The 47,390-nt window shown below is 66.7% G+C and carries 39 protein-coding genes, 4 tRNA genes and 1 pseudogene; 18 read left to right on the top strand and 26 right to left on the bottom strand.

What is annotated here, in order from left to right; genetic code table 11:
- Nucleotides 1–258: 258 nt before the first annotated feature.
- The 4 genes from R1H25_RS16355 to R1H25_RS16340 form a co-directional block, all read right to left on the bottom strand.
- A tRNA-Lys gene (locus R1H25_RS16355) sits at nucleotides 259–334 on the bottom strand.
- Nucleotides 335–413: 79 nt separating this feature from the next.
- Nucleotides 414–490: transfer RNA gene (locus R1H25_RS16350), tRNA-His, on the bottom strand.
- Nucleotides 491–664: 174 nt separating this feature from the next.
- Nucleotides 665–741: transfer RNA gene (locus tag R1H25_RS16345), tRNA-Arg, on the bottom strand.
- Nucleotides 742–780: 39 nt separating this feature from the next.
- A tRNA-Pro gene (locus R1H25_RS16340) sits at nucleotides 781–857 on the bottom strand.
- Between the two features lie 180 nt (nucleotides 858–1,037).
- On the opposite strand from R1H25_RS16340, the gene R1H25_RS16335 reads away from it, so the two are divergent.
- Entirely contained in the window at nucleotides 1,038–1,796 is a 759-nt protein-coding gene (locus R1H25_RS16335) for a Bax inhibitor-1/YccA family protein (RefSeq protein ID WP_021202979.1), read from the top strand.
- 60 nt (nucleotides 1,797–1,856) lie between these two features.
- Here the strand turns inward: R1H25_RS16335 and R1H25_RS16330 are convergent, their stop codons facing one another.
- From R1H25_RS16330 to grxC, 7 genes are all read right to left on the bottom strand, one after another.
- On the bottom strand, nucleotides 1,857–2,606 hold the full coding sequence (locus tag R1H25_RS16330; RefSeq protein ID WP_057499972.1) for a sulfite exporter TauE/SafE family protein: 750 nt from the start codon (nucleotides 2,604–2,606) through the stop codon (nucleotides 1,857–1,859).
- Between the two features lie 25 nt (nucleotides 2,607–2,631).
- Complete coding sequence (locus R1H25_RS16325; RefSeq protein ID WP_317224108.1) at nucleotides 2,632–3,540, bottom strand: LysR family transcriptional regulator; 909 nt, start codon at nucleotides 3,538–3,540, stop codon at nucleotides 2,632–2,634.
- 53 nt (nucleotides 3,541–3,593) lie between these two features.
- Entirely contained in the window at nucleotides 3,594–4,337 is a 744-nt protein-coding gene (locus tag R1H25_RS16320) for a cysteine hydrolase (RefSeq protein ID WP_317224107.1), read from the bottom strand.
- A 131-nt stretch (nucleotides 4,338–4,468) separates the two neighbouring features.
- The gene (locus R1H25_RS16315) at nucleotides 4,469–4,879 is read right to left on the bottom strand and encodes a hypothetical protein (protein ID WP_129550570.1); all 411 of its coding nucleotides are present in this window, start codon (nucleotides 4,877–4,879) and stop codon (nucleotides 4,469–4,471) included.
- Between the two features lie 132 nt (nucleotides 4,880–5,011).
- Entirely contained in the window at nucleotides 5,012–6,016 is a 1,005-nt protein-coding gene (locus R1H25_RS16310; RefSeq protein WP_032129081.1) for an isocitrate dehydrogenase, read from the bottom strand.
- A gap of 542 nt (nucleotides 6,017–6,558) precedes the next feature.
- Entirely contained in the window at nucleotides 6,559–6,951 is a 393-nt protein-coding gene (locus R1H25_RS16305) for a carboxymuconolactone decarboxylase family protein (RefSeq protein ID WP_005408260.1), read from the bottom strand.
- Nucleotides 6,948–7,238, bottom strand: a complete 291-nt coding sequence (gene grxC, locus R1H25_RS16300) for a glutaredoxin 3 (RefSeq protein ID WP_049447194.1) — start codon at nucleotides 7,236–7,238, stop codon at nucleotides 6,948–6,950. Before grxC ends, R1H25_RS16305 begins: the two co-directional genes overlap by 4 nt.
- An 88-nt stretch (nucleotides 7,239–7,326) precedes the next feature.
- On the opposite strand from grxC, the gene R1H25_RS16295 reads away from it, so the two are divergent.
- From R1H25_RS16295 to lpxH, 9 genes are all read left to right on the top strand, one after another.
- The gene (locus tag R1H25_RS16295; protein ID WP_317224106.1) at nucleotides 7,327–9,027 is read left to right on the top strand and encodes a M48 family metalloprotease; all 1,701 of its coding nucleotides are present in this window, start codon (nucleotides 7,327–7,329) and stop codon (nucleotides 9,025–9,027) included.
- Nucleotides 9,028–9,143: 116 nt separating this feature from the next.
- A complete protein-coding gene (phoB, locus tag R1H25_RS16290) occupies nucleotides 9,144–9,833 on the top strand; it encodes a phosphate regulon transcriptional regulator PhoB (protein WP_005408258.1) in 690 nt (229 codons plus the stop codon).
- A gap of 106 nt (nucleotides 9,834–9,939) precedes the next feature.
- Nucleotides 9,940–11,271: a phosphate regulon sensor histidine kinase PhoR gene (phoR, locus tag R1H25_RS16285; RefSeq protein WP_049447191.1), complete on the top strand. Its 1,332-nt coding sequence runs from the start codon at nucleotides 9,940–9,942 to the stop codon at nucleotides 11,269–11,271.
- A gap of 4 nt (nucleotides 11,272–11,275) precedes the next feature.
- Nucleotides 11,276–13,363: a polyphosphate kinase 1 gene (gene ppk1, locus R1H25_RS16280; protein WP_241881832.1), complete on the top strand. Its 2,088-nt coding sequence runs from the start codon at nucleotides 11,276–11,278 to the stop codon at nucleotides 13,361–13,363.
- Between the two features lie 336 nt (nucleotides 13,364–13,699).
- Nucleotides 13,700–15,226, top strand: a complete 1,527-nt coding sequence (ppx, locus tag R1H25_RS16275) for an exopolyphosphatase (RefSeq protein ID WP_049447219.1) — start codon at nucleotides 13,700–13,702, stop codon at nucleotides 15,224–15,226.
- A gap of 264 nt (nucleotides 15,227–15,490) precedes the next feature.
- On the top strand, nucleotides 15,491–18,457 hold the full coding sequence (locus R1H25_RS16270; protein WP_057499966.1) for a TonB-dependent receptor domain-containing protein: 2,967 nt from the start codon (nucleotides 15,491–15,493) through the stop codon (nucleotides 18,455–18,457).
- 144 nt (nucleotides 18,458–18,601) lie between these two features.
- Complete coding sequence (locus R1H25_RS16265) at nucleotides 18,602–19,747, top strand: glycosyltransferase family 1 protein (protein WP_057499964.1); 1,146 nt, start codon at nucleotides 18,602–18,604, stop codon at nucleotides 19,745–19,747.
- The gene (locus tag R1H25_RS16260; RefSeq protein ID WP_049447227.1) at nucleotides 19,728–20,267 is read left to right on the top strand and encodes a phosphatase PAP2 family protein; all 540 of its coding nucleotides are present in this window, start codon (nucleotides 19,728–19,730) and stop codon (nucleotides 20,265–20,267) included. Before R1H25_RS16265 ends, R1H25_RS16260 begins: the two co-directional genes overlap by 20 nt.
- 67 nt (nucleotides 20,268–20,334) lie before the next feature.
- Nucleotides 20,335–21,081, top strand: coding sequence for a UDP-2,3-diacylglucosamine diphosphatase (lpxH, locus tag R1H25_RS16255; protein WP_049447228.1), 747 nt, complete (start codon nucleotides 20,335–20,337; stop codon nucleotides 21,079–21,081).
- A gap of 87 nt (nucleotides 21,082–21,168) precedes the next feature.
- Here lpxH and R1H25_RS16250 read toward each other — a convergent pair whose 3' ends face one another.
- On the bottom strand, nucleotides 21,169–22,422 hold the full coding sequence (locus R1H25_RS16250) for a M12 family metallo-peptidase (protein ID WP_317224105.1): 1,254 nt from the start codon (nucleotides 22,420–22,422) through the stop codon (nucleotides 21,169–21,171).
- Nucleotides 22,423–22,648: 226 nt separating this feature from the next.
- Between R1H25_RS16250 and R1H25_RS16245 the strand changes: the two genes are divergently transcribed.
- On the top strand, nucleotides 22,649–24,106 hold the full coding sequence (locus R1H25_RS16245) for a DUF2235 domain-containing protein (protein ID WP_317224104.1): 1,458 nt from the start codon (nucleotides 22,649–22,651) through the stop codon (nucleotides 24,104–24,106).
- 68 nt (nucleotides 24,107–24,174) lie between these two features.
- Here R1H25_RS16245 and R1H25_RS16240 read toward each other — a convergent pair whose 3' ends face one another.
- The 7 genes and pseudogenes from R1H25_RS16240 to R1H25_RS16210 all read right to left on the bottom strand — a co-directional run bounded on the left by R1H25_RS16240 (nucleotide 24,175) and on the right by R1H25_RS16210 (nucleotide 32,775).
- Nucleotides 24,175–24,999 carry a ferritin-like domain-containing protein gene (locus tag R1H25_RS16240; RefSeq protein ID WP_057499961.1) on the bottom strand — a complete coding sequence of 275 codons (825 nt, stop codon included), beginning with the start codon at nucleotides 24,997–24,999 and terminating at the stop codon, nucleotides 24,175–24,177.
- 9 nt (nucleotides 25,000–25,008) lie between these two features.
- Nucleotides 25,009–26,475, bottom strand: a complete 1,467-nt coding sequence (gene purF / locus R1H25_RS16235; RefSeq protein WP_012510177.1) for an amidophosphoribosyltransferase — start codon at nucleotides 26,473–26,475, stop codon at nucleotides 25,009–25,011.
- Nucleotides 26,476–26,505: 30 nt separating this feature from the next.
- Nucleotides 26,506–27,286, bottom strand: a pseudogene (locus tag R1H25_RS16230) (CvpA family protein).
- Between the two features lie 46 nt (nucleotides 27,287–27,332).
- A complete protein-coding gene (locus R1H25_RS16225) occupies nucleotides 27,333–28,373 on the bottom strand; it encodes an SPOR domain-containing protein (protein ID WP_049447303.1) in 1,041 nt (346 codons plus the stop codon).
- Between the two features lie 81 nt (nucleotides 28,374–28,454).
- Nucleotides 28,455–29,726, bottom strand: coding sequence for a bifunctional tetrahydrofolate synthase/dihydrofolate synthase (gene folC / locus R1H25_RS16220; protein WP_049447300.1), 1,272 nt, complete (start codon nucleotides 29,724–29,726; stop codon nucleotides 28,455–28,457).
- Between the two features lie 41 nt (nucleotides 29,727–29,767).
- Nucleotides 29,768–30,412 carry a histidine phosphatase family protein gene (locus R1H25_RS16215; protein WP_010483945.1) on the bottom strand — a complete coding sequence of 215 codons (645 nt, stop codon included), beginning with the start codon at nucleotides 30,410–30,412 and terminating at the stop codon, nucleotides 29,768–29,770.
- A gap of 200 nt (nucleotides 30,413–30,612) precedes the next feature.
- A complete protein-coding gene (locus tag R1H25_RS16210; protein ID WP_049447298.1) occupies nucleotides 30,613–32,775 on the bottom strand; it encodes a S46 family peptidase in 2,163 nt (720 codons plus the stop codon).
- 312 nt (nucleotides 32,776–33,087) lie between these two features.
- Between R1H25_RS16210 and tdh the strand changes: the two genes are divergently transcribed.
- Nucleotides 33,088–34,110: an L-threonine 3-dehydrogenase gene (tdh, locus tag R1H25_RS16205; protein ID WP_032952044.1), complete on the top strand. Its 1,023-nt coding sequence runs from the start codon at nucleotides 33,088–33,090 to the stop codon at nucleotides 34,108–34,110.
- A 130-nt stretch (nucleotides 34,111–34,240) separates the two neighbouring features.
- Here tdh and R1H25_RS16200 read toward each other — a convergent pair whose 3' ends face one another.
- A complete protein-coding gene (locus R1H25_RS16200; RefSeq protein ID WP_241881830.1) occupies nucleotides 34,241–34,936 on the bottom strand; it encodes a TorF family putative porin in 696 nt (231 codons plus the stop codon).
- A gap of 207 nt (nucleotides 34,937–35,143) precedes the next feature.
- Between R1H25_RS16200 and kbl the strand changes: the two genes are divergently transcribed.
- On the top strand, nucleotides 35,144–36,352 hold the full coding sequence (kbl, locus tag R1H25_RS16195; RefSeq protein ID WP_032129062.1) for a glycine C-acetyltransferase: 1,209 nt from the start codon (nucleotides 35,144–35,146) through the stop codon (nucleotides 36,350–36,352).
- Between the two features lie 120 nt (nucleotides 36,353–36,472).
- On the opposite strand, the gene R1H25_RS16190 is transcribed toward kbl, so the two are convergent.
- The 4 genes from R1H25_RS16190 to R1H25_RS16175 all read right to left on the bottom strand — a co-directional run bounded on the left by R1H25_RS16190 (nucleotide 36,473) and on the right by R1H25_RS16175 (nucleotide 39,533).
- The gene (locus R1H25_RS16190) at nucleotides 36,473–36,808 is read right to left on the bottom strand and encodes a hypothetical protein (RefSeq protein ID WP_317224103.1); all 336 of its coding nucleotides are present in this window, start codon (nucleotides 36,806–36,808) and stop codon (nucleotides 36,473–36,475) included.
- 84 nt (nucleotides 36,809–36,892) lie between these two features.
- Nucleotides 36,893–37,699 carry a pseudouridine synthase gene (locus R1H25_RS16185; protein WP_373695571.1) on the bottom strand — a complete coding sequence of 269 codons (807 nt, stop codon included), beginning with the start codon at nucleotides 37,697–37,699 and terminating at the stop codon, nucleotides 36,893–36,895.
- Between the two features lie 20 nt (nucleotides 37,700–37,719).
- Entirely contained in the window at nucleotides 37,720–38,226 is a 507-nt protein-coding gene (locus R1H25_RS16180; RefSeq protein WP_012510168.1) for a hypothetical protein, read from the bottom strand.
- Between the two features lie 218 nt (nucleotides 38,227–38,444).
- Nucleotides 38,445–39,533 (bottom strand): OmpA family protein, encoded by a 1,089-nt coding sequence (locus tag R1H25_RS16175; protein WP_049448777.1) that lies wholly within the window; start codon nucleotides 39,531–39,533, stop codon nucleotides 38,445–38,447.
- 357 nt (nucleotides 39,534–39,890) lie between these two features.
- On the opposite strand from R1H25_RS16175, the gene R1H25_RS16170 reads away from it, so the two are divergent.
- The 5 genes from R1H25_RS16170 to R1H25_RS16150 all read left to right on the top strand — a co-directional run bounded on the left by R1H25_RS16170 (nucleotide 39,891) and on the right by R1H25_RS16150 (nucleotide 45,503).
- Entirely contained in the window at nucleotides 39,891–40,910 is a 1,020-nt protein-coding gene (locus R1H25_RS16170) for a zinc-binding alcohol dehydrogenase family protein (protein ID WP_317224101.1), read from the top strand.
- A 203-nt stretch (nucleotides 40,911–41,113) separates the two neighbouring features.
- Entirely contained in the window at nucleotides 41,114–41,746 is a 633-nt protein-coding gene (locus R1H25_RS16165) for a YitT family protein (RefSeq protein WP_049448772.1), read from the top strand.
- 273 nt (nucleotides 41,747–42,019) lie between these two features.
- Nucleotides 42,020–44,050 carry an NADPH-dependent 2,4-dienoyl-CoA reductase gene (locus R1H25_RS16160; RefSeq protein WP_317224100.1) on the top strand — a complete coding sequence of 677 codons (2,031 nt, stop codon included), beginning with the start codon at nucleotides 42,020–42,022 and terminating at the stop codon, nucleotides 44,048–44,050.
- A gap of 298 nt (nucleotides 44,051–44,348) precedes the next feature.
- Nucleotides 44,349–44,807, top strand: coding sequence for a cell wall hydrolase (locus R1H25_RS16155; protein WP_004154513.1), 459 nt, complete (start codon nucleotides 44,349–44,351; stop codon nucleotides 44,805–44,807).
- Between the two features lie 84 nt (nucleotides 44,808–44,891).
- Nucleotides 44,892–45,503 carry a glutathione S-transferase N-terminal domain-containing protein gene (locus R1H25_RS16150; protein ID WP_049448767.1) on the top strand — a complete coding sequence of 204 codons (612 nt, stop codon included), beginning with the start codon at nucleotides 44,892–44,894 and terminating at the stop codon, nucleotides 45,501–45,503.
- A 67-nt stretch (nucleotides 45,504–45,570) separates the two neighbouring features.
- Here the strand turns inward: R1H25_RS16150 and R1H25_RS16145 are convergent, their stop codons facing one another.
- Together R1H25_RS16145 and R1H25_RS16140 are read right to left on the bottom strand one after the other, a co-directional pair.
- On the bottom strand, nucleotides 45,571–46,626 hold the full coding sequence (locus R1H25_RS16145; protein ID WP_317224099.1) for a suppressor of fused domain protein: 1,056 nt from the start codon (nucleotides 46,624–46,626) through the stop codon (nucleotides 45,571–45,573).
- A gap of 46 nt (nucleotides 46,627–46,672) precedes the next feature.
- Nucleotides 46,673–47,176, bottom strand: coding sequence for a hypothetical protein (locus R1H25_RS16140; protein WP_107379162.1), 504 nt, complete (start codon nucleotides 47,174–47,176; stop codon nucleotides 46,673–46,675).
- Nucleotides 47,177–47,390: the final 214 nt, after the last annotated feature.

Genomic DNA, 47,390 nt, shown 5'->3' with positions numbered 1-47,390 from the left:
ATTCGAACCTTGGACCTATTGATTAAGAGTCAACTGCTCTACCAACTGAGCTAACAGCCCGAAATCGGGGCGCGAATTATGACCCGATCCGCTCGGAGGGTGCAAGCACTTTTTTCAACGTCGTTGAAACCAGTACCGCGATCCCGCTGCCACTGCAGACCCACGCCAGGCGGGATTTCTGCAGTCGGTGATCCAATGAAACCAAAGGGTCACACTTATAAGAAAAAAGCCACCTGGCGTACCAGGTGGCTTCTGTCTTGGTGGGCCGTCAAGGATTCGAACCTTGGACCTATTGATTAAGAGTCAACTGCTCTACCAACTGAGCTAACGGCCCGTGAAACTCAGACGCACATTGTAGCGTGCTTTCTGTTTATTGCAATACCGTTTCGGCTGCGCCGATGCGGTTGAATCAGTGGGGTGGCTGAGGGGATTCGAACCCCCGACCACCGGAATCACAATCCGGTACTCTAACCAACTGAGCTACAGCCACCACTGAAACTTTCGCTCCACCGCCAAGACCACCGGCACTGGAACTTCAAACCTTTGCCTGGGGGACTGTCACCGAAGTTCCGGTCCGCCGAAGCGAGTCCGATATTCTGGTGGAGTCTTTACCCTTTTGCAAGCACTTCTTCACATCCGCCGATGCGATCCCGGTGCTCGCCGATGGCGCGCCCGACAGGAATCGAACCTGTAACCGCCGGCTTAGAAGGCCGGTGCTCTATCCAGTTGAGCTACGGGCGCCCGAACCGGAACGGCGTCCAATCCGACGTGATGTGGGATTGGTCGGGGTAGAGGGATTCGAACCCCCGACATCCTGCTCCCAAAGCAGGCGCGCTACCAGACTGCGCTATACCCCGGTCTTGCAATCCCCTCGAGCCAGGCCCGGGGAGCTGGTCATTGTGGCCAAGCGCATCATGAACTGTCAACGCGGGCGACTCGCACCCAGCGCCTGACACGGCACCACGCGCAACCATCGGCTATGCTCCCGGTCATCGGCCGGATGGCCGTCCAGCCCCTTATTCGCACGGAGAACACGCATGCGCAGCGGCAACCCGGCTCTTTCCGAGTCGACCTTCCTCGACCTCGCCAGCGGCTCGGTGGTGACCAGCCCCGACCAGGCAATGACCCTCAACGGCACGGTCAACAAGACCGGTTTCCTGCTGTTGTTGACCGTGCTGACGGCCGCGTTCGCCTGGAACCAGACCATCGACGACTACGGCCAGGTCATGGCCGGGGCCAAGCTGTATGCCATGGGCGGCGCCATCGGCGGCCTGGTGCTGGCGCTGATCACCGTCTTCAAGAAGGAATGGTCGCCGGTCACCGCGCCGATGTACGCGCTGGTGGAAGGTCTGTTCCTCGGCGCCATCTCGGCCGTGTTCAACGCCAAGTTCCCGGGCATCGTGTTCCAGGCCGTCCTGCTGACCTTCGGCACCCTGTTCGCGCTGCTGTTCGCGTACCGCAGTGGCCTGATCAAGGCCACCGAGAACTTCAAGCTGGGCGTGATCGCGGCCACCGGCGGCATCGCCCTGCTCTACCTGGCGTCGTTCGTGCTGGGCTTCTTCAACATCAACGTGCCGGTGATCCATGACTCCGGCTGGCTGGGCATCGCCTTCAGCCTGTTCGTGGTGGTCGTGGCCGCGCTGAATCTGGTGCTGGACTTCGACTTCATCGAGACCGGTGTCGCCCAGCGAGCACCGAAGTACATGGAGTGGTATGGCGCATTCGGCCTGATGGTGACCCTGGTCTGGCTGTACGTGGAGTTCCTGCGCCTGCTGTCAAAGATCCAGCAGCGCTGAGTCGCAACATGCCATAGACGACAAAGGGCGCCTCACGTGGCGCCCTTTGTCGTTCCTCCCTCAGCGCGCCAGCAGCACCGGCAGCGACGAGGCGAGCAACGCGATGCCGGATGCGGTCAGCAGGCTCAGTACAACCTGCCGGAAGCGCGCCTCGCTGATACCGATATAAACCCGCGCGCCCAGCAGGGTCGGCACCAGCATGGCCGGTGCCACGATGGCGAAGTACGGCAACATCTGCCGACTCACCAGGCCGCTGCCGACATAGGTGGCCATGGTCACCGCCAGCATCGCCAGATTGAAGTTCTGGATGACCGCGCGCTGCTCGTCCTTGCCGAAGCCGCGCAGCGTGCTCCACAACGTCGGCACCGGCCCGGCGAAGCCACCGATGCCACTGAGCACGCCACCGGCCATACCGGCAATGGCGTCACCCACGCGCCCTCCGATGGTGATCGGCGGCAACGAGCGTGCCATCAGCATCACCGGGCACCACAGCGCCAGGAAGCCGCCCAGCAGCGCCTTGAACCAGTCCATGTCCAGCTGCGGCAACACCATCACGCCCAGCGGAATGCCGGCCAGCCCGCCCAGCACGAACGGCAGCAGCAGGCGCAGGTTGAATCCGCGGCGCACGGTGACCACCGCGACCAGCTGCCCGACCAGCGCACCAAACACCGACAACGTCGCCGCCAGCCGTGGCTCCAGTCCCCACGCCCAGAACGACATCGCCACCATGCCAAAGGCGAAGCCGGACAGGCCCTGCACGAATCCGGCGACGATCGCGCCCAGCGCGACCAGCAGATACACCGACTCCATCACCACCTCGGTTGCTGTCGCGCGACTACCCTGCCGCGCCCACCTGCGCAGCGTAGTGCGCCGCGAGGTGCTCGACCAGCGCACGCACCTTCGGCGCCAGCGCCCGCGCATGCGGATACAGCGCGAAGTAACGCCGCTGTCCTGCGTGCCAGGCGGGCAGCACACGGATCAGGCGGCCGGCGCGCAGGTCCTCCTGCACGGTCAGCGCAGTGAACAGGCTGATGCCCATCCCGGCCAGCGCGGCGGCGTACAGCGCCGGCGTGGCGTCCACGCGCAGGCGCTGCCCCGCCTCGATGCTTGCGGTGGCACCGCGCGGCCCTTGCAGCTGCCAGGGTGACATCGCCGCGGTAGGACTGAACCCCAGCAGCGTGTGCTGCGCGAGGTCCGACGCCTGCCGGGGCAGACCGTGCTGTGCCAGATACGCCGGTGCAGCGACCAGGATGCGCGGGCAGCTGGCCAGCTCGCGTGCGACCAGCTGGCTGTCCGGCAACGAGGCCGCGATGCGCAGGGCCAGGTCGAAGCCACCACCGACGACATCGACCAGTTGATCATCGGCCGACAGGTCAAGCGCGACCTGCGGGTAGCGCTGCAGGAACGACGGCAGCCAATGCGACAACTCCTGGCTGGCCACGACCTGCGGCACGCTGATGCGTACGATGCCACTGGGCTGCGCCTGCCCGGCACGCACGCGATCATCTGCTTCCTGCAGGCGATCCAGCAGCGCTGCCGCCTCGCGGTAGTAATCGCGACCGGCTTCGGTCAGTGACAGCCGGCGGCTGTTGCGATCGAGCAACCGCACCTGCAGATGCTCTTCCAGCTGCCGCAGCTGCCGTGACATCGCCGAGTGGGTGGTACCCAGGCGCTCGGCAGCCGCAGTGAAGCTGCCTGCGTCGACGATGGCGCGCAGCGCACGCAGGGCGGCGAAGTGATCCATCGGCAAGTGGCTCCACGTGGCGGGGCCCACGGCATGCGGGCCTCACCAGCTTATCAAGCGCCGTCGCTGGCCTTGCGCACCGGCAGCGCCAGGATCGCGTCGGTGCTCATGACATCACCGAAGGCGTCTTCGATCTGCGCCAGCGAGGCGTCATGCAGCGCGCGATGAACGATGCGCTGGCCACCGGCCAGGTCAAGGTCGCGGCTGGCGCTGGCATCGGACGATACGATCACCCGGTAACCGCGCGGAGCCGCCGCCGCGTCGCGCGCAGCACCGACCACACAGGCATGGGTCTGCAGGCCGGTGACGATCAGCGTGTCGATACCGGCATCCTTCAGCACCGTGTCGAGCACCGCGGCCGAGTTCCCAGCGAACACACTCACGTTGTCCTTCTGCACGACTGTCTCACCCTTGCGCGGCTGCAGGTCGCGATGGAAGGCGGCATTGACGCTGCCCTGCGCGAACAGCGGTGCGCCGGCCGGCAACACGTGCTGCACATGGATCACGCGGATGCCGTGGGCATCGGCGAACTCGACCACCCGCTTGGCTTGGCGCAGTGCGGCCACGCCATCGGGAATGACCATGCGGCCACCGGCAAAGCCCGGTGCGGCCTTGGCATCGAAGTACTCGTTCTGGAAGTCGATCACCAGCACGGCGGTCTTCGCCGCATCCAGCGAGGCCGCGACCGGCGCGCCCGCCATATGGCGGATGGTGGGATGGGCCGGCTCGGCAGCAGCGACCGACGCAGTGGTGGCCATGCCGATCAGGCCGGCCAGGCCGAAGGTGGTGAGATTCATGATGTGCTCCTGTGCGGTGGAAAGTGGCCACAGGATGCGGAGCAGTTGGCGCACGAACCAGCCATGTAGCAGCACATGATCTGTGCGAATTCTGCACAGACCGCTCCTGTAGAGTCGAGCATGGCTCGACGCTACTGGGTCAGCTTTGCCCCATTGAGCCGTACGATCATCGCGTACTCGCGCCCGAGCACGACTTCGGCGGTATTGCTACCGGCGCGCACGGCATGCTGCAGGCCGGCCGGATACTTCACCGGAACGCCAGCCAAGGTCTGGACATGGCGGGCAGGCGCATTGACGCTCCTGATAACGAATTCCGCGCAGGCCCCTTCCAGCAGGAGAACCGGCGCCCCTGCCGGAAACTCGATCAACTGCAGTACGCGCTCCTCGGACCGCCGCATGCTGCGAACGGGTACCCCCTCCCTGCGCAGGCGGCGCAGCGCGCGCTGCGAACGGGACCATGGCCAGTAGAAGACGAAGTAGATGGCTACGCCCAGAACGTAAACGGCAGCAGCCACCAGGATCCACACAGCCGTCTCAGGCATCCATAAAACCCTCTCGGTGAAAAACGCGCAGCTCAAAACGCAGACGGGCCGTACAAGGACGGCCCGTCTTCAACGCTTGCAGGCCCGGACTGGACATCGCCTGAGACGATCTCCAGCCGGAACGCCGGCCGCTTACAGGCGGCTGGCGATGGCCTGGGCAAAGCTCATGGTGGTGCCGGTACCGCCCAGGTCGCCGGTCAGCGAATCCTTGGCTTCCATGGTCGCCACGATGGCCTTGCGCAGGCGCTCGGCGTTTTCCGGCTGGCCGACATGGTCCAGCATCTGCGCGGCGGCCAGCAGCAGCGCGCACGGATTGGCCTTGCCCTGGCCAGCGATGTCCGGCGCGGTGCCGTGCACGGCTTCGAAGATCGCCGCGTCCTTGCCGATGTTGGCACCCGGGGCCAGGCCCAGGCCGCCGACGAGGCCGGCGCACAGGTCGGAGATGATGTCGCCGAAGAGGTTGGTGGTGACGATCACGTCGAACTGTTCCGGACGCATCACCAGCTGCATGCAGCAGTTGTCGACGATCATTTCCTGGAATTCGATGTCCGGGTACTGCGCGGCCACTTCACGGGCGACGTTCAGGAACAGGCCCGAGGTCGACTTGATGATGTTGGCCTTGTGCACGGCGGTGACCTTCTTGCGGCCGGTGCTCTTGGCCAGCTCGAAGGCGTAGCGCACGATGCGCTCGGAGCCCTTGCGGGTGATGCGGGTGCCGGAGAAGGCGGTCTCGCCGTCGGCCGACACTTCCTGGCCCTCGGCCAGGTACGCACCTTCGGTGTTCTCACGAACGGTGATCAGGTCGACGTTGTCGAAACGCGACTTGGTGTTCGGGAAGGTGTGGGCCGGACGCACGTTGGCGTACAGGTCGAAGTGGCGGCGCAGGCTGACGTTGATCGAGGTGAAGCCACCACCGACCGGCGTGGTCAGCGGGCTCTTCAGCGCAACCTTGTTGCGCGCGATCGATTCCAGGGTCACCGCCGGCATCAGGTCGCCGTGCTTTTCCAGGGCCACCAGGCCGGCGTCGGCGTCTTCGTACTCCAGGCCAGTCTTGAGCTGGTCGAGCACGAACAGGGTGGCGTCCATGATTTCCGGGCCAATGCCGTCGCCGCGGATGACCGTAATTTTCTGCGTCATTGATCGATGTTCCGAACAGGGGGAAAAACGCCGTCCGGACGTGCCCGGAAACGCCGGCGCAAAGGAAGTTTCACCGGCAATTATGCCTTAGCCGGGGGCGGCTGCCCAAGTAGACGATGGTCCCGGCCCCGGCCAAGACATAATTGCCCGCGCATTTCTCCTCTACCCCCGCCTGTCGGCGCGCCCCTTCAACAAGAAGGGGCTCCTGGGCTGTTGGATCACGGGGAAGGCCCCCCCAGGTCGGGTAATGCCAGGAAGGCAAGCAAGGGCCCGCTTCCCGGCTCAGGCAGAATTGCCCGCGCATCCCACCTTATCCCCGCGCCTGTCGGCGCGCCCCCTTGAGCAAACCGCTCTGCGGTTTTGCCCGCGCATACCGCCTTAACCCTGCGCCTGTCGGCGCGCCCCCTTGAACAACAAGGGGGCTCCTGGACTGTTGGATTGCGGGGAAGTCCCCCTTGCAGGTCCGGTAGTGGGGGGGGGGGGGGCCGGCAACCCCGGCCATGCCGGGTTCAGGCGATGCCGGCCAGCGGCCGGCACTACCCTCAGTGCTCGTGCGCTGCCGGGGCGGCGGCGCCACCTTCAAGCTGGTCGAGGAAGTCGACCGCGCGGCGCAGGTGCGGGATCACAATCGAGCCGCCGACCACCAGGCCGACCGAGAAGGTCTCGAAGAATTCCTCGCGAGTGACCCCGGCGTCCTTGCATTGGGCCACGTGGTAGCTGATGCAGTCGTCGCAGCGCAGCACCATCGAGGCCACCAGGCCCAGCAGTTCCTTGGTCTTCACGTCCAGCGCGCCGGCCTGGTAGGTCTGGGTATCCAGCGCGAAGAAGCGGCGCACCACCTGGTTCGGCTCGCCCAGGATGCGCTCGTTCATGCGCTTGCGGAAATCGGTGAACTCGGCAATGCGATCCTTGCTGCCGTCGTCGGCCGCGCTCATGCCTGGCCCTGCCCGGCCAGCAGCGGCTCGAGCTTGCCTTCACGGTGCAGGGCCATCATGTCGTCGTAGCCGCCGACATGGACGTCGCCGACGAAGATCTGCGGCACGCTGGTGCGGCGGGTCAGCGCGATCATCTTCTCGCGCTCGGCCGGGTCCAGGTCGATGCGGACCTCGGTCCACTGCTGGCCCTTGCTCTTCAGGAAGTTCTTGGCGGCCACGCAGTACGGGCAGACGGCGGTGGAATAGAGGGTGATGGCGGGGGCACCGCCGGCGGTCTGGGCTGTCACGGGAAACTCCACGATGGATCGACGGTCTACATATGGTACCGGTGCGCTGGAAATTCCACGCCACGGCCGCAACACTGTGGATTAACGAATGGTTGCCCCCTGCCCTGCCACGCTTGGCGCGCCCCGCCCGAGGACCTCCTGCTTGCGAGCCCTGCTGCTGACTACCGCCGTCACCCTGGCCCTGGCCATGCCGCTGGCCCAGGCCCAGGAGAAGCTGCCCGACATCGGCTCGTCGGCCGGCGAGCTGCTGACTCCGGCCCGGCAAGCCGAATACGGCGCGATGATGCTGCGCGAGCTGCGCAACTATGGCTACCTGCTGGACGATCCGCTGGTCAACGACTGGCTGCAGACCATGGGCACCCGCCTCGGCTCCAACAGCGACCAGCCGCGCCAGCCCTACACCTTCTTCGTGATAAAGGACCGCCAGATCAACGCCTTCGCCACGCTGGGCGGCTACATCGGGGTCAATGCCGGCCTGGTGCTGACCGCCGAGCGCGAGGACGAGGTGGCTGCGGTGCTGTCCCACGAAATCGCCCACGTCACCCAGCAGCACGTGCTGCGCGGGGTCGAGCGTGCCCAACGCGACCAGATCCCGATCCTGCTCGGCATGCTGGCGGCGGTGGTGGCCGCGCAGGCCAGCAACAGCACCTCCTCCGGCAACGCGACGATGGCCGCGATCAGCTCCGGCATGGGCCTGATGCAGCAGCGGCAGATCAACTACACCCGCTCCAACGAGTCCGAGGCCGACCGCCTCGGCATCCGCACCCTCTCGCGCAGCGGCTACGACGTGGATGCCATGGCCGGCTTCTTCGAGCGGATGGCCTCGGCGATGCGCGGCAACGAGGGCGGCTACAGCGTGCCCGAGTTCCTGCGCACCCATCCGGTCAACATCACCCGCATCAGCGAGGCCAAGGCGCGCGCCGAGCAGATGAAGAAGGACACGGTGCTGCTGACCACCAGCACCCCCAGCGGCGAGCGCAGGGAGCGGGTCGATCCGGCCGACCCGAGCTTGGCCGAGCCGATGCTGCGCGGAAACAACCCGCTGCTGCCCAGCAGCGTGCTGCGCATTCCGATGGGCCAGCTCGCCCGCGGCGCCAGCGGCGACTTCGACTGGGCGCGCGAGCGCCTGCGCGTGCTCAGCGCTGATTCCACCCCTGAACTGGAACGCGAGTATGCCGATCTGGCCAAGCGGCAGAAGGATGGCCTGAACGACGCCCAGCGCTACGGCCAGGCCCTGGCGATCATGCGCGGCGGCCGCAGCGGCGCCACGCAGGCCCGGCAGACCCTGGCCAGCCTGCTGCAGACCCGACCGGACAACCTGTGGCTGGCACTGGGGCTGGGCGAGGCCGAATCGCGTGCCGGACTGGGCGCGCAGGCCAACAGCCGTTTCGAACAGTTGCTGCGCGAGCACCCCAACAGCCGTCCGGTGGCACTGACCTATGCCGAGATCCTGAACGAACAGGGCACCCGCGAGGCCGGCCAGCGTGCGCAGGCGATGCTGCGGCCGCTGTTGTCGCAAAGTGGTAACGATCCGGTCTTCCAGCAGCGGTACGCCCGCGCCAGCGAACTGGCCGGTGACAGCGTGCGCGCCAGCGAAGCCTATGCCGAGGCGGCCTTCCTCAGCGGCCGCCCGGAACAATCGCTGATGCAGCTGCAGGCGCTCAAGCGCAACCCGGCACTGGACTATGTCGGCCGGGCCCGGGTGGACGCACGCATCGAAGCGATCACGCCCACCGTGCTGGAACTGCGCCGCCAGGGCGTGCAGGACCCGGATCTGGACCGCCGCTGAGCGCTGCATGACCGGTCGATGGCAATCCAGGCCGGTTCCGGCCCGGCAGTCACAAACATGTCATCAAACCGTAGTCTACTGGCACCACTCCAGTAACCGAGCCCTACGGTGTCCTCGTGCAGAAACGCATCCTGATCGTCGATGACGAGCCCGCGATCCGTGAAATGGTCGCCTTCGCCCTTCGCAAGGGCGATTACGAACCGGTCCACGCCGGCGATGCCCGTGAGGCCCAGACCGCGATCGCCGACCGGGTTCCCGATCTGATCCTGCTGGACTGGATGCTGCCCGGTACCAGCGGCCTGGACCTGGCCCGCCGCTGGCGCAAGGAAACCCTGACCCGCGAAGTGCCGATCATCATGCTGACCGCCCGTGGCGAGGAAAACGACCGCGTCGGCGGCCTCGAGGCCGGTGTAGACGATTACGTGGTCAAGCCGTTCTCGGCGCGCGAACTGCTGGCCCGCATCCGTGCGGTCATGCGCCGCGCCCGCGAGGACGACGAGGACGGCAGCGTGGCGGTCGGCCCGATCCGCATCGACGGCGCCGCGCATCGCGTGTTCGCCAACGACCAGCCGGTGCCGATCGGCCCCACCGAATACCGCCTGCTGCACTTCTTCATGACCCACCCCGAGCGCGTCTACACCCGCGCCCAGCTGCTGGACCATGTGTGGGGCGGCAGTGTGTACGTGGAGGAGCGCACCATCGACGTGCACATCCGCCGCCTGCGCAAAACGCTGGAGCCGTTCAACGCCGAAAACATGGTGCAGACCGTGCGCGGCGCCGGCTACCGCTTCTCCACCGCCACCTGAGTCTCGTCGTGCCGGCGCCACGCACCCGCGGGTGCCGGCGCCGGCAACTCTGCTATAACCCTCGGTTCACCCCAGTGAACCGCCGCACCTCAACGACGAGATCGCAATGCCCCGCCACATCCGCTCTGCCTGGTTGAAGACCCTGGCCACCGTTGCCGCGGTACTGCTGTTCGCCGGACTGGTGGGGTGGCTCTCGGGGCATCTGTGGCTGTGCATCGCACTGGGCGCGCTCGCCACCCTGGCCTGGCACTACTGGCGCCTGCGCAGCGTTCTGCGCCGGCTGACCGCACGCCAGCGCTGGGACACCGCCGAGGAAGGCACCGGCGTCTGGAACGAGCTGGACCGCCTGCTGTACCGCAACCAGGTGGAAATGCGCGTGCGCAAGCGCCGCCTGCTGGACATGCTGCGCAGCTACCGCGCTGCTGCCGCCGCGCTGCCCGATGCCGTGGTGGTGCTGGACCGCAACAGCCAGCGCGTGCAGTGGTTCAACGAAGCGGCCACCGCCCTGCTTGGCCTGCATCATCCGGGCGACCTTGGCGAAGCCCTGGTCGAGCGCCTGCAGCCGATGCCGCTGGCGCACTGGCTGGCCGGTGGCCGCAATGCCGAGCCGATCCTTGATGTGCCTTCGCCGGTCGATCCGGCGATCCGCCTGAACCTGCGCCTGATTCCCTATTCGTCGGACTACTGGCTGCTGATCGCCCGCGACGTCAGCAAGCTGCTGCGCCTGGAACAGGTGCGCCGCGATTTCGTGGCCAACGTTTCACACGAGCTGCGTACGCCGCTCACCGTGGTCCACGGCTACCTGGACATGATGGACCCGGAGGATTTCCCGGGCACCGGACCAATGCTGGAAGAAATGCGCAAGCAGAGCCAGCGCATGGCCCAGCTGGTGGAGGACCTGCTGACGCTGTCACGCCTCGAATCGCAGGAACACAGCGAAGAAGAGACCGTGGCCATGCAGCCGATGCTGGCCACCCTGCGCCGCGAAGCCGAAGCGCACAGCCAGGGCCGCCACCAGATCAGCATCGACGACCTGGCCGGCATTGACCTGCAGGGATCGACCAAGGAGCTGCACAGCGCCTTCTCCAACCTGGTCACCAATGCAGTGCGCTACACGCCCGCCGGCGGCCGCATCGCGGTCGAGTTCCGCCGCGAAGGCGATGGCGCGGTGCTGGCGGTGCGCGATTCCGGCTACGGCATCCCGGCCACCCACCTGCCACGCCTGACCGAACGTTTCTACCGTGTCTCCAGCAGTCGTTCCCGCGAAAGCGGCGGTACCGGCCTGGGCCTGTCCATCGTCAAGCACATCCTCGGCCTGCACCACGCGCGGCTGGAGATTGAAAGCGAGGTCGGCAAGGGCTCGGTGTTCTCCTGCCATTTCGATGCCGACCACGTGCGCCCGCGCGAGTCCGCCCCCCTGACTTCCATCGAAGATTGACGCCATGAGCAGCCTCGGATCCCTCCCCCTCCCCGTGAGCCCGGACAACGATCCGTTGCGCGACCCGGCGCTCTACATCAACCGCGAACTGTCGCAGCTGGATTTCAACTTCCGCGTGCTGGCGCAGGCGATGGACCCGCAGGTACCGCTGCTGGAGCGCCTGCGCTTCATGTGCATCTCCTGCACCAACCTCGACGAGTTCTTCGAGATCCGCGCCGCGGCCGTGCGCCACGCGCAGGAGTTCGGCCTGCCGCCGGCGCCGGACGGGATGAGCCCGCAGGCCATCCTCAATGCCATCCACGACCGCGCCGCCGAACTGGTGGACCAGCAGTACCGCTGCTGGAACGAGACGCTGCGCCCGGCGCTGATGGAGGCCGGCATCGGCGTGCTCGGCCGCCATTCCTGGACCGACCGCCAGAGGCGCTGGCTGCGTGCCTATTTCCGCAACGAGATCATGCCGGTGCTGTCGCCGCTGGGCCTGGACCCGGTGCATCCGTTCCCGAAGATCCTCAACAAATCACTGAACATCGTGGTGGTGTTGAAGGGCACCGACGCGTTCGGCCGCGCCGGCCACCTGGCCATCGTGCGTGCGCCACGCTCGCTGCCGCGCATCATCCAGCTGCCGGAGAAGCTCGGCGGCCCGCAGAACTTCGTGTTCCTGTCCTCGGTGCTGTCGACCTTCGTCGATGAACTGTTCCCGGGCATGGAAGTCCAGGGTGCCTACCAGTTCCGCGTCACCCGCAACTCCGAGCTGGTGGTGGACGAGGAGGAAGTGGAAAACCTGGCGCTGGCGCTGCGCGACGAACTGGTCGACCGCGGCTACCGGCCGGCGGTGCGCCTGGAAATCGCGCAGGACATGCCACGCGACATCGTGCGCACCCTGCTGCAGAACTTCGGCCTGACCGAAAACGCGGTGTACCGCATCGATGGCCCGGTCAACCTCAACCGCATCATCCAGCTGTACGACCTGATCGCGCAGCCGGACCTGAAATACCCGCCGATGACCCCGCGCACGCTGCGCGACAGCGACGGCATCTTCGAGACCGCGGCGCGCCAGGACCTGCTGCTGCACCACCCGTTCGATGCCTTCACGGCGGTGCTGGACCTGATCCGGCAGGCGGCGATCGACCCCAACGTGCTGGCGATCAAGCAGACCCTGTACCGCACCGGCAAGGATTCGCTGATCGTCGATGCCCTGATCCAGGCCGCGCGCAACGGCAAGGACGTGACCGTGGTGGTCGAGCTGCGCGCACGCTTCGACGAAGAAGCCAACCTGGGCCTGGCCGATCGCCTGCAGGAAGCCGGCGTGCAGGTGGTGTACGGCGTGGTCGGCTACAAGACCCACGCCAAGATGCTGCTGATCGTGCGCCGCGAAGGTCGCAAGCTGCGCCGCTACGTGCACCTGGGCACCGGCAACTACCACAGCGGTACCGCCCGCGCGTACACCGACATCAGCCTGATCACCGCCGACGCGGACATCGGCAACGACGTGCACCTGCTGTTCCAGCAGCTGTCCGGGCTGGCCTCGAAGATGAAGCTCAAGCGCCTGCTGCAGTCGCCCTTCACCCTGCACACCGGCATCCTCGGCCGCATCGAGCGCGAAACGCGCATCGCCGCCGCCGGCCGCCCAGCGCGCATCATCGCCAAGATGAATGCCCTGAACGAACCGCAGGTGGTGCGCGCGCTGTACGCCGCTTCGCAGGCGGGCGTGCAGATCGACCTGATCATCCGCGGCGCCTGCACCCTGCGCCCGGGCGTGCCGGGCGTGTCGGACAACATCCGCGTGCGCTCGATCGTCGGCCGCTTCCTGGAGCACAGCCGCGTCTACTGGTTCGGCAACGACGGGGCACCGGAGATGTACTGTGCCAGCGCCGACTGGTTGGAGCGCAACCTGCTGCGCCGTGTCGAGACCTGCTTCCCGATCCTCGACCCGGAGCTGGCCAAGCGGGTGTACCGCGAGGTACTGCAGAACTATCTGGACGACAATCTCAACGCCTGGGAACTGGATGCCGATGGCATCTACCACAAGCGCGCACCGGCCCACGACGAAGCTCCGCATTCTGCTCAGATGGCATTGATGCAGGGGCTGTAATCCGGTGTGTCGACCAAGGTCGACACCTACCAGGAGCGGTAGGCACCGATTCTAGTCGGGACTGGATCAGTGCCGACCAACGGTCGACACCTACCAACAGCAGCGGAATTCTGTCGAAGGCGGGGAGGGTCCGGTTGCGGGGGCGTGAGCGCCATGGACGTACTTGCGCCGTCCCCCGCAACCGGACCCGCCCCGCCATCCCACGGATACCCCGCTTTTGACGTTGACGTTGACGTTGCCTCTGCGGGTGCAGGGCGCAGCCCTGCCGCACTCCCCCCACAAAATGTGAAGGCCGCGCGGTGACGAGCACACCGCCCCTTCGGCTAACATTCGTCCATGCCGCATACCACCACGACTCCGCCCGCATTGCAGGATGGCGACCTGCTGGCCGCCATCGACCTTGGCTCCAATAGTTTCCACATGGTCATCGCGCGCTACACGCTCGGCCAGCTGCGGGTGATCGACCGCCTGCGCGAGACGGTGCGCATGGCCGATGGCCTGGACGGCAAAGGTGGGCTCTCCTCCGCCGCGCGGCAGCGCGCGCTGGAATGCCTGGCCCGCTTCGGCCAGCGCATCCGCAACGTGCCGCCGCACCGGGTGCGCGCACTGGCCACCAACACCGTGCGCCAGCTGCGCTCGCCGCAATCGTTCCTGGTTCCGGCCGAAACCGCCCTGGGGCATGCCATCGAAGTGGTCAGCGGACGCGAGGAAGCGCGCCTGATCTACCTGGGCGTGGCCCACGCGCAACCGCCCAAGCCCGGCCAGCGCCGGCTGGTGATCGACATCGGCGGCGGCTCCACCGAATTCATCATCGGCATGGGCATGCAGACCCTGGAGCGCGAAAGCCTTCAGGCCGGCTGCATCGCCAGCACCCGACGCTTCTTCCCCGGCGGCAAGCTGAGCAAGAAGCGCTGGAAGGATGCGCTGGCCGAGATCGGCCGCGAGTTCCAGCCCTTCGCCAGCAAGTACCGCGCGCTGGGCTGGCAGGAAGCCCTGGGCTCATCGGGCACGCACAAGGCGATCAGCGAGATCTGCGCGACGATGAAGCTGAGCAAGGGCGCGATCACCGCCGAGGCGCTGCCGCAACTGCGCGACGAACTGCTGAAGGCCAAGAAGATCGACGACATCCAGCTGCCGGGCCTGTCCAGCGACCGTCGTCCGATCATCGCCGGCGGCATCCTGGTGCTGGAGGCCGCCTTCCAGGCGCTGGGCCTGCAGAAGCTGCTGGTCAGCAAGGCAGCGATGCGCGAAGGCATCCTGTACGACATCGTCGGCCGCGCTGGCGAGAACGACCTGCGCGATGAATCGGTGGCGGCGCTCAGCCAGCGCTACGGCATCGATACCGTGCAGGCCGATCGCGTCCAGGACACCGCCCTGTCACTGCTGGAGCAGGTGCAGGAACGCTGGCGGCTCGATGCCGACGACGCGCGCATGCTCGGCTGGGCCGCGCGCCTGCACGAACTGGGCCTGATGATTGCCCACAGCGGCTACCACGTGCATGGCAGCTATGTGCTGGAGCACTCGGATATCGCCGGCTTCTCGCGGCAGGAACAGCAGATGCTGGCCGCCCTGGTGCGCAGCCACCGTCGCAGCGTGACCAAGACCGCCTTCGACGCCCTGCCCGAGCGCCTGCTGCTGACCGCACGCCGGTTGGCCGCCCTGCTGCGGCTGGCGGTGCTGCTCAATCGCGCCCATGAGGACGCCCCGCTGCCGGCGCTGGAACTGACCGCCGATGACAACCGCCTGTCGCTGATTGTGCCGCAGGCCTTCATCGATGCCCGCCCTCTGCTGCGCGCGGACCTGATCGGCGAGACCGACGGCATTGCAGGGTTGGGCATCCAGTTCCGGCCGTTCGTGGCCTGATCCGGACCGGGACGACGCCCGGCCCGCGCGCAATCCGCGCTGCGCCGCAGCATCAACCCGTCGTCGCTATAGACCCAGGTTATCTGCAAGCCCGCGATTTCCTTCACATTTTCATCACCTCAACGATACGTGGTGAATTATTTCGACATAGTCTATTTACAAACTCTTAACTACCGAGACTAGTATTGGGTCGCCGGCGCATTTCCGCTGGGCAATTGGGTGCTTTTTTGGGCATCTCCCTACGTCTTTGAGAGAGAGAACGTAATGACTTCACGTACCGTGTTGGGCAAGGCCATTGCCCACGCCCTGGTGACGACCACCGCCCTGGCCGCGCTGCCGGCCTTCGCCCAGGACAGCGGCAGCGCATCGCCGACCAATCTGGATCGCATCGAAATCACCGGTTCGCGCATCCGCCAGGTCGATGTGGAGACCTCCCAGCCGGTGCTGGCAATGACCCGCGTCGACATCGAGCGCCAGGGCTTCAGCTCGGTGGCCGACATCCTGCAGAACGTCACCGCCATGGGCAGCCCGGCGATCAGCCGCGCCAACGCACTGAGCTCGGGCGAAAACACCGGCGGCACCTACATCGACATGCGCAACCTGGGTGCGCAGCGCACCCTGGTGCTGGTCAACGGCAAGCGCCTGGGCATCAGCACCTCGGGCCTGCAGGACGTGTCCTCGCTGCCGGTGTCGGCGGTGGAGCGCATCGAAGTGCTGAAGGACGGCGCGTCGGCCATCTACGGCTCCGACGCGATGGCGGGCGTGATCAACATCATCACCCGTTCCAACGTCAACGGCGTGACCGCCAACGTCTACCACGGCCAGTACAGCGAAGGCGACGGCGCCCGTGACCGCTTCGACGTGGTCGGCGGCTGGAGCAATGACCGCGTTTCGCTGACCCTGGCACTGGAACATTCCGAAGAAAAGAGCGTCTGGGCCAAGGACCGCTGGTTCAGCAAGTACGGCGTGAGCGACCGCCACCCGGACGATGCCTCCAACTGGACCACGCTGAGCCAGTGGGGCCAGGTGACCGGCCTGAAGGGTGGCCCCGGCTGCACCAACACCAGCCAGGGTTGCGGCTACTCGCTCAACCGCGGCGCCGACCCGACCAACCCGGCCAACTACCACCTGACCGACGCGACTCCGTTCACCGGCGACGTCAGCAACGCCAACGAACAGATGCACGTCATGTATCCGCTCAAGCGTGATTCGGTGTACTTCGACGGTCGCTTCAAGATCACCGACCAGGTCAACCTGCGCACCGAATTCGGCTACAACAAGCGTTCGGCAGAGCGCCAGATTGCAGGCTACCCGCTGCAGTCCAGCTCGGTGTCGATCTCGGGTGACCCGACCGCCACCGGCCTGATGTCCAAGGACAGCTACTTCAATCCGTTCGGCAACCAGCACGGCTATGCCAAGCCAACCGACGTGGCCTGGAACCGCCGCACCTGGGAAATCCCGCGCGTGAGCACCAGCGAACTGAAGACCTACCGTGCGGTAGTGTCGCTGGATGGCACCTTCGAGATCGGTCAGCGCTACTTCGATTGGGACGTGGGCTACCAGTACAACCGCAACGAGCTGACCGCCACCGCTACCGGAAACCTGCACAAGAAGCGCGTGCGTGACGCCGTGGGTCCGTCGTTCCTGGATCCGGCCACCGGCAAAGTGGTGTGCGGCCGTCCGGGTGCGGTGATCGACGGCTGCATGCCGTGGAATCCGCTGGTGCCTTACGGCAAGACCGATCCCAACGGACTGACCGGCAATGAAGCGCTGATGGCCTGGCTGTTCCCGGCGGAGCACACCACCGGCCGCACCACCACCAAGAACGCGTTCGCCAACCTGTCCGGCAGCATCATGACCCTGCCGGCCGGCGACCTGGGCTTCGCTTTCGGCGTGGAAAGCCGCAAGGAAGACGGCCGCTACACGCCCGATGCCCTGGCCCAGACCGGCGCCACCACCAACCTGGCCGCGGGCCCGACCGGTGGCAGCTACAACGTGAAGGAAGCCTATCTGGAGCTCAACGTGCCGGTGCTGGCCGACCTGCCCGGCGCGCGCGAGCTGAGCTTCAATGCCGCCACCCGCTATTCCAAGTACAACACCTTCGGCAACACGCTCAACAGCAAGTTCGGTTTCAAGTGGAAGCCGATCGACCAGTTGCTGGTCCGTGGTACCTGGGCAGAAGGCTTCCGCGCACCGACCATCAACGATCTGTACGGTGGCGGTTCGGAAACCTTCGCGCAGTTCAGCGATCCGTGCGACACCGTGTTCGGCTCGGCCAAGGGCAGTGCCGAAGTCCGCTCGCGCTGCGCGCGTGACATCGCCGATGCCGCCAACTTCCGCCAGCTGAAGCAGGGCAACACGCCGGTAACGACGGCGCAGGATGCGACCCCGACGCCGTTCGTGTCCGGCTCGAACCCGCTGCTGGTTCCGGAAACCTCGACCAGCAAGACGCTGGGCCTGGTGTGGAGCCCGACCTTCATCAGCAACTTCAACGTGGCGCTGGACTGGTGGAAGATCCGCATCGACAACACCATCGTCGGTGACAGCCCGAACCAGATCCTGAAGGATTGCTATGAGCAGGGCATCGAATCGCGCTGCAGCCGCTTCAGCCGTGATCCGTCCAACGGCATCGTCACCGGCCTGAAGTTCGGCAACCGCAACGCCGGCTTCGCCGAGACCGAAGGTTACGACCTGGATGTCAGCTACCGCGTCGACACCAGCTACGGCAAGCTGAGCGCGGGCTGGACCAGCACCTATGTGAGCAAGAACGTCTACCGCTCCACCAATGATGTCCGTGATGCGATCACACCGATCAACGGCGTTGCCAACACCATCGGCACCGCCACCAGCCTTGCGTTCCGCGTGCGCTCGAACCTGGTGCTGGGCTGGGACGTGGGTGACTTCGGCGTCAGCTGGACGGCACGCTACTACTCCGGTGTGAAGGAGCGCTGCCTCAACGCCTCGCGGTATGCGGACGAATGCTCCGATCCGACCTTCCTGGCGCCGTGGCTGAAGTCGCCGACCGCTTACAACGAACGCGGTGCGGTGACCTTCCACGACGTGCAGTTCCGCTACAACCTGCCGTGGGATGCCACCGTTTCGGTGGGCGCGAACAATGTCTTCGGCAAGGAAGCTCCGGTGATGTACAGCAAGCCGAACTCGTCGTTCTCCTACTACGGTGGCTACGACATCGGTCGTTTCATGTACATGAAGTACCAGCAGCGCTTCTGATCCACCGCCCTGCCAGCATTGCCCATCACGGCCCTCCGGGGCCGTGGTGGCGCATGGCCCGGGGGCGCGTCATCCGGCGGTCGCAAAGCGGTCATATCGGCTACATCGCCAGCACCGAGCATGCCGGAAACCCGGAGGCCCGCCATGCGCTATGCCATCGTCACCGAGACCTACCCGCCGGAAGTGAACGGCGTTGCCCTGACCGTGCAGGGGCTGGAACAGGGACTGCGCAATTCCGGCCACGAGATCGACCTGATCCGCCCGCGACAGGCCAGTGAAGCGCTGGACTCTGCAGCGGGCACCCTGTTGGTTCCCGGCGCCGCCCTGCCGCGTTACCCCGGCCTGCGCTTCGGGCTGCCGGCCCCGATCCGGCTCGGCCGCCATTGGCAGCAGCAACGCCCGGACGCCGTCTATGTCGCCACCGAAGGCCCGCTGGGCTGGTCGGCCGTGCGCACTGCACGGCGCCTCGGCATTCCGGTGGCCAGTGGCTTCCACACCCGCTTCGACGAATACCTGCCCGACTACGGTGTGGCCTGGCTGCAGGCCGCAGCAATGCGCTGGATGCGTCGCTTCCACAACCAGGCCGATGCAACCCTGGTGCCCACCCGCGAACTGCAGCAGTTCCTCGGTGAACAGGGTTTCGAGCGCGTACGCCTGCTGGCACGTGCGGTCGACAGCCAGCAGTTCGATCCGGGTCGGCGCGACCCAGCGCTGCGCGAGGAATGGGGTGTGGACGGCAACGGCCTGGTGGCGATCTACGTCGGCCGCATCGCCGCGGAAAAGAACCTTGGCCTGGCGGTGAAGGCATTCCGCCGCCTGCAGCAGATCCGTCCCAAGGCCCGCTTCGTGTGGGTGGGTGATGGCCCTGCGCGCGAAAAACTGGCGCATGAAAACCCCGACTTCATCTTCTGCGGCATCCAGCGGGGTGACGCGCTTGCCCGGCATTTCGCCAGCGGCGACTTGTTCCTGTTCCCCAGCCGCAGCGAGACCTTCGGCAACGTGACCCTCGAAAGCATGGCCAGTGGCGTGGCAACCGTGGCCTTCGACTATGGCGCTGCCCGCGAGTACCTGCGCAATGGCGAAAATGGCGCGGCAGTGGACAACGATGAGCAGTTCATCGAAGCGGCCGTGCAGCTGGCCGCGGATGACGCGCAGCGCCAGACGCTGGGCAGCAATGCCGCACGCGCGATGAAGCGCCTGCATCCGCAGCAGGTGGTGGCGGAATTCGATGCCCTGCTGGCCGAACTGGCGCAGTCGCGGAGGAGCGGCCATGCGCACCACGCCGCTTGAACTGCTGGCCGACCGCGAAGCACGCCTGTGCCGGCGGGCCAATCACTACTGTCGCCGCCGCCGCGTACGTCGCCTGTTCGCTGTCATCAGCAGGCTCGGTGATGGCGTGTTCTGGTATGTGCTGATGGGCGCGCTGGTGCTGCTCGATGGCTTCGACGGCCTGCGCGCGTCGGTGCACATGGCCGCCACCGGTCTGGCCGCGTTGCTGCTGTACAAGGGCCTCAAGCGCTGGACCCGGCGCCCGCGCCCGTATGCGGCCGACCTGCGCATCCGCGCGTGGGTGGCACCGCTGGACGAGTTCAGCTTCCCCTCCGGGCACACTCTGCACGCGGTGTCGTTCACCATCGTGGCACTGGCCTACTACCCGTGGCTGGCTCCGCTGCTGGTGCCGTTCACCGCCGGCGTCGCACTGTCGCGCGTGGTGCTGGGCCTGCATTATCCCAGCGACGTATTGGCCGCGACGGGCATCGCGGTGCTGCTGGCGTCGGCCAGCCTGGCCTGGTTGCCGCTGCCGGTGTGACCCCCGGGGTCAGATCCCTCCGGTAGCGCCGGGCCATGCCCGGCGGTGGATGCCCTAGAATGCCCGTATGACGACGTTGTTCATTTCCGACCTGCATCTGGACCCCAGCCGTCCGGAGATCACCGACCTGTTCCTGCGCTTCCTGCGCGAACAGGCGCCCGGCGCCGATGCGCTGTACATCCTCGGCGACCTGTTCGAAGCCTGGATCGGCGACGACACGCCCTCGCCTGCCGCCGATGCGGTGGCCGACGCACTGAAGGTACTCTCCGACAGCGGCGTGCCGGTGTACTTCATCCGCGGCAACCGCGACTTCCTGCTCGGTGAAGACTATGCGCGCCGTGCCGGCCTGCGCATCCTGCCCGACCCATGCGTGATTGACCTGTACGGTCGCCCGGTGCTGCTGCAGCACGGTGACCTGCTGTGCACGGACGACATCCCCTACCAGCAGTTTCGTGCACAGACGCGCGACCCGGTGTTCCAGGCGCAGTTCCTGTCGCAGCCGCTGGCCGCGCGCATCGCCTTCGCGCAGAAGGCACGCGACGCCAGCCAGGCTCGCCAGTCGGAAATGAAGCAGGGCGATCGTGCGCAGTTCGAGACCGTGACCGATGTGGCTCCGGCCGAAGTCGATGCCACCTTCGTGCGCCATGGCGTGGACACCATGATCCACGGCCACACCCATCGCCCGGCGGTGCACACGCTGCAGGCCGGTGGCCGCACCTGCAACCGCATCGTGCTGGGCGACTGGTACGAGCAGGGATCGGTGCTGCGCGTGGATGCCGGCGGCTGGTCGCTGGATACGCTCGCGCGCCAATGATGGATCGCAGGGTGCCGACCAAGGTTGGCGTCTACCAGGGCAGGTGCACACACCCGGGTAGACGCCGCCGCTGGTCGGCACTTGGCCTCAGCGGAAGGCCGCGATGGTGGCCTTGGTATTGACCAGCACGCGCTGGTTGTCGGCGGTACTGGCATTGCCCATCGGGATGCCGTTGTAGCTGATGTTCGGGTTGGACCAGTAGTTCAGGCGCGGGCAGCTACGGGTGCAGTTGTAGGCCATGATCGTGCGCCAACCGGTGCCGGTGGCTGGCTCGTAGCGATAGCCGTGGCCATAGGCGTAGGGCGAGGTGCTCGAGTCGGTGGCGATGTCATGCCGCGCGCTCTGCAGATGGCCGATCTCGTGCGCGAACGAGTAGTAGCCGGTTGCGCAATCCCAGTACACCGCAGCGAACGCCGTCGACGCCGTCGAGCCGATCCCCGACGCCAGGCCGCAGTACGCCGTGTTGTTGATCAGCAGCACGCCCACGTCCGCCGTGTAGGTGTTTCGACTGGTGTGGATGCTGTCCATGTAGCCGTCGCTGGTGCCACGGAAGCGCGCGAGATCAGTATCGAAGCTGCCCGATTCGGTGTAGTTGGTGGTCTCGTAGCGGGCCAGTTCCATGGTGATGCCGACGTTGCTGTTGACATAACCCTGGTTGGATTCGGCCACCGCCAGCTGCACCAGCGACTGCATGTTGCCGCCATAAGCCGCTACCGCTGCATTGGTCGCCACCACCAGCACGCGGATGGTGGCCGGGGTACCGGACGAGGCCTGCGCGATGCCGATGCGGTCGTTGTTGCCCATCGGGATTTTCGGCAGCTGGTTGTAGTCGGCCGGATGATCGGCCGGCATCCGCGATTCATCCACTTCCACCAGTACATGGCGGTTGCCCAGCGGGCGCAGGCGATACAGCTTGCCGTCCTTGCGGATCGAACCGGTGATGGTGTTGCCCGAGCGCACCAGGATCAGCGAATTGCCCGGATCGTCCTGGCCATTGGACGTGGCGGCGGTCAGCTTGTCCGAGGGTGAGCGGAACTGGCCGTACCAGATACTGCCGCCATCAGGCAGTGCTTCAACCTTGCTGCGCACCGCCTGCACGCGCTGGCCAAGCAGTTCGAATTCCAGCTGCGGCTGCGCGGTGGCAGCAGCATCGACACGCACTTCCTGTACCGTCGCCGTGGAAGGGGTGGCCAGCAGCTTGCCCAGCGCGGGCTCACTGTTGGCCGATGCCCGGCTGATGACCGTCACCGGCTCGAACAACGGTGCCGCGTGCGCAGCCGCCGCCACCGACAAACCCAACACCAGGCCACCTGCCGCTTTGCCAATCGATCTGGACAACATTGCGTCGCTCCTTGAATGATGTGAACAGCGTTGATGCAGCACGCCCGGGGTTTGCCGGGTTTGGCCATATGGCCTGCGCGGGTCCTGTGAATTCAATAGAGGATGGGAATGAAAATCAGGAACTGTGATCGACCGCATCTGCGTTAAGTAAGGTCAAAAGCGTCACTACACTTCGCCAATACACCGCTTTCGCGCTACCGTGACACAGCCACGACGGGACATCCACATGGCACCATCGCAGGACATGGACGAAGATGTCGGCTTGCTGCGGATCGGCCTGTTCTTCGATGGCACCCGCAACAACGCCCACAATCTGGCGCGCGGTCGCCCGCAGCTGCCACAACCACGCCCGGTGCAGCTGCGTGCGGATGACGATTCGACCTACCAGAGCCGGCTGACCAGCAGCTACGACAACGGCCTGACCAACATCGCCCGCCTGCAGCAGCTGTATCCGGACAGCCGCCGCGATGCGATGGCCACGCCTTCGCTGTCGATCTACGTGGAAGGCGTGGGTACCCGCGATGACGCCGGCGACGATCTGATCGGGCTGGCCTTCGGTATCGGTGCCAGCGGCGTGCGGGCGAAAGTGCAGCGCGCGCTGCAGGTGCTGTTGCCGGCCGCGCTGGCGGAACTGTCCAAGCGCTGGCGGCAGCCGCTGCGTGGCGTGCAGCTGGATCTGTTCGGGTATTCGCGAGGCGCTGCCGCGGCACGTGACATCGCCAACCAGCTGCAGGACTGGGACAGCGCGCACTGGCGCCAGCTGCTGCAGAGCGCCGGCCTGTCCTGCACTGCGAACTTCGCCGCCGTTACGCCGGTGCTGCGCTTCATGGGTCTGTTCGACACCGTGGTCGCGGTCAATGGCGGCCGCGCTGATGAACAGCCACAACTGGCTCTGCGCAGTGGCATCGCCACCCGCGTAGTGCAGCTCACCGCGCGCGATGAACATCGCCAGCACTATCCGCTGACGAGCGTGGCGCCGCCATTCACCGAGATCGCCCTGCCCGGTGTGCACGCCAACATCGGGGGCGGCTACAACCAGTTGGAAGAAGGCCCCAAGCTGCTCAGCCGCCCACGCCGCCAGCAGCTGCGCCGTCTCGCCCTTGCCGACTACCAGATCCCGCCGCTGGCGATGCTGAAGGCCACCACGGCCTACGCCGAAACGCAGGCCGATGCCGAACGCTGGCGCCAGCAGTTGGGCGTGGACGAAAAGGAAATCTGGGTGGATGTCTGGCACCAATGGCAACAGCAGCGTCGCGCCGGCAGCCGCAGCGTGCTGTTGTCACCGGTGCTGTATGTGACCGCCGCAGTGGTGCTGCGTCGGCGCATCGACTGGCGTTACCAGCTGATCGCACTGCAGGTGATGCAGCAGCAGGCCATCGATGCCGGCGTGCAATGGACTGCCAATGCAACCGAAGTGCCCGGCTGGGAGCTGCCGTCCGCCCTGCAGCCGATCGCCCGGCGCCTGGTGGCCGGACAGCCGCTGACGCAGACACAGGAGGCGCTGCTGCGGCGGCGCTACCTGATGCAGTCGGCGCACTGGAACTTCGATGCACTGGGCGATACTGCACTGACCTACGCCGCCGATGCCGGTGTCAGCGAACTGCCGTACCGCCCGGGGCCCGGACTGTTCTACATCAACCGGCCGACGGTCGACGGCAGGCGTGTGGTGTTGCCGAACGCCTGAAAAAAGGGGACGGAGGGGATCAAGTCGTTTGTGGCACAAACGACTTGATCCCCTCCGTCCCCTTTTCTTCAACCGGCCTGTTCAACCAGGTTGGCGAGCTCATCCGCATCAAAGCCGGCCAGCAGGCGCGCTTCGATGTTGAACGGTCCATGCAGGTAGCCGCCGGCGTACTCCACCAGCAGTTCCTTGAAACGTGCGCGCGGCTCGACGCCGGCGCGATCGCAGTACCAGCGGTACCAGCGCGAGCCGGCGGCAACGTGCGCCACTTCTTCGCGCAGGATCACTTCCAGTACGTCGGCGGTCTCGCCATCGCCGACATTGCGCAGCTTCTCGATCATGCCCGGTGTCACGTCCAGGCCGCGCGCTTCCAGCACGCGCGGCACCAGCGCCATGCGCGCCAGGCCGTCATGCGCCGTCTTTTCGCACATTTCCCATAGGCCGTTGTGCGCGGGGAAATCAGCATAGTCGTGGCCATGCGCCTGCAGACGCTCGCGCAGCAGCATGAAGTGCCGCGATTCGTCGTCGGCACAGCTGACCCAGTCGGCATGAAATGCCGACGGCAGGCCACGGAAGCGGTACACCGCATCCCAGGCCAGGTCGATCGCATTGAGCTCGATATGGGCGATGGCGTGGATGAAGGCAGCACGGCCTTCCACGCCGCCCAGTCCGCGCCGCGGCACTTCACGCGGATGCACCAGCACCAGCTGCGCCGGCCGGCCGGGCATGCGGATCGGCTCTGGCGGCGGTGCATCGGCCGCCACCTTCAGGCGGCCGGCACGGAACGCGGCGGCATAGGCCTGGGTCAGCACTACCTTGCGCAGCGGGTCGGCTTCGGCCAGGCACTGCTGCGCAGCGCGCAGCAGGTCGCCACCAACGTCGGGCACGTCAACCACGCCTGGACCTCAGGCGCGGCGCTTGTGCTTGGCATCGTCCGAACGCAGCTGCTGGATGCGTTCGAAGTAGCCCGGCTCGATACCGGTCGGGTAGTGGCCGTTGAAGCAGGACGAATCGAAGTTGCGCAGCGCCGGATTGCCCTCGCTCACCGCCGCTTCCATGTCTTCCAGATCCTGGTAGATCAGCCAGTCGCAGCCCAGGTGGGCTTCGATCTCTTCCACGGTGCGGTTGTGCGCGACCAGCTCTTCGGCCGCCGGCATGTCGATGCCGTAGATGTTCGGGTAGCGCACCGGCGGCGCCGCGCTGGCCAGGTAGACCTTGCGCGCGCCTGCATCACGGGCCATCTGCACGATCTGCTGGCTGGTGGTGCCGCGCACGATCGAGTCGTCCACCAGCAGCACCACACGGTTGCGGAACTCCAGATGGATCGGGTTGAGCTTGCGGCGCACCGACTTCACGCGCTCGCCCTGCCCCGGCATGATGAAGGTGCGGCCGATGTAGCGGTTCTTGATGAAGCCCTCGCGGTACTTCACCCCGAGCACGTTGGAGATCTCAAGCGCAGCGTCGCGCGAGGTATCCGGGATCGGGATGATGGTGTCGATGTCGTGGTCCGGGCGCAGGCGCAGGATCTTCTCGCCCAGCTTGATGCCCATGCGCATGCGCGCCTTGTGCACCGACACGTTGTCGATCATCGAATCCGGGCGTGCGAAGTACACGTACTCGAAGATGCACGGGGTGTGCTCGGCCGGCTCGGCACAGATCTCCGAGAACAGCTCGCCACGCGCGGTGATCACCAGCGCTTCGCCCGGCTGCACGTCACGCACGCGCTGGAAGCCCAGCACGTCCAGCGCGGCCGACTCGGAGGCCACGATGTACTCATCGCCCTCGGCGTGGCTGCGCTTGCCCAGCACCAGCGGACGGATGCCGTGCGGGTCGCGGAAGGCGACCAGGCCCAGGCCCAGCACCACGCTGACCACCGCATAGCCACCCTTGCAGCGGCGGTGCACGCCGGCCACCGCGCGGATCGCGGCTTCCGGGCTCAGCTGGCGCTGCTGTTCCAGTTCGTAGGCGAACACGTTCAGCAGCACTTCGCTGTCCGAATCGGTGTTGACATTGCGGCGGTCCTGCTCGAACACCTGCTGGCGCAGGGCTTCGGTATTGATCAGGTTGCCGTTGTGGGCCAGCGCGATGCCGTACGGCGAATTGACGTAGAACGGCTGCGCCTCGTCCATGCCTTCCGAACCGGCGGTCGGGTAGCGCACATGGGCGATGCCGACGCTGCCTTCCAGTGTGGACATGGTGCGGGCATCGAACACATCGCGGACCAGGCCGGTGGCCTTCTGCACCCGCAGGCGGCTGCCGTTGACGGTGGCGATGCCTGCTGCGTCCTGGCCGCGATGCTGGAGGACGGTCAAGCCGTCATACAACTGCCCGGCGACGTTCTGGTTGCCGACGATTCCGACGATGCCACACATGGTGCGAGGTCTCCGCTGGGCGGTGCCCAGTTACAAGGAAGGTGGCCGTGCCTGGCCTTTAGTGGTCGCCGCGCCTGCGGTCGACGTTGGCCGGATCGCCCGGCTCGATACTGTCCGGCAGTGCAGGAGCGTCCGGGCGCACTTCGGCCGGATCGTAGGAGTCGCCCTGTTCCGCTTTCGCAGGCCGCAGCCATCCGCTGCCTGCCACTACCTGGTTGAGGATGCCATTATCGCCTGCCGCGCCCGGCTTTCCCAACCCGGCGCCTGTGTTCTTGCCCAACTCCATCAATGCAGATGGGGACAGGGCGTCGGTCGGCAAGGCCTTGGGCAGCAGATCGGCCCCGGGAACCTCCCAGTGCGGCAGTTTGCTGTTCATCCAGGCCACCGTGGGGTTCAGCAGCGGGCGCACCGCAGAGCGCTGCCACGAGGGCTCGGCGGTCAACGGGGTGAAACTGCCCAGCAGCAGCAGGATCGCGGCGATCAGGCCGCCCCGCACGGCGCCCAGCACCCCGCCCAGCAGGCGGTCCAGGCTGGTCAGCATGCTGCGGTGGACCAGGGCCTTGATGACCATGCCGATCACCGCGACCACGATCATCACGCCGATACCGACCCCCAGGTAGCCACCGACGAAGTGTTCGCCGCCGGGGGCCGCCGGGGCGGCCCACCAATGGGCGGCATCATTGCCGAAGGCGAAGGCAGCCCACGCGGCCAGCAGCCACGACAGGGTGCCGATGACGATTCCCACGAAGCCGCGCAGCATCCCCAGCAGGGTCGAGGCGGCGATCACGATCAGCAGCACCACGTCGATCATGGCGCCCCGCTCCTTCGGCGGCGCTGGCAACGAGGCTGCGCGTGGGTCATGGGTGCGGTCGCACCATGCCGGCCACGCCGACCTTGGCGGCAACCTGCGCCTTCAGCTGCTCGGCATCGCCGCGGTTGGCCACCGGCCCGACGCGGACGCGATGCAGGGTGCCCTTTTCGGTGCGCACCTGTTCGACGAAAGCGCTGAAGCCGGCGGCGCGGACCTTGTCGCGCAGGGCATTGGCATCATTGGCCTGGCCGAACGCGCCCAGCTGCACAGCAAAGCCGACGCCGCTGGCAGCCGGCGCTGCCGGCGTGGCCGGGGCCGTTGCCGGCTTGCTGGCGGTGGTCTCCGGCTTCGGCTCGGGCTTCGGGGTTTCGGGCTTCGGCGCCGGCTTCGGCGGCTCGGGCTTGGCTGCCGGAGCGGTCGCGACCGGCGTACTCGGCGGCAGGCTTTCGCTGCGCACCGGGTTGCTGCTGGCCGAGGGCGCAGTCGCTGCGGACGGGGTACTGGCGCTCGGCGCAACCGGTGCCGGGGTAGCCGCGACGGGAGCACTGCTGCCAGCCGACGCATCCAGGGTGATCACTTCGGCCTTCACATCCGCACGGATCTTCACCGCCTGCAGGCGGGCCGCCTCGGCCTGGGCACGGTCGGCATACGGCCCGACCCGCACACGCCATGCCTGACGGCCGTTGATGGTGGCGGTTTCAGTGAAGCCCGGCAGCTGCGAACGCTTCAGGTAGGCGATCACGGCATCGGCATCGGCCTTGCTGCCGTAGGCACCGAAGGTGACCGCATAGTTGCCGGCAGCGACTGCCGGCGAAGTATCCACGGTCGGCGGGGTGGCCGGCGTGGCCGCGTCCTGCAGCGGCTTGGCCTGACCGGTCTGCAGGCCGGTGGCACCGCCTGCCGGGGCGACCAGCGGCAATTCGCGGGTTTCGAACTGGCCATCGGCGGGCGCATCCGGCGCGGCGATCGGCACATTGGCCACACCGCTGTCGGGTGCGGGTCCCTTGACCAGCATCGGCAGGAAAATCACGGCCAGCGCCACCAGCACGATGGCACCAATCAGACGCTGTTTCAGAGGCGTATCCACGTGAGGCAGGCAACTGTCCGGAGGTTGCCGTCGATTATACGGGTGCCGGACCGGACGGCGTCGGCGTTGGCTGAACGCGGATCAGGCGTCGCCCTGCAGCCATTGCAGGGCTGCAGCGGCGGTATGGAACGAGCCGAATACCAGCACGCGGTCGCCGCGCTCGGCCTGGGCCAGCACCTGCGCCAGTGCCTGTTCGACGGTGTCGGCCAGCGGCGCCTTGGCCGCCGCCGTGCCGGTCAGGCGCGCCTGCAGCTGGGCGGCGCTCTGCCCACGCGCGCCATCCAGCCCGGCCAGGGTCCACTCGCCCACCACATCCTGCAGCGCCTGCACCACGCCCACCGCGTCCTTGTCCTGCAGCGCGGCGTACACCGCCAGGGTGCGGCCGGCTGACACTTCGGCCTTCAGCGCACGCGCCAGCTGGCCCGCCGCCTGCGGGTTGTGGCCCACGTCCACACGGATCTGCACGCCATCCCGTTCGAATGCCTGCATGCGGCCGGAAATGCGCGCTGCCGCGATCCCGGCGGCCCACGCCGCACGCGGCACCGGCTTGTCCAGCGCGCGCAGAGCGGCGATGGCGGCGCCCGCATTGGCCAGCTGGATCGGGCCGGCCAGCGCCGGGGTCGGCAGCTCCATGCGCAGGCCGACATCCCGCCAGCGCCAGCGCTGGGCATCGATCGGTTCGTAGAAATAGTCGCTGCCGCCGCGGATCGCGTTGGCACCCACCAGATAGGCACGCGCCAGCACGCTGGACGGCGGATCGGTCTCGCCCAGGATCACCGGCTTCCAGCCACGGATGATGCCGGCCTTCTCGGCGCCGATCGCTTCGCGGTCCTCGCCCAGCCACTCGGCATGGTCGATGTCGACGGTGGTGATCACCGCCACGTCGGCATCGACGATGTTGACTGCATCGAGACGCCCGCCCAGGCCCACTTCCAGCACCGCCAGGTCCAGCCCGGCGTCGGCGAACAGCTGCAGCGCAGCCAGCGTGCCGTACTCGAAATAGGTCAGCGTGATCTCACCACGCGCGGCCTCGATGGCGTTGAACGCGGCGACCAGCGCCGCATCGTCCACGTCCTGCCCGTCGATGCGCACGCGCTCGTTGTAGCGCAGCAGGTGCGGCGACGTGTACGCGCCGACCTTCCAACCGGCAGCACGGCCGATGGCCTCGATGAAGGCGACAGTGGAGCCCTTGCCGTTGGTGCCACCGACCACGATGGTGCGCCCGGCCGGCGCGCCAAGACCCATCGCCGTGGCCACGGCGCGCACGCGCTCCAGGCCCATGTCGATGGTCGCCGGGTGCTGGCGTTCAATGTAATCCAGCCAATCGGCCAGGGTGGTCGGGGTGTTCGTCACGGCAGTGCTTCCAACAGGTACAGGTGGTTCGGTGTGGCGGGTCAGAGTGCGCGGTGCTTGGCTTCGCCGAAGAACGGCGTGTGGTGGGCGCAGTCGTTCAGGCGCACCACTTCCAGGCTGTCCAGATCGGCGCCTTCGAGCAGGTTGAGCGTGGTCGGTGCCTGACGGAAGGTCCACAGGCGGGAAATCGGCAGGCCCAGCACCTTGCACAGGATCACGCGGTTGACCGCATCGTGCGCAACCACCAGCAGAGTGTCGTGCTCGCCGAGGCCTTCGGTGGCGCGGGCCAGGCCGCGCCAGCTGCGCTCCAGCACCAGGCGCAGCGATTCGCCGCCGGGCATCAGCACCGTATCCGGCTCCTCGCGCCAGGCCTGCAGCCGCGAAGGATCCTTCTCGTTGATTTCGCTGGCCAGCAGCCCTTCCCATTCGCCGTGGGCGATTTCCTGCAGCTCCGGCTCGGTCAGCAGCATGTCGGCGCGGGCGGCGCCGAGCGCCAGCTGCGCGGTGCGCTGCGCGCGCGACAGCGGCGAGGCGACGGCACGGGTGATGTCCACCGAGGCCAGGCGGGCACCCAGTGCCTGGGCCTGGGCTTCACCGATCGGCGAAAGCGGAATATCGATCTGGCCCTGGTAGCGGCCTTCGGCGTTCCACGGCGTTTCGCCGTGGCGGGCAAGCAGGATGCGCATGCGTGCAAGGGGTCCTGGGGGGAGGAAGTTTCCGCGTTTCGTTCACATCCTGTGAAGTCCGCGGAACAGGGATGATACCTGTTCGGCGCACCCGGCCGGGCCGGGCATGAAAAAACCCCGCGACGTGCGTCGCGGGGTTTTGGAAACTCCGGCTGTCTGGTCGAGGTTGCCGGCCAGCGGCCGGCACTACCGCAACCGGTTTATTTGGCCAGGTTCAGTTCCTTCAGCAGCTGCGGCGCCGGCGCCACTTCCTGCATGATCCACTGCATGTAGCGGCTGTCGACGGCGATCATGCGGGTCATCACCGGGTCGAACACCCAGTTGGAGCTGACCGATTCCCAGTTGCCATCGAAGGCCAGGCCAACCAGCTTGCCGTTGGCGTCCAGCACCGGCGAGCCGGAGTTGCCGCCGGTGATGTCCAGGTTGGACAGGAAGTTCACCGGCACCGAACCAATGCGCTTGTCTTCCAGGCCACCGTAACGCTTGGCCTTGACCGCATCGAGCAGCGCCTTCGGCGAATCGAACGGGTCTTCGCCGGTTTCCTTCGCCGCCACGCCTTCCAGGGTGGTGAACGGGGTGTACGTCACGCCGTCCTTGCCATAGCCCATGACGTTGCCGAAGGTGATGCGCAGCGACAGGTTGGCGTCCGGGTAGACGAACTCACCCTGGCTCTTCTTGTAGTCGGCCACGGCCTGCAGGTACAGCGGACGTGCGGTCAGCGATTCGCCTTCGCGGATCTTCTTCTGCTCTTCCTGCTTCAGCAGTGCCGGCATGACGGCCACGGCATACTGGATGGCCGGATCGCTGCTGGCTTCAAACGCGGCACGGTCGGCCTTGAACCACTTCAGCCGGTTGTCCAGGCTGCCCAGCTCGGTGCCCGACAGCTTGCTCACCAGCGACTTCACCGCAGCGGCGTCGCTGCCGGCCAGCCACTTGTTCAGCACTTCGTTGTCGCGCTGTGCGGCCGGCAGAGCCACGTACTGGTCCAGCCAGTAGGTCTGCAGCTGCTGGTCCATCTTCGCCACGTAGCGACGGTCCATCTGCTTCAGGCCACCTTCGATGGTGGTCAGGTCGCGTTCCTGGTAACCGGCTTCGCGTTCGGCATCCGGCTTGCTGCGCTCGATCGACAGGCGGTACAGGCTGATCGCGGCGCCAACGGCCGAGGTGTTGTTGAACTGACCGACGAACAGGTCGCGCTCGCGGGTCGACTTGCTGCTATCCAGATGCTTGAGCAGCTGCGCGTGTGCGGCCAGGGCCGGCTTGCCGGCAACGCCCTGCTTCTTCAGCCACGCCAGCACGGCGGCTTCCTCGGCCTGCTTCTGGCCAGCGGCGTCGATGCGCTTGAAGCCTTCCAGCTGGCCCAGGTAGTTCTTGGCCACGTTGTTCATGCTGGCGGCGGTGGCGGCGTACTTCACCTTGACGTCGGCGTCGGCCTTGCCGGCGTCGGCGATCATCTTCAGCACCGCGTTGTAGTGCTTGGCGATGGTCGGGTAGGTGAAGCTGGCGGTTTCGTTGAACTCACCAGCCAGGGCATAACGGTTGGTACGGCCCGGGTAGCCGGCCACCATCACGAAGTCGTCGGCGCCCAGCGGCTGGTCGGCGAACTTCAGGAAGTGCTTGGGCTGGTACGGCACATTGTCGGCGGCGAAGGCGGCCGGCTTGCCGTCCTTGCCCACGTAGGCGCGGTAGAACGAGAAATCGCCGGTGTGGCGCGGCCACATCCAGTTGTCGACGTCGCCGCCGAACTTGCCGACGCTGCCCGGGGGCGCGTAGACCAGGCGCACGTCCTTGATTTCCATGTTGCGGAACAGGCGGTAGGTGTTGCCGCCGGAGAAGCTGTACAGGCGGCAGCGGAAGCCGGCATCGGCTTCACAGGCGGCGACCTGGGCCTTGTCGAAGGCGTCCAGCGCGCGGCTGCGGGCCAGCGGGTCGTTGCCGGCGCCGGCAATGGCGGCCTTGGCCTGGGCGGTGACGTCGGTGATCTGGTCGAGCACGAACACGCGGGCGTTCGGGCCGGCGCTCAGTTCGTCCTTCAGGGTCGGCGCGTTGAAGCCGTCCTTGATCAGGTTCTTCTGCGCGGTCGAATTCAGCTGGATGGCGCCATAAGCGCAGTGGTGGTTGGTGACCACCAGGCCCTGCGGCGAGACGAAGCTGGCGGTGCAGCCGCCAAGGGCGACGACCGCGCCCATCGGGTCGCCGGTCAGGTTGGACAGCTGTTCCGGAGACAGCTTCAGGCCGGCCTTCTGCAGCGGGCCGGCGATTTCCGGCAGCTGCTGCGGCACCCACATGCCTTCAGCGGCATGGGCGACCTGGGCCAGCCCGAGGCTGGCGACGATGGAAAATGCAAGCAGGTTCGAGCGCATGGAGCGGCCCCTGGTAGTGGAACCCTCGATTGTAGCCCGCGGCCCTGCCCCGGCCCGAACCCCGGAAGTCATGCAATCGGATGCTTCCACCGTTCAGCGTCTCCACTGCAATCGGACCGAGGCGGGAGGCCTGGCCTCGGACGGTAGCGCCGGGCCATGCCCGGCGAGCGCGGCGACGCCGTTCGAAACGCCCGCCGGCGCACGCCTTTCGTTCCGCCAATGCACCCGCAGCGCAACATGGGAAATCCGCGCGGCACCCTATAATCCGCGCTTTCCCCCCTGATGAGTTCCACCCCGATGGCGCAGCAAACGATGAAGGCCCTGGTCAAGCGCGAAGCGGCCAAGGGCATCTGGATGGAAGAGGTTCCGGTACCGACCCCGGGCCCGAACCAGGTGTTGATCAAGCTGGAGAAGACCGCGATCTGCGGCACCGACCTGCACATCTACCTGTGGGACGAGTGGAGCCAGCGCACCATCAAGCCGGGCCTGACCATCGGCCACGAATTCGTCGGCCGCATCGCCGAAATCGGGCCGGGCGTGACCGGCTATGAGATCGGCCAGCGCGTCTCGGCCGAAGGCCACATCGTCTGCGGCCACTGCCGCAACTGCCGTGGCGGCCGCCCGCACCTGTGCCCCAACACCGTCGGCATCGGCGTCAACGTCAACGGCGCCTTCGCCGAATACATGGTGATGCCGGCCAGCAACCTGTGGCCGATCCCGGACCAGATCCCGTCGGAGCTGGCTGCGTTCTTCGACCCGTACGGCAACGCCGCGCACTGTGCGCTGGAGTTCAACGTGATCGGCGAGGACGTGCTGATCACCGGTGCCGGCCCGATCGGCATCATCGCCGCCGGCATCTGCAAGCACATCGGTGCGCGCAACGTGGTGGTCACCGACGTCAACGATTTCCGCCTGAAGCTGGCCGCCGACATGGGCGCCACCCGCGTGGTCAACGTCGCCAACACCTCGTTGAAGGACGTGATGAAGGAACTGCACATGGAGGGCTTCGACGTGGGCCTGGAAATGAGCGGCAACCCGCGTGCGTTCAACGACATGCTCGACTGCATGTACCACGGCGGCAAGATCGCCATGCTCGGCATCATGCCCAAGGGCGCCGGCTGCGACTGGGACAAGATCATCTTCAAGGGCCTGACCGTGCAGGGCATCTACGGCCGCAAGATGTACGAGACCTGGTACAAGATGACCCAGCTGGTGCTGTCCGGTTTCCCGCTGGGCAAGGTGATGACCCACCAGCTGCCGATCGACGACTTCCAGAAGGGCTTCGACCTGATGGAAGAAGGCAAGGCCGGCAAGGTCGTGTTGAGCTGGAACTGATCCGGCCCACGGTAGCGCCGGGCCGTGCCCGGCGTCGCCGCACGACTTGGAATTGAAAAAGGCGCCCGATGGGCGCCTTTTTCGTAAAGCGTGCCAGGCAAGCCTGGCACCTGCCTTAACGCCTGCGGCGTTACTTGCCTACGGCGACGCTCAGCATCACCCGGCTGTGGGCCAGCTTGCCGGAGTTGTCGCGGCCGTTGCCGTCGGTGCCGTAGTAGCCCAGGCCGACGTTGAACAGGCCGAACTGGCGCGCGACGCCGACGTTCCAGTCGGTGTAGTCCTTGGCGATGCCGTCCTCGAAGGTGCTGCGACCGACGTTGGCATTCAGGGTGAAGTCCTTCGGCAGGCCCCAGCTGCCGCCCAGGCCGAAGTACCAGCCATCGGTGCTGCTGTTCCAGACATCGTTGGTGTAGGCCACCGTCAGCTTGTAGGTGTCATCCAGCGTAGTGGTGGTGATCAGCTCGTTGTAGTTCTGGTGGCTGGACTTGAGGTAGGTGTAACGGTTCAACAGCACGTCGAAGTTGACGCGCTCGGTCACGTCCACGCCGTAGCCGATCAGGTAGTCGATCTCGGTGTTCGGGTCGCCCGGGCCGAAGTCCACGCCCGAACCCCAGACACCGGCGTAAAGGCCGACCGGCGAGGTGTAGGTGAAGCCGGCCTGCAGGGTCGGATCCTCATCGGTCTGCGACACACCACGGAACAGGTAATCGGAAACGGCGGTGACATTCCAGCTGTACGGCGATTCGTTTTCCTGGGCGCTGGCGGCGAACGGGGCGGCCAGGGTCAGGGCAGCGGCAATGGCGAGGCAGGCACGGGCGTGCTTCATGAGCGTCTCCGGTGGGGGCGGTGGCGTGGAAGGCGGGGAGCGGGCGTAGCGGCCGGAGCGGGACAGCTCCGGTTCACGAATTCTTAACCAGTTTGCTATTGCGATGCAACATGTGCCGGCCGTGGCGATGCCCCGATCAGGGCCGGTCGGCAAGCGGTGATGCCCGGTAGAATCAGCGGTTTCCCCGTTCAGAGCCGTGCCCACGCCATGACCGACGCCTCCTCCGCCCTGACCCGCCACTACGCCGAGGAACTGGACGCCATCCGCGCCCAGGGCCTGTTCAAGTCCGAGCGGATCATCACCAGCCCGCAGTCGGCCGAGATCACCCTCGAGGACGGCCGCACGGTGCTGAATTTCTGTGCCAACAACTACCTGGGCCTGGCCGACCATCCGGACCTGATCCAGGCCGCCAAGGATGCGCTGGATACCCACGGCTTCGGCATGGCCTCGGTGCGCTTCATCTGCGGCACCCAGGACCTGCACAAGCAGCTGGAGAAGCAGATCGCCGACTTCTTCGGCAAGCAGGACACCATCCTGTACGCCGCCTGCTTCGACGCCAACGGCGGCCTGTTCGAACCGCTGCTCGGCGAGAACGACGCGATCATTTCCGATGCACTGAACCATGCTTCGATCATCGACGGTGTGCGCCTGTGCAAGGCCAAGCGTTTCCGCTACGCCAACTGCGACATGGCCGACCTGGAAGCCCAGCTGCAGGCCGCCGATGCCGCCGGCTGCAAGACCAAGCTGATCACCACCGACGGCGTGTTCTCGATGGACGGCTTCATCGCCCCGCTGGACGAAATCACCGCACTGGCGAAGAAGTACAACGCGCTGGTGCACATCGACGAATGCCACGCGACCGGCTTCCTGGGTGCCACCGGTCGTGGTTCGGCCGAAGTGAAGGGTGTGCTGGAGAAGATCGACATCATCACCGGCACCCTGGGCAAAGCCATGGGCGGTGCACTGGGCGGCTTCACCTGCGCCAGCGCCGAGGTGATCGAGCTGCTGCGCCAGCGTTCGCGGCCGTACCTGTTCTCCAACTCGCTGCCGCCGCATGTGGTGGCCGCCGGCATCAAAGCGTTCGAGATGCTGGCCGCCGCTGACGACCTGCGCGACACCCTGGTGGAAAACACCCGCTACTTCCGCGAAAAGATGGTCGCAGCCGGTTTCGACGTGAAGCCGGGTGTGCACCCGATCAGCCCGGTGATGCTGTACGACGCACCGCTGGCGCAGAAGTTCGCCGAGCGCCTGCTCGAAGAAGGCATCTACGCGATCGGCTTCTTCTTCCCGGTGGTGCCCAAGGGCCAGGCCCGCATCCGCACCCAGATCAGCGCTGCGCACAGCCGCGAGCATCTGGACCGCGCGATCGATGCGTTCACCCGCATCGGTGTCGAGCTGGGCGTGATCAAGGGCTGATCCCAACGGACAAAGCGTGCCGACCAAGGTCGGCACCTACCGGAGCTTGAAGGCGTGCCGACCAAGGTCGGCACCTACCGGGCCTGATGGCGTGCCGACCGAGGTCGGCACCTGCCGGCATCACTTCTTTTTCTTCTTGTCCTTCGGCTCGTCCTTGCTGGCCACCACCACCGGCTTGGCGGCAGCGTCCTGGCCGTTGCCCTTGGCAACGCGGATGCCATTGGCCTTCATCCAGGCATCGAACTCGTCGGCGGTCATCTTCTTGTCGCCGTTGCTCATCAGGAAGCGGTAGCTGCCGCGGCCATCCAGCTCCGGGGTCTTCACTTCCACCACCGGAGTCTCGGCCGGCGTTTCCGCCTTGGCCACCTTCTTGTGGCCACCACAGGCGGTCAGCAGCACCATCGGCAGCAGCAGGCCTGCGCAGCGCAGGGTTTGGTTGAGGGTCGGGTGGTACATGGCAGGCTCCGTTCGGGAAATTCAGCAACCAGGCGCCCCCTACGCCTGGAACGGTGGCCGGCAACCGCCGGCCGCGGGCGATGATCAGCCCGGTGCAGCGGCCCCCAGCCGCTGCTGGTCACTGACCTCCAGCATCCGCCACTGGCCCTTGCCGAGATCGCCGAGCGCCAGCCCACCGATCGCGACCCGGACCAGGCGCAGCACCTGCAGGTCGAAGGCCGCCAACAGGCGGCGGATATGGCGGTTGCGGCCCTCGTCGAGGACCACCTCCAGCCATGCGGTCTTGTCGCCACTGCGCAGCACGCGCACGGCCTGGGCAACGAGGAACTCGCCCTCGTCCTCCACGCCGGCCTGCAGTGCCGCCAGAGTGGCGTCATCGGGCAGGCCATCCACCTGCACGTGGTAGGTCTTGTCCGGGCCGGTCTGCGGGTCGGTCAGGCGCGCAGCCCACTGCGGATCGTTGCTGAACAGCAACAGCCCTTCGCTGGCCTTGTCAAGGCGCCCGACCGGCGCGATCCATGGCAGACCGGCACCATCAAAGCAGCGGTAGACGGTGTCGCGGCCACGCTCGTCCTGCGCCGTGGTCACCACGCCGCGCGGCTTGTTGAGCATCAGGTACAGGCGCTGCGGCGCGCCCATAGGCCGGCCATCGACCTCGATCGGCGGCGCCGGCTGGCCAATCGGGAACTCGGGATCACGCACGATGCGGCCGGAGACACGCACGCGCCCTTCGGCGATCCAGCGCGCGGCCTCGCTGCGCGAGCACACGCCGGCCTTGGACAGCACGCGCGCCAGGCCATGGCGCACGCCACTAGAGACATTCGGAGTCGCACGCCCACGCGATGCGTGGGAGCGGGCGGCGGGGGCGGCAGGTGGGCGGCGCGTGCGCAAGCCTCTGCTCCCCGCGGCGCTTACTTCTTGTCGACCGGCTTGGTCTCAGCCGGTGCTTCGGCCGGGGCCGGAGTGGCGGCCGGAGCCGGACGCGCCTTGACCACACGCACGCCACGCGCCTTCATCCAGGCGTCGAACTCTTCGGCGGTCATGCGCTTGCCGTTCTGGCTCATGTCGAAGCGCCAGGGCGTGTTGTCGAATTCGGTCTGCGGCTTGTAGGCCGCCGGGTCGTTCGGCTTCACTGCCGGCGCGCTCGGGATGGCCTTGGCGATGTTCTGGCAGCCATCGATGCGCAGGCGCTGCAGCACCTGGTCCAGCGACTGCGACGGATCGTAATTGCCGCTCAGCACGCCGGCCGGCATGCCCAGCTGATTGCCACGGATGTACAGCTCGTCGGCCACCGGCGCGATGGTCGTGGCCGGCAACGGCAGCGGCGAAGCGCTGGTGTTGACCGAGCAATCGACCGCAGCGTGGGCGGCGGGAACCAGGGCCAGCGCCAGAACGGCGGCCGATGCAGAGCGCAGCATGAGGGACATCCACGGAAGGAAGTGACGCGGCGAGTTTAGCAATGCCGCGTCAGCTTTCAAGCGCCACTTTCAATGAATACGGCAACTCATTGGTTTTGCGGACAAAATCCCGACGAACGGTTGTCCTCACGCATGAAATTCGAGATTCCCGGCGGCAGAAACAACAAGACCCGGCCGAAGCCGGGTCCTGCTGTGTCTTACTGGCAGAGCGTCAGAACTTAGTTCTGGACGTTCAGCTCGGTACGACGGTTCTTGGCGCGACCTTCCGGGTTGTCCGAACCATCCGGGTTGGTGTTCGGAGCAATCGGACGGCTCTCGCCGTAGCCGATCGGGCCGACCAGGCGACCGGCGTCAACGCCGTTCTTGGTCAGGTAGTTGTACACGGCGGTAGCACGACGCTCCGACAGCTTCTGGTTGTAAGCGTCGGTACCCTTCGAGTCGGTGTGACCGGCAACTTCAACGCGCAGATCCGGGTAACGCTTCAGGATCTCGGTGGCTTCGCTCAGGATCGCCACGGCGTCCGGACGCAGGTTCGACTTGTCGAAGTCGAAGTTGACGCCCTTCAGGTCGATGGAGACCGGCACCGGGCAACCGTCCGGACCGATGGTCTGACCCGGCTGCGAGTTCGGGCACTTGTCGTCGCAGTTGTTGACGCCGTCACCGTCGTCATCCAGGTCGGCGCAGCTCGGGGCAACCGGAGCCGGAGCCGGAGCAGCCGCGACCGGAGCCGGGCCCAGCGGGATCACGACGCCGACCGAAGCCAGCACGTCGCCGAACCAGCTTTCGTCACGTGCAGCAATGCTCTGGTCGTCGAAGTCAGCGCGGTAGGCGACTTCGGCACGCACGGCAACGCGCTTCTCGAAGGTGGTCTGCAGACCGACGCCGACCTTGGCGGCAGCGTTGCCGTCCTTACGCTTGCGCGGGCCGGTGGCATCGAACGGGTAGGACTCTTCCGACTTCTGGTAGCCCAGGCCACCCAGGATGTACGGGTTCCAGCCGCGGCCTTCCTTGATGAAGTGGCGACGCAGGTCCAGCGAGACGCCGTACTGCGACCAGTTCAGGTCCTTGTTCGAATCGAAGTTCGGGTTCTGATAGTTCAGCTCACCGTCCAGCGACCAGTTCGGGCTGATGAACTTACCCAGGCCCAGGGTCACGAACGGAGCGTCATTGGTCAGACGGTCGCTGTCCTGGAAGTTGAAGCCGGCCGAACCGGTCAGGTACCAGCGGTCATCGAACTCCTGCGCGGAGGCAGCCTGGGCGAAAGCCAGACCACCCAGCAGCGCGGCAGTAAGGATCTTCTTGTTCATTGAGTACAGCTCCTATTTCGGGGGTATGAAACCGGTAGAGGCATGGGCCAGCACTACTGCGTCGATGTTCGACAGCCGATTCAGCACGCCACCGCCGCGAACATTATGCTCAGGCGGGTGAAGGTCATGTTAACAGTCCCGTAACATGTGAAGTGTTGTGCCCGACCCTCCACCGGTCCGACGTTGAAACCCTATACAGGATGATGAAAATCCGCAAGACCTTCGCGCTGCAAGGGTTTAACGGTGTTTAGGCGGGAAAAGCGACATATTCCGCAACGGCGTGCTTCAGACAGTTCAGCGCGCTTGCAGAAACGTGAGGAACCTTATGATGAGGCCACGAACCCAGCCGGAGCCGAGATGAAAGCCGTCGCCCTGAGTCGTGAATCCGCCCCCGCACTGCGCGATGTCCAGCTGCCCCCACCCCTGCCTCCACGCGGTCGTGACCTGCTGATCCGCGTCGAAGCAGTCTCGGTCAACCCCGTCGATGGCAAGCAGCGCGCGGCCACTGATCCGGCCACGCTCGAGGCGCCCCGCGTGCTTGGTTGGGACGCGTCCGGCGTGGTCGAAGCAATCGGCGAAGAGGCCAGCCTGTTCGCCTCCGGCGACGAGGTCTATTACGCCGGCGATGTCACCCGCCCGGGCTGCAATGCGCAGTACCAATGGGTGGATGAACGCCTGGTCGCACGCAAGCCGACCACGCTGGATTTCGCTGAAGCGGCCGCCCTGCCGCTGACCACGCTCACCGCCTGGGAACTGCTGTTCCAGCGCATGCCGTTGCAGTTGGATGACCGTCGTCATGCCGGCCAGCACCTGCTGGTGATCGGCGGTGCGGGCGGCGTCGGATCGATGGCGATCCAGCTGGCCCGCCATGCGGGCTTCGAGGTGATCGCCACCGCCTCCCGCGCGTCCTCGGCCGACTGGTGCCGGCAGATGGGTGCGCAGCATGTGGTCGACCACAGCCGACCGCTGCTGGCGCAGTTGCAGGCGCTGGGCATCGATGCGGTACATGTCGCGCTCAATCTGGCCGACACCGACCACTACTGGGATGAACTGGGCCAGCTGCTGGCGCCGCAGGGCCATGTCGGCCTGATCGTCGAACCGCGCGGTGCGCTGCGCATCGGAGATCCGTACAAGGCCAAGTGCATCGGTATCCACTGGGAATTCATGTTCGCGCGCGCGCGCTTCGCCACCGCCGACCGCATCGAACAGCACCGCATCCTCAGCCGCGCGGCCAGCATGATCGACGCCGGCCAGCTGCGGGGCACTCTCAGCGAGGTACTGGGCACGATCAATGCGGCCAACCTGGACATCGCGCATCAGCGCCTGGCCAGCGGGCGCACGCTTGGCAAGCTGGCACTGGCGGGCTGGGACGATTGAGCCAGGCTGGAACGCCGACGTAGAGCCGACCCCATGCCCGGCCGTGCGGTCTGATCGTAGAGTCGAGCTTGCTCGACTGCTCCCGAAGAATCAGTCGAGCAAGCTCGACGCTACTGTAGCGACGGATTGGTCGGCATCTGTATCTATGGAAGTGGCTGAATCGGGATTACGGTGGGAACAGACTCCCCTCCCCCGAGCGTGCCATGCCCACCGCCCTGCCCCTGCGCCTGCTGCAGCTGATCACCGGCCTGTTCCTCTATGGCTTCGGCGCATCGCTGATGATCCGTGCAGCCATCGGCGTGGCGCCATGGGATGTGCTGTCGCAGGGCATCGCCGCACAGACCCCGCTGTCCTTCGGCCTGGCCACCAACGTCATCGGCGCGCTGGTGCTGCTGCTGTGGTGGCCGTTGCGCCAGAGGCCGGGCGTCGGCACCGTGCTCAACGTGATGCTGATCGGCCCATCCGCGCAGTTCGGCCTGTGGCTGCTGCCGCCAGCCGTCGGCCTCGGCTGGCAGGTGGCGATGTTCTGCACCGGCATGCTGCTGGTCGCGCTGGCCACCGGCCTGTACATCGGCGCCAAGCTGGGCCCCGGCCCGCGCGATGGCCTGATGACCGGTTTGCACGCCCGCACCGGCTGGCCGATCTGGAAGGTACGCAGCTTGATCGAAGGCAGCGTGCTGCTGCTCGGCTGGTGGCTGGGTGGCAACGTCGGCCTCGGCACCCTCGCCTTCGCCCTGCTGATCGGCCCGCTGTGCGGGATCACGCTGGGCTGGTTCGGGATCGGTCGGCCCGCTCCGGTAGTGCCGGCCGCTGGCCGGCAACCGCAATCACCCTGAGCTGACCTGGATTCCGGCCAGCGGCCGGCACTACCGCCCCGGGGTTCGGGGGCAGCGCCGCAGGCGCGGGGGGTGGAGGCCGGTAAGTGGGGCCCGCGATTCGCGCAGCGAAACGCGGGAGCGACAGCACGCATGTGCCGAGCGTACCCGGCCAGCGGCCGGCACTTCCGCCCCCGGAGTTCAGGGGCAGCGCCGCAGGCGCGATCCAGCGGCCCTTGCCCCGGCCGCCGTTTCGCGGCACGCTTCGCGCTTCCGTACGCAAGCGTATCGACCATGTCGCCAGCCAACGAAACCGCCTATCCGCACCTGTTCTCCCCGCTGGACCTGGGCTTCACCCAGCTGCGCAACCGGGTGCTGATGGGCTCGATGCACACCGGCCTGGAAGATCGCGCCCGCGACTTCTCGCGCCTGGCCGCCTACTTCGCCGAGCGCGCCGAGGGCGGCGTCGGCCTGATCGTCACCGGTGGCTTCGCACCGAACGTGGTGGGCTGGTTGAAGCCGTTCGGCGGCAAGCTGTCCTGGCCCTGGGAAGTCCGCCCGCACCGCCAGCTCACCGCCGCCGCGCACCAGCACGGCGCGAAGATCTGCCTGCAGCTGCTGCATGCCGGCCGCTACGCCTACCACCCGTTGTCGGTGGCTCCGTCGAAGCTGAAGGCACCGATCAACCCGTTCACCCCGCGCGCGCTCTCGGCCGGTGGCGTCGAACGCCATATCGCCGACTACGCACGCAGCGCGAAGCTGGCCCGCGAGGCTGGCTACGACGGCGTCGAAGTGATGGGCTCGGAGGGCTACCTCATCAACGAGTTCATCGCCCCGCGCACCAACAAGCGCATCGACCGTTGGGGCGGTGATGTCAGTCAGCGCATGCGCTTCGCGGTGGAGATCGTGCGCCGCATCCGCGAGGCCTGTGGCCCGGACTTCATCATCATCTACCGGCTGTCACTGGTGGACCTGGTGGAGGACGGCAGCAACTGGGAAGAGATCGTGCAGCAGGCGAAGGCCATCGAGGCCGCCGGCGCGACGATCATCAACTCCGGTATCGGCTGGCACGAAGCGCGTATCCCGACGATTGCCACGTCGGTGCCGCGCGCCGCCTTTGCCGGTGTCACCGCCAAGCTCAAGCCGCATGTGAAGGTACCGCTGGTGGCAACCAACCGCATCAACATGCCAGAGGTCGCCGAGCGCATCCTGACCGATGGCGGCGCCGACATGGTGTCGTTGGCGCGCCCGCTGCTGGCCGACCCACAGTGGCCGAACAAGGCACGCGCCGGCCGCGCCGAGGCGATCAATACCTGCATCGCCTGCAACCAGGCCTGCCTGGACCACGTATTCGAGAACAAGCTGGCCAGCTGCCTGGTCAATCCGCGCGCCGCACACGAGACCGAGCTGGTCTATCGCCCCACCCCGGCGCCCAAGAAGGTCGCCGTGGTCGGCGCCGGCCCGGCCGGCCTGGCCTGTGCCACCGTCGCCGCCGAGCGCGGCCATCAGGTCACCCTGTTCGACGCCGGCGACGAGATCGGCGGCCAGTTCAACGTGGCCAAGCGCATCCCCGGCAAGGAAGAGTTCCACGAGACCCTGCGCTACTTCCGCCACAAGCTGGCCGAAACCGGTGTAGAGCTGCGCTTGGGCACCCGTGCCGATACCGCCACCCTGGCCGGCTTCGACGAGGTGGTGCTGGCCACCGGCATCACCCCGCGCAAGGTCGACTTCCCCGGCGCGGACCACGCCAAGGTGGTCGGCTACCTGGACGTGCTGCTGGGCCGGGTCACGGTGGGCGCCAATGCGGCGATCATCGGCGCCGGCGGCATCGGCTTCGACGTCGGCGAGTTCCTCAGCCATGCCGGCGAGTCGCCCTCGCTGGACCCGCAGCGCTGGATGGCCGAATGGGGCGTGGACAGCAGCTTCGAGGCCCGTGGTGCGTTGGCCCGGCCCGAGGTCGAGGCATCCCCGCGGCGACTGTGGCTGCTGCAGCGCAGCCCGGGCAAGCCCGGCGCACGACTGGGCAAGACCACCGGCTGGATCCACCGCGCCACGCTGAAGGCCAAGGGCGTGCGCATGCTCGGTGGCGTCGAGTACCTGGGCGTGGACGACGAAGGCCTGCGCATCCGCGTGGAAGGCAGCGAACAGCTGCTGCCGGTCGACCATGTGGTGATCTGCGCCGGGCAGGAACCGAACCGTGCATTGCAGGCCGAACTGCAGGCCGCCGGCATCAACGCGCAGCTGATCGGCGGTGCCGATGTAGCGGCCGAGCTGGACGCCAAGCGGGCCATCGACCAGGGCAGCCGGGTCGCCGCCGCGCTCTGATGAGCGCCTGAATGGGGGGCGGAATGTGATTTCCGTCACCCCTGCCGAACCTGAATGTCAAGCCGGACGGTTCACGATGCGTTCGGCTATGCCCCCCTACCTTGCGCCATCTTTCCGCTCACCAGCCAGTTTCCGGTGAGCCGGCGCAGCCCCCTCGATCGGTATTGATCGTTTCTTTTGGGGCTGCCCACGGGGCGGCCCCGATGGCCGCCTCCCCATGACGCCAAGTCGTACCCCGCCTCCTGTCGCCCCCGCGGCTGGAACTGGAGGGTGCGGCCCACACGGAGCAAGGAGTTATATGAAACTGGCCTGGATTCTCTGGCTGTCGCAGTTGTTGCCGCAGCCGGCCGCTGATTCGTTGTGTTTGAGCACCACCGTTTACCTGGAAGCCCGCGACCAGACCCTGCGCGGCCAGCAAGCTGTCGCCGAGGTCGCCCTGCGTCGCCTCGACAGTGGCCTGTGGGGCGACTCGATGTGCCAGGTGGTCACCGCACGCAAGCAGTTCGCGCCGACCATCGTCTCCCCCGGCACCCAGCTGGGCAATGATGCGGCCTGGAGCGAGGCGATGAACGTGGCCTTCGACGCCGAGCGCAACTGGGCGCTGCCGGCCGGCGAGCGCCGCGAGATCGTGCCCGGTGCCAGCCACTTCGCCGCGCTGTCCATTGCCAGCCCGAACTGGCGCAACGCCTACCAGGTGGCCACCATCGGCGATCACACCTTCTATAAGGTGCAGAACCTCAAGCCGCGCCAGTCGTAACGATCCGTGCTGGCGGCAGCGTTGCCGCCCGCCGCCAGGCTCTGGGATAGTGGGCGCTTCCCGCCCGCATCACCTGGAGTTCCCATGAAGCTGTACAGCAAGCCCGGTGCCTGTTCCACCGCCGACCACATCGCCCTGCAGTGGACCGGCCAGCCGTTCGAGGTTGAACTGCTGAACAAGGACACCCTGAAGGGCCCGGAATTCCTCAAGATCAATCCGGCCGGCGCCGTCCCCGCACTGGTCGATGGCGACTTCGTGCTGCTGCAGAACGCCGCGATCATGGGCTATATCGCCGACACCTACCCGCAGGCCGGCCTCGGCGGTGACGGCAGCCCGCGCCAGCGTGCCGAAGCCACCCGCTGGCTGGCCTTCGTCAATTCCGACGTGCACCCGGCCTTCTCGCCGCTGTTCGCGCCGGGCAAGTTCATCGCCGATGAGAGCCAATTCGACGCGATCCGCGCCGCCGCGCACAAGCGCCTGCGTGGCCTGTTCGAGACCGCCGACAGGCAGCTGGCCGACAAGCCGTGGCTGGCCGGCTTCCGCAGCTTCGCCGATCCGTACTTCTACATCACCCTGCGCTGGGCCGCCGGCACCAAGGTCGACCTGTCCGGCCTGGACAACCTGGCCGCCTACAAGGCGCGCATGGATGCCGATGCCGGCGTGCAGGCCGCGCTGAAGGCCGAAGGTCTGGCCTGATCCTGCCCTGGGGCCAGAGCCGCTCGCGTGGCGAACGGATCTGGCCCCCTCGGTTCCAACAGCGTGATCAACCGATCTGGCGGATCACTTCGCCCTTGGCATCTCGCAGGTAGGTCGGCACCACTTCGATGTGCAGCGCCACCGCCGCCGGGTAGATGCCGCGCTCGGCACGCACGCCCGCCAGGGCCTGCAGTCCCGCCTCGTCCAGTGCCCAGCGCGCGCTGTCGGCGGAGACGTCGCCCACTTCACCGCGCCCGGCCGGAACGAACTCCCACTGCCGCTCGCGGCTGACCAGTTCCAGCGATTTGCCGTGGCGCAGGCGCAATGGCAGCAGCTCGCACACGCTGGCCACCTGGCCGGCGCCGAGCACCAGGGTGGTGACGCCTGCCTCCTGCCGCCAATCCAGTGTCTCGATGAACAACATGCCGGTACTGGAGCCCTCACGCTCGCTGCCGGCCTGCACCTGTGCGGCCAGTGCCGGATCCTCCAGCAGATTGCCGCGATGCAGGTCGCTGATCCACAGCGGCATCGCCGGTTGCAGCGCCTGCAGCACGCCGCGCGTCGACCAGCGCTTGACCGCTTCCATCTCTTCATCGGTCAGCCCGACCAGCTGCAGGAACTGCAGGTGGCCATTGGTGGTGTCGCGTGCCGGCAACTGCGGGTCGGCAACGAAAGCCAGGTGGCACAGCCGCGTGTCGGTCTCCAGCGCGATCGGGCCGTTGGCATTGAGGTGGTGGCCATCCTCGAACACATTGCCACTGCTGAACACGTAGCGCGCCAGGTTCTGCAGCAGGTTCATCGGCCACACTGGCGGCGTGCTGCCGGCGTGCTCACCGGCTTCAGCAGCGAGGCGGAAGGTCAGCTCGAAACCATAGCCGCTGACATCGGCATCGCTGCTCTCCTTGGCGTACAGCTCGGAGAAGCCGTAGGTGATGTAGTGCCAATGCGGTACCGGCGCGTCTGCCCAGTACACGCTGATGCCATCGAGCGGATCCTGGCCACCGAGCGTGTACGGCAGCGCGGTGCCGAAGTGACGCGGTTCCTGCCCGGCATACAGCGGCGCCAGCGCCGCATTGATCGCGTCCCAGCCGGGGGTATCGGTGTCGTCGTGGTCGTCCTGCACGCGGGACTCCTTGTGGGAAAGTGAACCGATCACTTTACGCGGTGGCTCAGGCCTGCACGACCTCATCGCCTGCGTTCAGCACGGCCGACTGGGTTTCCTGCCACCAGCGCTGCGCCAATGCCGGGCTGCGCGCTTTGCCCACCGCCGCCAGCAGTTCCGGGCACAAGCGCTCCAGCGCCAGCGCATCGGTACAGCGTTCGATCTTCAACTGCATGAAATAGCCCTTCAGGCCCAGGTGGCGGCGCACCGCCTCGCTCATCGCGTCGTACAACTGCTGGTACAGCGCCGGATCCTGTTCGCGCCCGGTGCTGATGCCACGCAGCGGTGTCACCTCTGCGCTTCCACCGATCACTTCGATCAGGCCCTGTGCGGCCAGCTGCTCCAGTGCATCGGGTGGTGCGCGCAGCCCTTCGAACAGGCCGCGCAGTTCGGTGTCATCGCGATGGCCGTCGACCATCAGCAGGATCGAACGCAGTGCCGCCGGCAGGCGCCGGCCGCGGTCTTCGATTTCCTGACGGCCAGCAGCCGTCTTGGCGTGCAGCAATGCCATTGCCTCCCCCTCCCTCGATGCGCAATGCCGGCGCGCCCTGGCGGGCACGCTCCCCTGTGTGCCATCCCCGGACGGCACGCGCCTTCCCCGGCGCGCGCCGCGTATTGCAGGTCGATGACAGGCCGAGCTTAGCGCAAGTACTGGACGCGGAGGGTAGTGCTGGCCGCTGGCCGGCAACCTCGGGATTGATGGAAGTGGGGGGGGGGGGGGGGGG

It is taken from the genome of Stenotrophomonas veracruzanensis, from assembly GCF_032911525.1.
Taxonomy (GTDB): domain Bacteria; phylum Pseudomonadota; class Gammaproteobacteria; order Xanthomonadales; family Xanthomonadaceae; genus Stenotrophomonas; species Stenotrophomonas africana.
This window is presented reverse-complemented; position numbering and strand designations above follow the sequence as displayed.

Bases quoted from the DNA above. Each gene is read 5' to 3' on its own strand.
- R1H25_RS16335 (WP_021202979.1), top strand. From the start codon at position 1,038: ATGCGCAGCGGCAACCCGGCTCTTTCCGAGTCGACCTTCCTCGACCTC.
- R1H25_RS16330 (WP_057499972.1), bottom strand. From the start codon at position 2,606: ATGGAGTCGGTGTATCTGCTGGTCGCGCTGGGCGCGATCGTCGCCGGA.
- R1H25_RS16325 (WP_317224108.1), bottom strand. From the start codon at position 3,540: ATGGATCACTTCGCCGCCCTGCGTGCGCTGCGCGCCATCGTCGACGCA.
- R1H25_RS16320 (WP_317224107.1), bottom strand. From the start codon at position 4,337: ATGAATCTCACCACCTTCGGCCTGGCCGGCCTGATCGGCATGGCCACC.
- R1H25_RS16315 (WP_129550570.1), bottom strand. From the start codon at position 4,879: ATGCCTGAGACGGCTGTGTGGATCCTGGTGGCTGCTGCCGTTTACGTT.
- R1H25_RS16310 (WP_032129081.1), bottom strand. From the start codon at position 6,016: ATGACGCAGAAAATTACGGTCATCCGCGGCGACGGCATTGGCCCGGAA.
- R1H25_RS16305 (WP_005408260.1), bottom strand. From the start codon at position 6,951: ATGAGCGCGGCCGACGACGGCAGCAAGGATCGCATTGCCGAGTTCACC.
- R1H25_RS16295 (WP_317224106.1), top strand. From the start codon at position 7,327: ATGGTTGCCCCCTGCCCTGCCACGCTTGGCGCGCCCCGCCCGAGGACC.
- phoR (WP_049447191.1), top strand. From the start codon at position 9,940: ATGCCCCGCCACATCCGCTCTGCCTGGTTGAAGACCCTGGCCACCGTT.
- ppk1 (WP_241881832.1), top strand. From the start codon at position 11,276: ATGAGCAGCCTCGGATCCCTCCCCCTCCCCGTGAGCCCGGACAACGAT.
- ppx (WP_049447219.1), top strand. From the start codon at position 13,700: ATGCCGCATACCACCACGACTCCGCCCGCATTGCAGGATGGCGACCTG.
- R1H25_RS16270 (WP_057499966.1), top strand. From the start codon at position 15,491: ATGACTTCACGTACCGTGTTGGGCAAGGCCATTGCCCACGCCCTGGTG.
- R1H25_RS16265 (WP_057499964.1), top strand. From the start codon at position 18,602: ATGCGCTATGCCATCGTCACCGAGACCTACCCGCCGGAAGTGAACGGC.
- R1H25_RS16260 (WP_049447227.1), top strand. From the start codon at position 19,728: ATGCGCACCACGCCGCTTGAACTGCTGGCCGACCGCGAAGCACGCCTG.
- lpxH (WP_049447228.1), top strand. From the start codon at position 20,335: ATGACGACGTTGTTCATTTCCGACCTGCATCTGGACCCCAGCCGTCCG.
- R1H25_RS16250 (WP_317224105.1), bottom strand. From the start codon at position 22,422: ATGTTGTCCAGATCGATTGGCAAAGCGGCAGGTGGCCTGGTGTTGGGT.
- R1H25_RS16245 (WP_317224104.1), top strand. From the start codon at position 22,649: ATGGCACCATCGCAGGACATGGACGAAGATGTCGGCTTGCTGCGGATC.
- purF (WP_012510177.1), bottom strand. From the start codon at position 26,475: ATGTGTGGCATCGTCGGAATCGTCGGCAACCAGAACGTCGCCGGGCAG.
- R1H25_RS16215 (WP_010483945.1), bottom strand. From the start codon at position 30,412: ATGCGCATCCTGCTTGCCCGCCACGGCGAAACGCCGTGGAACGCCGAA.
- R1H25_RS16210 (WP_049447298.1), bottom strand. From the start codon at position 32,775: ATGCGCTCGAACCTGCTTGCATTTTCCATCGTCGCCAGCCTCGGGCTG.
- tdh (WP_032952044.1), top strand. From the start codon at position 33,088: ATGAAGGCCCTGGTCAAGCGCGAAGCGGCCAAGGGCATCTGGATGGAA.
- R1H25_RS16200 (WP_241881830.1), bottom strand. From the start codon at position 34,936: ATGAAGCACGCCCGTGCCTGCCTCGCCATTGCCGCTGCCCTGACCCTG.
- kbl (WP_032129062.1), top strand. From the start codon at position 35,144: ATGACCGACGCCTCCTCCGCCCTGACCCGCCACTACGCCGAGGAACTG.
- R1H25_RS16190 (WP_317224103.1), bottom strand. From the start codon at position 36,808: ATGTACCACCCGACCCTCAACCAAACCCTGCGCTGCGCAGGCCTGCTG.
- R1H25_RS16180 (WP_012510168.1), bottom strand. From the start codon at position 38,226: ATGCTGCGCTCTGCATCGGCCGCCGTTCTGGCGCTGGCCCTGGTTCCC.
- R1H25_RS16175 (WP_049448777.1), bottom strand. From the start codon at position 39,533: ATGAACAAGAAGATCCTTACTGCCGCGCTGCTGGGTGGTCTGGCTTTC.
- R1H25_RS16170 (WP_317224101.1), top strand. From the start codon at position 39,891: ATGAAAGCCGTCGCCCTGAGTCGTGAATCCGCCCCCGCACTGCGCGAT.
- R1H25_RS16165 (WP_049448772.1), top strand. From the start codon at position 41,114: ATGCCCACCGCCCTGCCCCTGCGCCTGCTGCAGCTGATCACCGGCCTG.
- R1H25_RS16160 (WP_317224100.1), top strand. From the start codon at position 42,020: ATGTCGCCAGCCAACGAAACCGCCTATCCGCACCTGTTCTCCCCGCTG.
- R1H25_RS16155 (WP_004154513.1), top strand. From the start codon at position 44,349: ATGAAACTGGCCTGGATTCTCTGGCTGTCGCAGTTGTTGCCGCAGCCG.
- R1H25_RS16150 (WP_049448767.1), top strand. From the start codon at position 44,892: ATGAAGCTGTACAGCAAGCCCGGTGCCTGTTCCACCGCCGACCACATC.
- R1H25_RS16140 (WP_107379162.1), bottom strand. From the start codon at position 47,176: ATGGCATTGCTGCACGCCAAGACGGCTGCTGGCCGTCAGGAAATCGAA.